A 57,671-nucleotide genomic window follows, 5' to 3' on the forward strand; every position below is an offset into this window, starting at 1 on the left:
ACGCTGGTGGTATCCCGCACCGATATGAACCATGCGGCAGAACTATTTACCGTAGACCTCCAGAAAGGCACAGTAACCCCGCTCACCAACATTAACAAACCCATCTACGATAAGATCGGTATGTGCAAAATAGAAAAGCGCTGGGTGAAAACAACCGACAATAAAGACATGCTCACCTGGGTGATCTATCCGCCGGATTTTGACCCCGCTAAAAAATATCCTACCCTCCTGTATTGCCAGGGCGGCCCTCAATCGGCCGTATCACAGTTTTACTCCTTCCGTTGGAACTTCCAGCTCATGGCTTCTCAGGGCTATATTGTAGTTGCGCCCAACAGGAGAGGGATGCCCGGTCACGGCGTGGAATGGAATGCTTCTATCAGTAAAGACTGGGGCGGACAACCGATCAAGGACTACCTGAGCGCTATAGACGATGTAAGCAAAGAAAGCTATGTAGATAAAAACCGCCGCGGGGCCGTAGGCGCCAGCTATGGTGGCTACTCGGTATACATGCTGGCAGGTGTACACGAAAACCGGTTTAAATCATTTATTGCCCACGATGGCCTGTTTGACCTGAAAAGCTGGTATGGTACCACCGAAGAACTCTGGTTCGCCAACTGGGATATCGGCGCCTACTGGGATCCGGCCAATGCCAATGGATACAAACATTTCAACCCCAGCGAATACGCCAACAAATGGAATACGCCCATCCTTATTATCCAGGGAGGCATCGACTTCCGTGTACCTATCGAGCAGGGATTACAGGCCTTCCAGCTGGCACAATTAAAAGGCATCAAGAGCAAACTGCTCTATTTCCCAGAAGAAAATCACTGGGTGCTGAAACCACAAAATGCCATTGTATGGCAACGTGAATTCTTCAACTGGCTGAAAGAAACCCTGTAAATAACGTTAAACCTGGTATCATGACTACTTTATTGATGGATATTCAGGATGGTATTGCTACCATCACCCTTAACAGACCCGAAGTATACAATGCGTTCAATGACCCGCTCAGCTATGAGCTGCAAGACGCGTTAAAAAAGGCTGAAAAAGATACTTCTGTGAGAGTGGTGGTGCTTACTGGCGCTGGCAAAGCATTTAGCAGTGGCCAGGACCTCAAAGCATCTATGGAGTCAGGTAAACGTAATCTCAGCGAATCACTGCACAAACGCTATAATCCCATTATTCGCGCCATCCGCAACATGCCTAAGCCGGTCATTTGCCGGCTTAATGGTGTGGCAGCTGGCGCCGGATGCTCCATAGCCCTGGCCTGCGATATGATCATCGCCAGCGAAACAGCTACCATGATCGAAATCTTCGTCAACATTGCACTGGTACTGGATACCGGCTCTTCCTACTTCCTGCCCCGCACCGTAGGCTACCACCGCGCATTTGAACTGGCCACCAAAGCCACGAAAATTACCGCCGCGGAAGCCCTGCAAATGGGACTGGTCAACAAAGTAGTGCCTGCCGGCGACCTCGACACCGCCGTACAGGAAGAAGCTGCCTATTACGCTGCCGCCCCTACGAAAGCCATCGCCCTCATGAAAAAAATGCTGACCAAAGGCATGACGGAAAACCTTGATGCCGTGCTCGACTACGAAGCCTATTGCCAGGAAATAGCCGGCAACTCAGCAGATAACGCCGAAGGCATACAGGCCTTCCTGGAAAAGCGAAAACCAGTGTTTAAAGGAGCGTAAAGCTAAAGGCAAAAAGCAAAAAGCAAAAAGCTATTGAGGCGAATGATCTCTGCGAATATAAAAATCGCGTTGATCATTCGCCTCAATAGCTTTTTGCTTTGTGCCTTTATGCTTTCAGCTCAACTAAAGTCCGCTCAGGGCGATACCGATAGAGTACGGCCTGATGTCCAGGTTATTGGCAGCATTGTCTTTTAATAATGGATTCAGCGAGTAAGCACCAAATAACGCGAAGTTACCATAACCTACACGGGCAGTAGCTGCAAAACGCCATGGATTAAAGAATCCTTTGTTGGATACTTTATCAAACTCCTTATTGCCATTAGCCCCGGTATATTTTACCTTCGTATGTGCATCTACCAGTGCGCCTACTTTTACGCCGATAGCTGCTTTAAAGCCTTTATTGGCATTGTCTGGCACGCTACGGTACCGCAATTCAATCGGAATTTCCAGGTAAGTAGTGGCTACTTTATTCTTTTTATAAGAAGAGGAGGGGAACGATGCCACAGAATTGTTATTCTTTCCTATCTCCATATAATGATCTTTCAGATATACGCCACTGGTGCTGAAACCCAAACCAGCCGCCAAACTCATTTTGGACTTCTTAAACGGGAAATCATACATCAGCGCTATATTGAATCCCCTGTTCAGGCCACTCTTTAAGCTGTCCGGCTTACCAGCCCAGCCATCGTAAGATAACTGAATCATCAAAAAGTCGTTGGAATGGGTAAGCTTATTCACCGCTTTATTCATCGGAGAGCCACCTTCCTGCGCAAAAACTCCAATAGATACAGCTATCAGACCCAGGGTAAAAATTATTTTCTTCATATATTAATACATACTTAGGAAAAAGAATATTAGGCAAATATAATGGAATGATTGTAACACAATTGGTTAAAATATTGCAAAAACATACTCCATATTATACATTCCCAGCCCGAAAGTTACAGAAAAAGTGATATTGAACCCATATTCTTTTCCTGATCCCCCTTTCATACTGAACAAGATGAATAGCAATATTGGTCCAAAAATTCCTAATTTGAATAATATAATCCATCACCCGGACCATAACCCCTGCCAATGCTTTTAAAGAGTCGTTGAAACATAAAGCATGAAAAAAATAGTCAATCCTGTTCTGGTACTCATCCTTGCAGTACTCATGGTGCTCATTGGTTTTGTTTATTATGCCTGGGATATGCAAAGAAGATGCAAAAGCACCGCTCAATGGATGGTGCAAACCAACCAGCAAATCGATATGGTCAGAAGCATCACCAACCTGGAAGGCAGCTATACCAATAGTATCCGCGACATGCTGCTGACCGATAAAGTATCCCTTCCACCCACAGCCTACACCATCCCCGACAGCATAAGGCATATCCTTTCCGGCCTCCGGACCATCACCCAAAACGATACCTCCTCCTCCCGGATACTGGCCGACCTCCACAGCCTGCTCGAAGAAAAGTTTAATTATAACCGAGACATCCTCAACACAGCCGCTCAACAACCCTCCCTGGCCAAACAACTGATCACCGCACCTAAAAACACCGACTTTAAAAAAAGTATCCTGGAACATCTCAACACCTATATCCACATCAACCGCAATAAACTGGTTACCCAGGTGGAAAATAACAATGAGTATACCCGGTTGCTGTTCAGGAATACCATCTTCATCTGCCTGTTCATGCTCATCCTGCTGCTGGGAGAATCCCGCTATATCTACCGCCTCTTCCTCCAATTAAAAATACATACCAACCGCCTCCTTAAAAGAGAACAATCCTTTATGCGCCTGGCGGAAGAAACAGAACTCATCATATTCAGGGCAACTATCGACGGGTACTTTACTTCCGTAAGCAAACACGCTGCGCAAATCACAGGCTATAATAATACAGAGCTGATCGGTAAACATTACTCCTTCTTTCTCGATGATGAAACCCACCAGCAACTCGAAGCGCTCTACACTAACCAAATGCAAGCCGGCGATGATTATACCTTCCAGGAATTCGAAATCACCACGAAATCAGGCGACCGTAAATGGGTAGAACAACTCGCAACTCTTATCTACGGCTCTAATGGCCGCGTACAGGAGTTTCAATGTATTGTCAGGGATATCGACAAGCGCAAAAGAGATGCCGGCCAAACAGAATATCTCCAGAAACGGCTCGATGCCATTATCGACTACATGCCCTCCATGATGTTTATAAAAGATGCTCCAGGCAAGTACCTACTGGTTAATAACCGCTTTACCGATATCATGGGCATCAATAAAAAAGATATCATCGGCAAAACAGATGAAGAACTCCCATACGATTGGGTACCCCGCTATGCTAAGCTGGACGAACAGGTGATGGCTACCGGCAACCGGGTAAAGCTGGAAGATGAGATTACTGTAGGAGGTAAGGACTACCATTTCCTGATCACCAAATTTCCATTGAGAAACACCGAAGAAGAAATCATCGGCATATGCGGTATAGGGCAGGATTTCACCGAAAAGGCCAACTATATCAAAGCGATGGAACAAGCCAGCAAGGCCGCGCAGGAAGCTATCAACGCACAGGAAATGTTCCTGGCTAATATGAGTCACGAAATTCGTACGCCCATGAACGGTATCCTGGGGATGACCAACCTCCTGATACAACAAAACCAACTGTCCCCGGCCCAACTCGAATATACCAATGCCATCAAGGCTTCCGCCAATCACCTGTTGGTCATCATCAATGAAATACTGGATTTCTCTAAAATAAAAGCCGGCAAGCTTCACCTGCAACGCGAACCCTTCGATGTATACGAAGTAATAGACAAAGCCTTGTTTCCGCTCAGACTACAGGCCCAACAAAAAGGCTTGTCGTTCGTTGATGAAATAGACGCCGCTGTCCCAGCCACCCTGCTGGGAGATGCCATCCGCCTGAATCAGATATTGACCAACCTCGTGGAAAACGCTATTAAATTTACGCCAGAGGGGAAAATAACGGTCAAAGCCTCACTGGTAAAGGGAAATAAAGATCCGGACGCAGCAAGGATCGGCTTCGAAATAACCGATACCGGCATTGGCATTGCGCCCGAGCAACATGACCTCATCTTTAAAAGCTTCTCCCAAACACATACCGATAATACCCGGAAATATGGCGGTACCGGCCTGGGCCTTGCTATCAGCAAAGAATTGATAGCGCTGCAAGATGGCGCTATCCAGGTAACCAGCAGCCTCAATGAAGGCGCTACTTTCTATTTTGAGTTGCCCTTTACCCGGTACAATGGCGATCTCACCGAAAAAGTAGAAAAAAACCAGCTGGCGCACGTTTCAAAACCATTACAGGGCAAAAACATATTAGTAGTAGAAGATAACGAAATCAACCAACAAGTAGTATTTTATACCCTTCATGATGCCGGCGCCAGAACAGATGTGGTCAACAATGGCCAGTCAGCTCTTGAAATGCTTCAGCATAAAGTATATGATTGTATCATCATGGACATCCAAATGCCGGGAATAGACGGGTATCAAACTACCAGGGCGATCCGTGACAGGGGCATCCAGACCTGTGTCATCGCAATGACCGCCTCTGCATTGAAAGGGGAGCGGGAACGATGTTTGAATGCCGGCATGAATGACTACATCTCCAAACCCTTCGAACGCACCGACCTCTTTCTCAAAATATTGAAGGGGCTGGAAGAACAACTACCGGAATCTATTTCGCTCACACAAACTATCCATCATATGCCCGATAACGATACCTCCCTCAATTTCACCGCTGTTTATAACATGATGTCCGGCGAGACTGAGCACATCAAAGTGTTGCTGGAAGAACTATTGTCCAGCATCCCAAAGAAATTTTCAGAAATGAATCAACTGGTGATAGATAGAAACTGGCAATCTCTGTATATGCTGGCGCACCAAATGAAGTTCAACCTCAACCTGGCTGGCCTTTCCTACGCATCGGATATTGCCTGGGGTATAGAAAGAGATGCCCGGTTGGAAGAAAATGTAGACACTATAGCCTCCCGGCTGGATGAATTAATGAAGATATACTATTCAAAAGTACCCCTGATCAGGGAGCATATCAATCAATGCTGATCAGGCGCCTCCGGCAAGGTAAAATAAAAACGGCTGCCCTTTCCCTCACTGCTCTCTACCCCGATAACACCGCCCTGCGCTTCTATAAATTCTTTGGAAATCGCTAACCCAAGACCGCTACCCTGATGCCCTTTCATGCCGGGCACCTGGAAAAAACGTTCAAAAATCTTGTCCCGGAAGGCAGCGGGAATGCCCTTTCCATAGTCCTGTACCACGAATGATACCATCTCTATGCCCGTAGGACTCACTGCCAGGTCGATAACGGCGCCATGTTCAGAATACCGGATAGCATTGGTCAACAGGTTAACCAACACCCAGGCGGTCTTTTCCACATCTGCCAACACCCTGGGCAGGCTATCCGGCACGGCGGTATGTATCGCAATTTCCCGCTGGGCAGCCTGCTGCCGTACAGTGTCCATGGCATATTGTACAATGCTCAGCGCTGTTACCGGCTGTGGTTGCAGTTGTATATTCCCGCTTTCCACCTGCGATAAATCTAGTAGCTCACTTACAATCTTGATCATACGCTGGTTGTCCTGTTTCAGGCTATCTACCAACTCCCGTTGCTCCGTACTCAGCGCGCCGGTTCTCTCATCTTCCAGTAGCTTAATACTAAAGTCAGATGCTGCCAGAGGGGTTTTCAGCTCATGTGAAATGGTAGCGATAAAATGCGTTTTTGCAATATCCTGCTCTTTAAACGTAGTAATGTTGCGGAGTATCACTACATAGCCTATACGTTTTTCTTCATGTTGTATGTCGATCGTCTCCCGGGTAAAGAAACATTCCTTTCCATCTACTACTATTTTAAGCGGGGCATTTTCGGATGTATTGATCAAATACCGTAACAAGTCATTTCTTTTAGATGCAGCCTCGGCAGCCTGCCCTATTACATCTTTCTCCGGCATACTGAGCAACTGTAGCGCCTGTGCGTTGGCAAACAGGATGATGTTGTTGTTATCAAACCCGATGGTAGCATCTTTCAGGCTGCTGATCACCGCTTCTGCACGCTGCTTTTCAAACATGATGCGGGCCAGGTTGCTGTGTTCATATTCATCCAACCGCTGCGCCATCACGTTAAAAGCCGTGGCCAGCTCTCCAAATTCATCTCCCGATTTGAAATAAAGCCGCTTGCCATATTGCTTATTGGCAATTCCCTTGATACCTTCCGTTAGTTCATGGATAGGGTTGGCAATATATCCTGGGAAATTATATACAAACGTAAAGCCCAATAAAAAACAAACACCGCTGATGATAGCGATGTATAACAGGGCATTGTCGGCCGTTTTCTTCACCAGTTCGTTCTTCCCCACAATCGCGGCCATGTTGAGATCCATGATAGTGTAGATACTCTTTTTAATATCACTGATATCTGCGGTAGAATCCTTTCTCAACAATTCAAAAATCCGGCCCACCTCTGCCGTAGCAGCCATTTCCCCCCGTTCTGTAACGTTGGCCTGCTGTTTCCGGAGGTTGGCAGAAAACATTTCCATAGCAGCTGCCCGGTGCTGCGGCAAATCTTCCAGCGCTACCAACATATTTTTGGCGTACTCCAGGGATTCGTAGTTATCCTTCAGGATAAATTTCGCTTTTTCGTTGAGGCGGTTCAGATAGTAATAACCCAGAATGCTTACCACCAGCAGCATAATGTAGAGGAATAACACCCCCAGCGTAATCTTCGTTTTTAATCTGAACTTACTCATGATAGTATTATAATATCAATGTCGTTGGTAGAAAGCGTTTTTAATAGCTGGTTAAACAGGTTGGTGCGTAGTATAATACGGAAAAGGCTGATATGCGGCTTTCCCATACAAATAGTAGTCACCCGCTTATCCAGGGCAGCTTTGATAATCGCTTCCGATACATTGGCATTATGCTCCTGTATCACTTCCGCACCCAGTTCTGTAGCCAGTTTCAGATTATTAATGAGATGGCGTTGCGCGGCCAGTGCAATCTTATCCACGCTTTCCCGCGGCGTTTGTACATATAGCACAAACCAGTCTGCATGATAATAGGCGGCCAGTCTCGCCGTTTTGCGGATCACCTTTCTCGCTACTTCATCATTGGTAGAAATACATGCCAGGAAGCTTTCATGCCTCATTTGCAAATTACGTGGAATCTCCGATTCTACTTTTCTTTCTACCTGGGTAGTTACCTCCTTCAACGCCAACTCTCTCAGCTGTAATATTTTATCAGCCTGGAAGAAGTTGCTCAACGCGCTCTCTACTTTGGAGTGGTCGTAGATCTTCCCTTCTTTCAAACGGGTAATCAACTCGTCTGCCGTAAGATCTATGTTCACCACTTCATTGGCCATCTGCAACACCAGGTCCGGAATCCGCTCCTGTACTTCAATACCGGTAATGGACTTCACTTCCTGGTTGATACTTTCTATATGCTGTATGTTAACAGCCGATAACACATTAATCCCTGCATTCAGCAAGTCTACCACATCCTGCCAGCGTTTTTCATTTTTTGAGCCGGGGATATTGGTATGCGCCAGTTCATCTACTACTACCCACTCGGGCGACAGGAGCAGGATGGTAGAGAGATCCATCTCCTCCAGCATTTTACCTTTATAAAACACCGTTCTGCGGGGTATCTGGGGCAAGCCCTCCAGCAGGGCGTGCGTTTCCGCACGCCCATGTGTTTCAATATATCCAATCTGGATATTTACACCATTTCTTAACATGGCATGCGCTTCCTGCAGCATGCGGTATGTTTTTCCCACACCGGCACTCATGCCGATGTATATCTTAAACTTGCCTCTGCCGGCACGATTGGCCAGGTCAAGAAAATGCTGTACCGAGTGTTCTTTATCTGTCATAAGATATACTTAGAACCATACTGCCAGCGACGCCGTAATCGCTGTATTGGTATTTTTCATCTGGGTTCCTTTCATAAAGGTCTTGTCTTTACCATCAAATGTTCTTCCTTCCAATCTAAACATAACGTGATCCACTGGGGTAAAATCAAGATTAAGGGAGTAACCCGTTGTCTGAAATCCATTGGCAGTGCCGGTATTGATCACCACGCCATGCTGGTCGTTGTAGTATTCTACGCGGCCCGCCATCGCGAACTTGCTGGTAAAAGCATATTTCGCAATCACAACAGGGCTATACCAGCTGTTGAGATCAGAAGATCTTCTGGCTTTCTGCTGCAATCCAAAATCAAATCCGGCGATAACACTTAACTTTTCTGTTACATTAAAGGTACCATAAACATTATTAAAGTAACGCATTTGCCTTATACTATCCGGGAGATCATTTCCCACATAAGTGCTCCAGTTGAGGAGTACTTTGTCACTGGGTTTAAAGGTAATTTGCGTACCAAAAGCAGGGGTTTGATTACCATCTACTCTTTTAATTCTTTGCCATCCATTCAGGTACATTGCGGCAAACGTCCATTTGTCGTTCGGATTCCAGGTTACCTTTACACCGGTTTCATAATAAGGTGAATTTTCGCCCAGTATGCTCCTGGTAAGGGTCGGACAATCTTTTCCGATAGCGCTTTCAAACCCAATATGCGACGGCATTACACCCGCATCAATCCATACGTTTTTGCCCACACGAACACCTACATTGGCTTCATATACATACTGCATCAGGGTAGGCTCGCTGGCCAGGTTATATTGCGGATAAGTACCGGCCATGAATCCCACGTTTGCTCTTATCCGGTCACTGGTATAATTGGCTTTAACCATCGCCAGGTTCAGGTTCAGCTCATTATGCCGGTTAAAGTTGTATAAAAAACCTGGCCTGAGATGATTAGCCGGGTTGTTAAAATCATAGCTGTAATAAGCTTCCGCATATCCTGAAAAGGTTACCTTTCCTTTCTCTTTTTCGGCCGTAGGCGTTTCCTGGGCATACATAGTAATAGCCGCTGCCAGCAAACCGCCCAGCAATAAAATTTTCTTCATGTAAATTGACTTTTAAATATAGGCTGATGGTAATAAATTCTGGCAATCCGCAGCTACGGACTGCCAGTCAATGGTTTTCACAGGATATCACAGGTTAAAGGAATAATAGGATTACACCCGGCTTACTTCAAATCGTCGAGTGCTATGTTCAATTTTAACACGTTTACAGTGGCAACTCCCAATACACCTAAAACAGGCGCCTTGGTATTAGCATCCACCAGTTGTTTCAGGCGGTCGGCTGGAATCCCCCTCAGTTTGGCCACCCTTGGTATCTGCACATAGGCCGCTTCCGGCGATAAGTGGGGATCTAACCCACTCGCAGAAGCAGTCACCAGTTCAGCAGGAATATCTTCTTTCTTTACATTCGGATTATGCACCATAAAGGTGTCAATTCTATCTTTTACTGTTTTGAGGTAGTCTGGGTTACCGGCCGATTTATTGGAACCACCGGAGCCGGCAGCATTATAATCCACCGTAGAAGGGCGTGGTTGGAAATACTTATCGTCTGTAAATTTCTGTGCAATGTTCTCATAACCTACCACTCTTCCATTATGCGTTACCGTTATACCATCGCCTTTACCAGGGGCCAGTTTGGCTACTGCTGCCAGGAACAGGGGATATAGGCCACCCAGTACAATCACCAGCAACAGTGTCAGTTTTATAGAAGGCCACAAATATTTTTTCATCTCTTTAAATTTTTTCTATTTAGAATTACATGAAAAGGGCAATCACCATATCAATCAGCTTGATGCCAATGAAAGGCGCGATAATACCACCTACGCCATAAATCAGCAGGTTCCTGCGCAGCAAGGCACTGGCGCCGATTGGTTTATAGGCCACCCCTTTTAATGCCAGTGGTATCAGCAATGGGATAATAATGGCATTGAAAATTACCGCGCTCAGGATGGCTGTTTCAGGACTATGTAGTTTCATGATGTTAATACCCTGCAAAGCCGGAATAGATGCCACAAACAGCGCAGGAACAATGGCAAAATACTTGGCCACATCGTTGGCAATGGAGAAAGTAGTGAGCGTGCCACGCGTCATCAACAGCTGCTTTCCAATTTCCACGATCTCAATCAACTTGGTAGGATCATTGTCCAGGTCCACCATGTTGCCGGCTTCCTTGGCAGCTTGTGTACCGCTGTTCATCGCTACTCCCACATCGGCTTGTGCCAATGCCGGCGCATCATTGGTACCATCGCCCATCATGGCTACCAGGCGGCCTTCGTTCTGCTCCTTACGGATATAACTCATTTTATCTTCCGGCTTGGCTTCTGCGATGAAGTCATCCACACCGGCTTTGGTAGCAATGTATCTGGCTGTAAGTGGGTTGTCGCCGGTTACCATCACCGTTTTTACCCCCATTCTGCGCAGGCGGTCGAATCGCTCGCTGATGCCGGGTTTGATAATGTCCTGTAACTCTATCACTCCCTGTACTTTACTGTTGAGTGCCACCACCAGTGGGGTACCTCCATCTTTCGCAATGGCTTCCACCCGGGAGCGGGTCTCTTCCGGGAAAACAAATCCTTCCTTCTCGGTTAACCGGCGGATAGCATCGTAAGCGCCTTTACGAATGCGATTACCATCTGGCAGGTCAATACCACTGCTACGGGTTTCGGCGGTAAATTTCACCAGGCTGGCGCCAGTTACGGTCAATTTGTTTACTACTTCTTTTCCTGCCAACTCTACAATTGACTTCCCTTCGGGTGTTTCGTCCGATAAAGAACTCAATGCACAGAGGCGGATAAATTCTTCAGTAGAAACGCCATTGGTGGCATAGAAGTTAGTCGCCTTACGGTTACCAATGGTAATAGTTCCCGTTTTATCAAGCAACAGCACATCAATATCTCCGGCTGTTTCCACCGCTTTCCCGGATTTGGTAATTACATTGGCGCGCAAAGCACGGTCCATACCAGCAATACCGATGGCAGATAATAAGCCACCAATGGTAGTAGGAATCAGGCAAACAAACAGCGAAATAAAGGCCGCAATAGTAATTGGGGTTTGTGCATAGTCGGCAAAAGGTTTCAGTGTTACGCACACGATAATAAATATCAGGGTAAAGCTGGCCAGCAGGATCGTTAACGCTATTTCATTCGGCGTTTTCTGGCGGCTGGCGCCTTCTACCAGGGCTATCATTTTATCCAGGAAGGATTCACCGGGTTCAGTGGTTACCCTTACTTTAATATGATCAGACAATACTTTGGTACCGCCTACCACACTCGACTTATCGCCGCCGGCTTCCCTGATCACCGGGGCACTTTCACCGGTAATAGCCGATTCATCGATACTGGCAAGTCCTTGTACAATCTCTCCGTCGGCCGGGATGATATCACCAGGATCACAGGCAAAGATGTCACCCTTGCGCAGGGTAGAGGAGGATACTATCTTAATTTCATTGGTAAATATTTCACCGATCAGCTCTATCTTTTTGGCAGGTGTTTCTTCCCGCGTTTTACGCAGGCTCTCTGCTTGTGCTTTACCACGTGCTTCTGCAATAGCTTCTGCAAAGTTGGCAAACAATACGGTAAGGAAAAGTACCGCAAAGATGGCAATGTTATAAGTTACACTGCCCTGTTCGCGATTGCCGGTAAAAATGGTATACAAGGCAACGATAGCCATTACCGCCGTGCCTATCTCCACGGTGAACATCACCGGGTTTTTTATCATCAATTTCGGATGTAGCTTCACGAAAGACTGCTTCAGGCTTTCCATCACCTGCTCTCTCGGAAACAATTTATTATCATGCTTCATGGTAGTCAGTCATTAAAAAAATTACAGGGAAAAATACTCTGCGATAGGTCCCAATGCCAGGGCAGGGAAATAAGCCAAAGCAGTGAGAATAACAATCACGGCAAATGTCATGGCGCCAAAAGTGAGTGAATCTGTTCTCAGCGTACCGGCAGATTCAGGCACATACTTCTTGGATGCCATCAGGCCTGCAATAGCCACCGGGCCAATAATCGGCAGGAACCTGCCCAAAATCAACACAAAGCCGGTAGATACGTTCCAGAATATGTTTCCATCTCCTAAGCCTTCAAAACCAGAACCGTTGTTGGCGTTGGCAGACGTATATTCATACAGCATTTCAGAGAAACCGTGATAACCGGGGTTATTCAACCAGGCCGAAGGTTTTACCGCCCAGTTAATATCCGGGTGGTGCGACAGTACCCAGGAAGATAACGCAGTACCTGCCAGGATCAGGAAGGGAGATAACAACGTAATCACCGCTGCAATTTTCACTTCCCTCGCTTCCAGCTTATGCCCCATAAACTCAGGCGTACGGCCCACCATCAATCCTGATATAAATACCGCTATGATGATATAGATGTAGTAGTTAAGGATACCCACGCCGCAGCCGCCGTAGAAGCAGTTGAGCATCATACCCAGCAACTGCATCAGGCCAGTTAGTGGCATGGTGCTATCGTGCCAGCCGCACACAGAACCGGTAGATATAATGGTGGTTACCGTACTCCAATAGCCAGTGGCGGCAGGGCCAAACCGCACTTCCTTTCCCTCCATGGCCCCCGTGGCCTGGTGTATGCCCATCTTGGCTATTTCGGGATTACCGGCCATTTCCTGCTGCATAGATGGGATCAGCAAACAGATCATCCCTATCGTCATAATCCCGAAAATGACGTACGCAAATTTCTTTCGTTGTATAAACATGCCCAGGGCAAATACCATCGCAATAGGAATCACTACCTGTGCTACCATTTCGGTCATCCAGGTAATATAATTTACATTCTCCAGTGGATGTGCGGAGTTGGCGCCAAAGAAACCACCACCATTTGTCCCGAGGTGCTTGATGGCTACAAAGCCTGCAACAGGGCCGCGGGACACGTTTACGGTATCGCCCTGCATGGTCACTACCGTATCTTTGCCGGCAAAGCTGGCAGGCATGCCATTGAATATGAAGATGAGCGCTATCACAATACTGATAGGCAACAGGATGCGGGTGATCGTTTTAAGAAAAATGTCCCAGAAGTTGCCCAGTTGCGTGGTCGTTTTTTCCTTCATCGCCTTAAACACTACTACCAATGCAGCAATACCGGTGGCTGCGCTCACAAATTGCAGGAAGGCCAGTACAAATAATTGTGTAAAGTAGGTAACGCCGGTTTCACCAGAGTAGTGCTGCAGGTTACAGTTCACCACGAAACTGATAGCGGTGTTAAACGCCAGGTCGGCCGACTGCCCCGGATTTCCATCCGGGTTCAGCGGCAGTTTATCCTGGAACATCAGCGCAAAAAAGGCATATACAAACCATACTAAGTTGATGGTCAGCATGGCTTTTAAATGCTGTTTCCAGTTCATCTCTTCATGGGGATTGATGCCCGATATCTTAAAGAACAAGCGCTCCACCGGCGCCATAAAGTCGGACCAGGTACGATCGCCCCGGAATATCTTTACGATGTACCTCGCCAGTGGCCAGGCTAATAACAGCGTAATACCGTAGGTGGCTATAACGCCTAAAATTTCTGTTGTCATTTCAATAGTGAGTTAAAAAAGCGTTGCGTATAGGCGTAGGAGTAATCTGTTACTCAGAATTTTTCAGGTTTCAACAGTACATAGATCATGTAGCCGAAAACGAAAAGCGATAAAACAAATAATGCGTTCATAGTAGTTGTAATTAGATCTTTTCGAAATAGTCTACCGATTTAAAAAACACGGCAAAGCAGGCAATCCCTGCCAATACCAGGAGAATAGTCATCATCATAAAAGTTGTTTTATATAGCAATTGTTTGTAAATGCTGAATCCTGATGTTCTTCAGTGATAAAGGCAGTAGTTCCTTATGCTTGCCACAGAGCAGGGGAGATAAGGTATACATGAAAGCGCTTTCAATAGCATTGCGCAACGCACTGCTTCCATTATGATATAATACGCCCGCCACAGTGAAGCAACGTTTTACCTCGTGTAATTGTTCACTTCTGATCATCCGGCTGGTATAATCCGCAAAAGTATGGATCACCTTACTAATGGAGCCTCTTACCGGCTCCTGCTGTGCGGCAGGAAATGTTAACCCTGGAATCTGCAAACCTATCAGTTGAGAGATTTTTGAGTCTGGTAGCATATGGATCAATTGTTTTGATACAATTGGGGTAATGCCAGCGGAGTGCCAGCGTTGGGGAACACGCGCTTTCAGGAATATAAAAAATTGAATATCAATTATTTAATAAATAATAACGGTATTGGGGTGAAATGTGCCAGTTGGGTAAACCATGCAGAAACGGAAGGGTGTATGCAGAAAATGAAAAGGGTTGCTGGAATTCGCGTGCATTAAAAAGGAGATGTTTTCTTTAAAAACATCTCCTTATAGTTTCGTTTAAAAAATGGAGGCCTTTTTCACAGGTTTGTCTGCAAAATAATGCTGAATAATTTGGATATCTTGTTACGAAATTTTCCTAAAGCTAATTTAGCACTTAATACCTATAAAACTTCAACACTAACTAAACAAATACAACACATCTTCCTTCGTCAGCTTCTTCACAAAACCGCTATCATCCGAAATGATCTCTTTCACCAGCGATTTCTTTCTTTCCTGCAACTGCAATATTTTCTCTTCTACCGTATCCTTACAAATCATGCGGTAAGCAAAGATATTTTTCGTTTGCCCAATACGGTGAGTACGGTCAATAGCTTGCTGTTCTACAGCCGGGTTCCACCATGGATCCACGATATACACATAATCTGCTGCGGTGAGGTTCAAACCCACACCACCGGCTTTCAGTGAAATCAGGAATACGCGGCATTCTTCGTTATGCTGGAAGTTCTGAATGGCTTTTTCACGATCTACGGTGGAGGTGCTACCATCAAAATACTCGTAAGGTATTTTCAAGTGTTGCATCCGGTCGCGGATCAGCCCAAGCATACCCAGGAATTGGGAAAAGATCAGCACCTTATGGTTGCCGATATTCTCAGAAATTTCACGGGTGAGCTCATGCAGCTTTACTGAGTGATTCGGATATTGTTCGGTATCGTTCAGGATAGCTGGCGAATCGCAGATCTGCCGCAATTTCATCAACCCTTGCAGGATGGTGAGCTGCGAACGTTCCATGCCCTGGTCTTCAATCACCCCGAGAATCTTGGAGCGATAGGTATTACGGTAAGCATCATAGATATGCCTTTGCTCCGCATCCATTTCGCAGAAGATTACGGTTTCTATTTTTTCCGGCAGGTCTTTCGCCACCTGTTCTTTGGTACGACGCAGGATAAACGGATAGATCAGCTTACGCAGATGCTCTTTCCTTTCTTCATCCTGGAACTTATCGATAGGCGTTGCAAACTCATTGCGGAAGAAGTCCACGCTGCCCAGCATGCCGGGGTTGAGGAAGTTCATCTGTGCATAGATATCGAAGGTATTATTCTGCATTGGCGTACCACTCAACGCAAGCCTGTTACGTGTTTGCAGCAGTTGTGCTGCCTTGGTCACCTTCGATTGTGGGTTCTTGATCGCCTGTGATTCATCCAGGATCACATAGTCGAATTCTATCTTCATGAGCAGCTGGATATCGCTGCGCAAGGTTCCATAGGTGGTAATGATGGCATCGAAATTTACCAATTCCTCCGCCGATTTGAATCGCGCCGGGCCATGGTGAATATGATGCCGGATATCCGGTGTAAACTTCTTGATTTCATTTTCCCAGTTGTAAATCAGCGTAGTTGGACAAACTATCAACGCCATGGTTTTACCACCGTTCTTGTTCTTGTAATATTGCAGGAAGGTAAGCGCCTGGATGGTTTTACCAAGACCCATATCATCTGCCAATATACCGCCCCATTTAATGTCGTCGAGGTAGTTGAGCCACTGGAATCCGCTCTCCTGGTAAGGCCGCAATTTGGCCTTTAAATTTTCCGGCAGGGCGATGTTACGGATTTCATCAAACTGCAACAGCTTACGCCGCTTTTGTTCCAGTTCCAGCACTACCGCTTCATCATCTATAAACTCATACAACTCATCAATAACGCTGAAATTGTATTTGCTGAGTTTAAGTCCTTTATCCTTTTCTTCCCCTACTTTAAACAGCAGGGAATATTTACGCAGCCATTCTTCCGGCAACAGCCCCAGGGAGCCATCTGCCAGCTGAACATAATTCTGTTTGTTGGCCAGCGCATTTTTGATATCCTTAATACTTACTTTCTGATCACCATACAGCACTTCAATCTGGGCGTCGAACCAGTCGATGCCAGAGCTGATTTGCAGGTTGGTAACCGGTTTATGGGAGCTGAATTTGAAATTACGCAGGGAGTCAAATCCAAATACCCGGACGTTCATTTCTTTCAGCGCATCGAAAAACAGGAAAAACCAGTTATTCTTCAACGCTTCTTTTGCCCGCAGGTAGAAATAGTTATTGTTATCGTGCTGGGCGAAGTTGGTATGTAACGTGCGGAGTTTTGCTACAAACTCTTCTTCAGCCGGTTTATTCCGGTGGATAATCACCACCTTATTGCCTTCCTGCACGGTAATCTTGCCTTCGTCATTCCATTCTACCTCCTGGCCGCGATAAGCGAATCCGGGCTGTATAATAAATGTTTCTCCCAGCTCTTTCAGGAATACGCGGGGTTCTGGGGCAATATCTTTTACCTCTGCCAGCAATCCTTTATCGAACTGGATATCATACTGCCGGCTCAGTGGCAACAGGTAATCTTTCAGGTAGGTAGGCCATTCGTTGTTGGCGATACGCAGCTGACCATTTTGTTTGAAAAGCTCTACGTGCAGAGCATCCTGTGGGCTTTCAAACAAATAAATCACCTGTTTATGCAGGAACAAAAGCGGGCTATCCCATTGGTTATCAGCTACATTTATCAATTCTCCTTCGATACTCACATAGCAGTTTACGGTAACGTGCGTATCTCCGGTAGTGGTTTTGATCACCAGTTTCAGGCGATCGGCGCCAATTTGCAACTGTTGTAAGTTCTTTGTTTTAAAGGCCTGTCGGTTGGGCAATTCGAATACCAGTCCGTGCTCTGCCAGCTGTGGGAACAGTTTCGCCAGCTTTGGATGCAGATATTCCAGCATCAACTCTTTCGTTTCGGTAGGCAATTCTTCCGCATTTTCATGCGTAATATTTTCCCAGATACCGGCAAACGGGGAGTTTTTGCTGAGGAACTTACTCACTTCGCTGCCCTGTAATTTTCGTATAGGCGCTATGAGCTCCCTGTCTTTTTCCTTGTATTGGTAAAAGTCAACGTATTTAGTTAGATCCAGCTTGCTGGCGAGCGATACAAATGCAGTTTGCTCTTCGTTAATTTCGCCGCTTACCAGGTCTATTTTAAAGTAAGGGTACAGCGTTTCATTGGCATTGAAAACGGTGGCCAGTCGCTGCGAAATAGTAATGGTTTCTTCCGGCGGCGGGGGAGCCGTTACCGGCTGCCGGCCGGCAGTAGCGCCATCTACCCGCTTGATGGTAGGATCCAGTACTCTTAAGAACGGCTTGCCATCCATATAGGAAAAGGCAAATTTCCCTTCCAGGTCATCAGACAGGGAATAACCGTATAGCGATAATAATTTATTCTTTTCCTTATCCCAGTTGCGCAGCGTATCGAAATAAAACGGTCCGTGTTTCTGCAGTAGTTGCAGGAACAGGGCTGTTTTATGCACACAAAGGGCGTGTTCTGTTTCGTCGCAGGTGCAATGGGTATCAAAAAAGCGTTCTTCATTCCGCTGAATAATCAGTGGAAACTCTTGTCCATCCAGTGTCAGTAGGGCTTCCACCTTTTCATCCTTCGCATGTTTGATCTGGGCCGGATGCTTTTTGGCAATTTCCTCGGCCTGGGCGAGGATGGCGCCGGAGGTAAGCAGTTTGATACTTTTGATATCGATAGATTTCATTTTCACCAGCGTATGCTGCTGGTCAAACTGGGTATCGAAGCTTTCAAAATGGTTTTTGTCCAGCATTTCCTGGAGCTGAAAAAGCGCAGCAGCTTCGTGCCGGCAAATATCGCCCAGGTTATACGGACATTGGCAACGGATGGACATACCGCTGGTTTCCCCATACTTATTGATGGAAACACGGTAATAATTGGCGTGTGTGTCGCTCTTTACGCGGAAGGTAGCTGTTTTTAGCACCGGGTCTGCCTCAATGAGTTCAACGCCCCCGGTCGAGAAAATACGCTTCCCCCTGCGGATCACTTCATCAGTGCCGTTGTTGTAAACATATTTTAGCAAATGGGGTAGCGACATACTATTCGTTGTTGCCTGCTTTTATTATCAGCGAAGGGTTGCTAGATATATCAAAAAAACTTAACAGCTGATAAAAAGGCAATCCACAAAAGTAAGCAGAAAATTCCTAATAACCCGCAGTCCACACATTAAGAACTGATTAACCGCTTCCCGTTTACCATGGCCGGGAAGCAGCTATTTTCCAACATCTTTTTTTATAAATATAGATGCTTGTTTATCAAGCGGTTAAAATAGGTCAACGAATATGTCTTAGATATCGTTCCAATGAAAAATCTACTGCCGCAACTGCGCCTGTTTTGATATATCTTCCAAAAGCTCCATACATGGCATCGTATTCCAGCGGCTTTACTGCGGCATGCAGTGTATTGATTTCCCGGGCCGACAAGGGAATATTATTGGGATAACTGTACATCACCGATACCGTTTTCCGGTCGGACGACACCTGGATAATGTCGCCTACCAGCAACAACCCGTTACCCGCCGGCGCATACAACACATTGCCGCCGGCAAAATGTCCGCCACACAACACTAGTTTCATACCCGCCCATAATGCCAGTTCAGGGCCCGACCAGAACTTAATCACCTCATCACGGCGCTGTAGCCATTCAGCATCCAAGGCATGCACATATACCGGCACGTTTCCAAAGGCATGACTCCACTCCACGATCGTGGAAAAATAATGCGGATGGGAAATAGCTATCGCGCGGATACCGCCTAATCGCTGAATAATATCTATCGTAGAGGCGTCGAGGTTAGCAATACAATCCCATAAGATATTGCCTTCCGGCGTAACCAGCAGGTGCGCCCGCTGGCCAATAGCAAAATCAGGTGTGGTATAAATGGCGTACAGATTTGGCGCCACCAGTTCTATAATGTTTTTATGCGTTTTCTGCACTTGCTCAAGGGTTGTCCAGCTTTGCCCTCCCGGATGCACATATTGCCGTTCATCTTCACAAATCGGGCAGTGCGCCGGCGCCTCCTTACTGGCTTCATATTGTACCCCACAGGTACTGCATAGATAATGTGTCATATCATTCACTTTTGCTGGTAGAATATAGCTATTTTTAAATAAAGCAGGCATTCCCATCAAGGCCAGGGCACTCTGTTTTATCCAGATCCTTCTCGTGTTATCTGTTGACATAATGCTTATTTTTACCTGCAAAACTACCGCTAGCCCGTAGCTGGCTCAATAGACATACCCGACAATTACTTGTACTTTTAGACATGCAGCGAAAACATATTCCATCCCACCATATCACTGATGGCGTTACTGTCAATATCCCCACCCAGCTGAAAGAGGTGCTGGTGGCAGCTATCAATGATGAAGGAAAAATAATGGAACGGCAATATCCGCATCGCCACGACTATTACGAAATATCACTCCTGGCGGAGGGAGAAGGTATTCAGTATATCGATTTTACGCCTTTCCCCTTCAAAGGCCCCGTGGTATTTATGTTGTCGCCCGAACAGGTACATCTGTTGGTACGTGATAGAGGCAGTAAGGGCTTTACGCTCAAATTCAACGCCCCCTTCTTTAGCAGTGGCAATGATCCCGATAAACAGCTGTATGCCCATTTCCTGTTCGACAACCTGCAGGGCTATCCGGTTATTGCCCTGCAACCGGAAGAATATGTACGGCTGAATGCTTTGCTCACGCTCACCCTGCAGGAATACGACAACGCCGGCAATGGCACCGGTGATATCCTGTTTTCCTATATCCGGGTGATACTCATGGAAATACTCCGCATTCGCCGGCAACGGTTCCAGGAAGTACATCTGCAACCGGGCCTCCAACAATCGCAGCTGTTGGCATTTAAACACCTATTACACCAACATTTCCACGAGCAGCATGAAGTACAGGATTATGCCAACGCAATGCATATCAGTCCGCGACAGCTCAATGCCCTCACACAAAAACTTACCGGCAAAAATGCCGGCGCCATGATTAAAGAAAGAATACTGCTGGAAGCAAAACGCCTGCTGTTCCTTGACAACCTCAGTATAAAGGAAATTGCCTACCTGCTTGGCTTTGATGATCCGGCCTATTTCAACCGGTTCTTTAAGAAAAATATGGGTATCGCCCCCCAGCAATTCCGGGAGCAGGAGCAAGACCGATAAAAAAAAGCCATTGAAGCAAATTATTCATTCGCTTCAATAGCTTTTGGCTTGAGCCCTCAAGCGTTTTGCTTATCCTGCAATCAGTTCCCCATCCCTAAACAACGGCAGCACATTGGCGCCATCTGGCGTGAGGCAGTAATGTATATCTTTTTCCAGCCCGTACTTCGCTAGTCGCTGGTAGTGGGAGGCCTGTTTCATAAAGGTATAAATATCGTCTTTGGCGGAAATATAGAGGGCTTCGGCGGCAATGGCGGAATCGCAGTTAACGTCAAAATGTGCCTTAATACGGTTCACCACGGCCCCGGCAAAGAGGGTATCTTCCATATTGACACGGTCTTTCCAGGCGGCACACCCCAGGATAACATTTTGTTTTTGCGCCACCAGGTACTCGCATACCGCGCTGATATTGGGGAAAGATCCGGTAATGATCTGCACCGCATCTTTGGCCATATGCAATAGCTTGGTACCGTTGGTAGTAGTGAGTACCAGGGTTTTATTTTCTATAAACCCGCGCGGATACTCGAAAGGAGAGTTGCCGTGTACCAGCCCTTCAGCTATTTTACCATCTCTTTCACCAGCAGTAATGCCATCAATAGCGCGACCAATATTCACACATTCTTCCACGCTGGCTACCGGGATTACCCGGGCGGCGCCATTGTACAAGGCTGTACAGATGGTAGAAGTAGCTCGCAACACATCGATAATAACGACTATGCTGCTTTTCACATCAAATAAGTGTAACAATGCCGGGGATAAACATACTTCCAGGCTGGGTTTATTGCTTTCTGTCATTCAAATGCTTTTAACTTTAATCAAGGATCACCCGCCACTTCTCGCTTTCGGCAAACTCCTTAATAGTATTATTTCGCTCCTGCAGTAGCTTGGTCATATATTTTTGCAGATAAATCTTTTCAAATACTCTTCCAAACCAGCCATAAGGCGTACCAAAATCCATGATATCGATCATCACGGTACCGTTGCCGATTTCCTTAAAATGATGCTCATGGCTCATATGGGTAAAGTCGCCATCGGTCATTTCATCACTGAAAAACTCATGCTGTCGCATTGCAGTGATTTTGGTGGTCAACTCCCTCATCTTCCCAAGGTGCTTGGCCCGCCAGGTCACGGTTTCGTTATAAGCAATCAGACCGTTGGTGCGACCTTTAATCGCTTCCTCCTGCCGGTGCGACATGCTTTTCTTGTGCAGCGTAATACTCCTGCTCAGGTCAAAGACCCGCTCCAGCGGAGCATGGATAACGGTAGTTAAATGGATAGTAGGCATAGATATGGTAGTAAATATAAAAATTTCGGTGCTCCGAAAACTTTCAGGCACCGAAATTAACAACTTTTAGCCGGCTATTCCTACTATTCCTAGCTCAGGAAAGGTACTTTTACCACTTTTGCTTTCAGGGCCTTGTCCCTTACCGCAATAAATATTTCAGTATCCTGTGCTGCAAATGGCGTATTTACATAGCCCAAACCGATGGCTTTCTGCATAGAAGGAGACTGTGTACCAGAGGTTACGCGGCCAATTACATTACCGGCTGCATCCTTGATTTCGTAATCGTGGCGGGGAATACCCTTATCTACCATTTCAAAACCAACCAGTTTTTTGGTAACGCCTTCAGCCTTTTGCTTTGCAAATATTTCGCTGGAAGTGAATGGCTTGGTGAATTTGGTGATCCAGCCCAAACCTGCTTCCATAGGGGAAGTTGTGTCGTCAATATCATTACCATAAAGGCAGAAGCCCATTTCCAGGCGGAGGGTATCGCGAGCGCCTAAACCGATAGGTTTCAGTCCTTTAGGGCCACCTGTGGCAAAAATAGCGTCCCATACCTTATCTGCTGCACCATCGGTATCTTCAAAATAAATTTCGATACCACCGGCGCCAGTATAGCCTGTTGCACTGATCACCACATTAGGTACGCCGGCAAAAGTGCCTTTGGCGAAAGTGTAATATTTCATATTTACCAGGTCCACGTCGGTAAGTGGCTGGAGCATGCTGGTGGCATTAGGTCCCTGGATAGCCAGCAGGCAGGTTTTGTCGGAAATGTTGTGCATTTCCACGTTGTTGGTATTGAACTGGCTGATCCAGTTCCAGTCTTTTTCAATATTGCTGGCGTTTACCACCAACATATATACTTTGTTTTCTTCAATGCAATATACCAGGAGATCGTCTACGATGCCGCCCTCATTGTTGGGCAGGCAGCTATACTGCGCCTTACCGGCAGTGAGTTTGGAGGCATCGTTGCTGGTAACGCGCTGGATCAGGTCCAGTGCATGTTCGCCCTTTAAAATAAATTCGCCCATGTGGCTCACATCGAACACACCGGCGTTTGTACGTACCGCCTGGTGCTCGTCGTTAATACCAGTGTAGGAAATAGGCATGTTGTAACCCGCAAAGGCGGCCATCTTGGCGCCTAGCGCAATGTGTTTCTCAGTAAAAGGCGTGTTTTTCATACTTTGTTTTTAAAACGGGGCAAAAATAGCATTTTGAGAATTACCAACCTTACACCCCATTTGGCGAATGACGGTTTTCAGACGAAAGCAATGTATTATAAATACTTAAAATACAATGATATAGTCAAAAGATCTTCTGGCAGATTTGGCCATTCAACCACGGTAATTCGTAATTTTGCCCCAACACCCAAATCAGATTGCTGTGAAAAAGATCACCTGGCTGTTACCACTGGTAGTTGTTACCATCCATGTTTATGCCCAGAGAAAAGAGGACAGAAAAACCCTTGGTAACCTACAACTACATATTAATTACCTGAGCAGCAATAAGCTGGAAGGCCGCAGTACAGGCGCTCCCGGCGAGCAACTGGCCGCCGCGTATATTTCCGCTCAGATGAAACAAATTGGTCTAAGCCCCAAAGGGGAGGATGGCTTTTTACAGCAATTTACCGTCAAAGAAAGCAAGGAACCCGCTACCACCTGCCACCTGACCATCAACGGAGATAAACTGGCAGCCGGCCAACAATATCTCCCCCTGCCTTTCAGTGCAGAAAAATCGGCCAAAGGAGAAGTAATGCCCAGCGTAAATGAACCAGACAATATCTGGTTTATCAACGTGGCAGAAATGGATACCGATAGCAGGAAAACACCACTGGAACAGTACCTGCAACAAACGCAGGTCGCTGAAAAATCGGGCGCCACCGGCGTAATATTTTTTAACGGGAAAGAATCTATTGCCGAAGTACAGCAATGGCTCGATCAACATCCCGCCACTACCGGCATTCCGGCCGTATGGGTTGGCAGGGAAATCAGCAAAAAGCTGGGCGCCGACGATGCCAACAGCTTCCAGGTAAATATGCAGATTGCATTTAAAGCCATCAAACGTACCGGTACTAACGTAATCGGCTATGTGGACAACAAAGCCCCCCATACCATCATCGTAGGAGCCCACTACGATTTTCCCGGCTGGGAAAGTACCGCCAGATCAGATGATAATGTAAGCGGAACGGCCGCCTTACTGGAATTAGCCCGGTTGCTGGCAGGCTCCCGTCTTCATAATAATAACTATGTGATCATCGCCTTTTCCGGAAAGGAACAAGGCCTATATGGGTCTAAATACTTCGCCTCTCATAGTACCGTAAACCTGGCCCAGGTAAACTATATGATTAACATGGACGGTATCGGGCAGCTCAACCCCGGTAAGGCTTTACAGATAGGCGGGACGGGCACCTCGCCCGGATGGGCCGCCATCCTGCAGGAAGCCGCCACCAACAAAGAGTTGCCACTGGCCTACGATTCCACCCTGGCCGGCAACTCCGATCATGCATCTTTCTACAAAAAAAATATACCAGTACTTTACTTCTATACCGGAACGACGACCAGCGACGACAAGATAAATTATACCGGTACTCTCAACGTCCTTAAACTGGTGTATAACATCATCGATAAAACGAACAATAAAGACAAGCTGGCCTTTACCAGCGCCCAATAATCACCCTATAATTACGAACCACTCAAAATTTGAGAGTTACATATAGGTGCGAAATGTATATTTTCGCATAAATACGCTATTCGTAATATTTCAATTTATCCCTTTAAATGGAAGAGAAACTGGCGCTTATATACCGGTATTTCCAGCTGTTGGAAACTTTTTCAGCAGATCCCGTTGAATTTGCCAGGATTTTTCATCCGAACATCATTCAGACTGAATATCCAAACCAGCTCTCGAATGAGATCAAACAACGCAATTTTGAGATCATGCTGGAAAGCATGGCCACCAATAAAATAATTTTGAAAACCCAGCACTTCAGCGTGCTGAAAGTGGTAGAATCAGGGAATACCCTGGTAGTAGAAGCCAAATGGACCGGTGAAATAGGCGTAGATGCCGGACAGTTCCGCCGAGGCCAGGTGATGAAAGCATTTATTTGCACCATCATAGAATTCCGCGATGGAAAAATTTACCGTCAGCGTAACTATGATTGTTACGAACATTAAACTTATGCACTCATGAAAAAGATATTATCACTCCTCACGATGGCCCTAGTCCTGTTTGCCTGTAACAGCACCCGCAACAAGGAACAAAGTACCGACCGGTCAGCTTACGACGTTATCAACGAAAAATGTTACGTATACCGCGAATTTAAACCCGCTCCCGGCGCTCTGACCGACTCCGTACTGCAACTTCGTAAACAGCTGACCGACTACCTGGACCAACACCAATTCAAGGCTCATATGGCCGGGAAAGACAGCCTGCTCTTCCATCGTCAGAACGGTCAGGAAGTAATCATTGAGCTTCCCACACCACAAGATATCTGGGAACAAAGTACTATTATCGTTTTTGACCCGGTAAAAAATCCTTTGTTCGTAAATTTGCACAAAGGCACTGCCCAGATAGAACAATATATACAAGCAAAATAATCAGAAAGGTTTGCCCATTATACAAAACATCAGACTGACCGTAGATGCGGTTGTATTTGGATATATTCCCAAAGAAGGGATAGTGGTCCTGCTCATTAAGCGCACCATCCAGCCCTATCTGCATAGCTGGGCCCTGCCCGGCGGCTTCGTACTCGATAACGAATCGCTCGAAGAAGCTGTTACCCGCGAGCTGCTTACAGAAGCCGGCGTAAATATCAACTACCTCGAACAGTTGTACAGCTTTGGGCTTCCCGGCCGCGACCCAAGGGGTAGGGTAGTGTCCGTAGCCTACTTCGGCCTGGTAAATCCAACTAACTTTAAGCTGGCAGCCAGCTCCGATGCCGAAGATGCCAGTTGGTTCAATATTAAAGATTTACCATCCCTGGCATTCGATCACGCAACCATTATCGATGTGGCAGTACAACGCCTCCGCAATAAAATCCGCTACGAGCCCATCGGCTTCGAACTGCTGGATAAAAAGTTTCCCATCGCCGACCTGGAAAAGCTCTACGAAACCCTGCTGGACCGGCCTATAGACCGTCGCAACTTCCAGAAAAAAATAAACCACCTGGGGATATTGATTGCCCATAACGAAAAACAAAAACAAGTATCGCAGGGGAGGCCCGCAAATTTGTTCAGTTTCGATGAGGCGAGGTATTTTAAGCTGAAGAAAGAAGGGATGACGTTTGAGATATAGATTTGCTTTAGTTAAAAAAATCTGAGTGAAGAATAGAGCTGACTAAAACATGATTGGCATAGGCCTCAACCGTTATCGGCTCACAGGCGCATTCATCATTATACTTAACAGCCAGGCCAATAATCCAGTCGATGATCTCCTTTATAACACCTCCTTTCTGTACCTGGTTAGATACGCCTAATCGCCCAATTTTCATGGCAGGATAATACTCCAAATGCCTTTTAGGGTGACTCACAATTCCTCTACGAAATTTCTTGAATGCACTCTTTGGATACAAAATCCTGCTCCCGTATCCAAAGGCCATCATTACAAATGCTGAAGAAAGCAACAGTTCTTTTCCTACCTTTTAGTAGATAGGTTACGGCCAATATTACTGGTAATATTTTAACGACATACTCATAATATATTATCATTTTAATATGGCATTTTTATTTTGTGTACTTTTTACAAAAAATATTTTGCCGATTCAAATCTCCTTTCTATATTTGTGTAACAATTACACAAAATAGACTGGACATGCAAAATACAAAACCCACAGGAGTGATCATCGCCCGCTTTCAAACACCTTCCCTCCATGAAGGCCACCTGGAGCTGATCCGGCAGGTTAAACAAAAACATAACCGCGTCCTTATCATCCTTGGCGTTAGTCCGGTGAGAGGCAGCCGTAAAAATCCGCTCGACTACTACACCCGCGAGCGGATGATCAAACAGGCGTTTCCTGAAATCATTGTATTACCCCTGAGCGATCAGAAAAGCGACACCGTATGGTCGCAGAAACTGGATGAACTGCTTCACAACAATTTTCCCCATGAAACCTTTTTATTATACGGCAGCCGCGATAGCTTCATGAGCACATACTCCGGTCGCTATACCACCACGGCACTGCCACCCGTAAAAGATTATAATGCTACCGCCATGCGGGAAGCCATATCAGATAAAGTATTTGATACGGAAGAATTCCGTGCCGGCATTATCTATAATACCTATAACCTGTTTCCATCCGTATATGCTACTGTAGATATCGCATTATATAAAAATAACAAAACACAGTTGCTGCTGGGCCGCAAACCAAATGAAGCCGAATGGCGTCTCCCGGGCGGGTTTTCCGATCCAACCGACGACAGTTTCGAACTGGCCGCTGCCAGGGAATTGCAGGAAGAATGCGGCGCTTTGGAAATAGGCCCGATGGAATATGTAGCCTCCTTACGGGTTAACGACTGGCGCTATCGCACGGAAGTAAACAAAATTATTACGACTCTCTTCAGCACTGACCTGGTATTCGGAGATCCCGCCGCCAACGACGATCTCGAAGAAGTAAAATGGGTAACGGTAAAGGATATACCAGGCATGATCAGCCGGAATGAAATTGTAGATACACATCTTCCGCTGATGGCTAAACTCACTGAAAAATATACTTACTAACTAAGACTAAAATATTGAGATATGACAAAGGAAAACCTCATTCTCCTCGCCGATGCTTATAAATACTCACACCACAAATTATATATCCCTGGTACCGAGTACATCTATTCTTACCTGGAAAGTCGCGGTGGCAAATTTGAAGAAACCGTGTTCTACGGACTCCAATATTTCCTGAAAGAATACCTGGCAGGTGTCGTATTTACCAAAGAAAAGCTGGACGAAGCCGAAACCATGCTCACAGAGGTATTCGGACGTAAAGACATATTTGACCGCAGTCGCTTTGAATATATTATCGAAAAACATGGCGGCAAACTGCCTATCCGTATCAAAGCTGTACCCGAAGGCACCGTGGTACCTGTGCGGAATGTGCTGATGACCATCGAAAACACCGACCCGGAATGCTTCTGGCTTACCAACTTCCTCGAAACACTGCTCATGCAGGTATGGTACCCATGTACCGTAGCCTCTGTATCAAGAGAAATTAAGAAAATAGTAAAAAAATATTACGATGAAACCGCCAGCGCAGAAGCTTACGCAGGCATCGACTTCGTACTGAACGACTTCGGATTCCGGGGCGCCAGCTCCGTAGAGAGTGCCGGTATCGGCGGAAGCGCCCACCTGGTCAGCTTTTCCGGTAGCGACACCATCCCGGGTTCGCTGTTTGCCAAAAGATACTACAATGCACCTACCGCACCCGGACTCTCTATCCCCGCAACAGAGCACTCTGTAGTAACCCTGCTGGGTGAAAAAGGAGAACTGGACATCTTCAAACACATTCTTGATACCTATCCTACCGGCACCATTGCCTGCGTGTCTGATTCTTACAATATTTTCCGCGCCTGCGAAGAGTACTGGGGTACTGAGTTGAGAGAAAAAATTCTTAAAAGAGACGGCACCCTGGTGATTCGTCCCGATAGCGGCGATCCGGTGCAAACGCTGCTCCGCATATTCTCTATCCTCATGGATAAATTTGGCTATACCACCAATGAAAAAGGTTTTAAAGTATTACCCCCACAGGTAAGGGTCATACAAGGCGATGGCATCAGCTATTCTTCCATCCCCGGTATATTCGAAGCCCTGAAAAAAGCCGGTATCAGCGCCGAAAACCTGGTGCTGGGCATGGGCGGCGCCTTACTCCAACGGGTAAACCGCGACACCCAGGAATTTGCACTCAAATGCGCCTATGCCGTGGTAAATGGCCAGCCCATTGATGTACAGAAAATGCCGGTAGAAATGGATGCCAACGGTCAACTCCGTACCTCTTTTAAAAAGTCAAAAGCCGGTAAACTGGCCCTGATAAAAGAAAACAACGAATTTAAAACGGTAGCCGACACCACCCAGGCAACCAATCTGCTGCAAACAGTGTTTGAAAACGGGGAGGTGGTGCATACCTACACCTTCAACGAGGTACGCCAGGCTGCCACTTTATAAAAATATCCTTATTTCCTCCAGAAAATGTTTACCTCAGCGGGTTGTATCATCAAAACGATACAACCTTTTTTCTTTACTAAGATTTCTTAATTTCATGGCATGTATTTACTCATACCCGGCCGTCATCACCTGCTGACTGACTTTCAATTCAAATATTTAAACCGCCTTATAAAATGCGAGCTAGATGGCGAAAAAGACGTATATGGCACGCCGTTAGTGCCCCAAAATATACAGGGAGTAATCTTTGCCGTTACCTCGGCCAATCACCTGGGCACTAAACGGAACCCCGTTCCATTCTACCTCCGGGCCATGATCATACAGGAATTCTCCAATTCATTGGATGTACCGGCCTTCGTATATGGTATTGACGATGTAGGTGTTATCAACGACTTCCCGGAATATACCATCAAAACCATTCGTCACTCCAGCGAAGGCGTACATGCGCTCACTCCAGAAAACACCGTTGTTATTTGCTCCACCGGCGTAAAGGAAATGTACCTCCAGCACGGATTCCGGGTATTACCCGCGGAATGGGACCCTGTCAGCAACCAATTTACACAACCCATGCCCTGGGATGTAGTAAAGCTCATTGCACAAGCAGGCGACTGGCGAAAAAATAAAACCATCCTCGACCAGATGCACCCGGCATCGTTTAAAATATGGTCGCTATATGGCGTAGGAGAGAAGGTGCAACATATCCTTAAAGACCCTATCATCGGCGCGGACGGTGATCTTACTGCCACCCGCGACTACAACGTATACGTAAAGCAAATGGACGACATCGCAGCACAGAAATACCGCGAAACCGCACCATATATACAACCCGGTAATATCGGCGATATAGGCTGCGCGGCAGGCTCGTGGATAAAAATAGCCTGCGAAGACGATCGCCTCCATGAGTGCGACTTCTACGGCATTGAAGTATCCCGCCACCTCTACGATATTTGTCTGCAACGGAAACATAACGGCGAATTTGCCAACCCTTCGGTATTCTTCTCCCAAAAAAATGCCGTCACCAGCCTCGTGTTTGAAGCCGGTAGTATGAATACCATTCACACCTCTTCTCTCACACATGAAATAGAATCTTATGGCAGCAGGGAAGACTTGATTGCGTTTATACGTAATCGTTATAACGAACTAGTACCCGGCGGTGTATGGATTAACCGCGACGTAGTAGGACCGGAAAACAAAGATGAAACTATCTTACTCTGGTTAAATAATGAAGATGGGGAAAACGACCTACCCATACCCGAAAAACCTTCTACACAAGGGCTGGCGGCCTGGCTGGGAAAACTTTCTACCATGGCGCTGTTCAAACAATTTGCAAAGGACTTTCGCCACCACGAAGGATTTCAACTACCACACGAATGGGTAAGCATAGCCGGGAAAACTTACGCCCAGCTGTCGATGCAAAACGCCTGTGAGTTCTTATTTAAAAAAGACTACCACGACAACTGGCTCAGCGAAATGCATGAAACCTTCTGTTTCTGGAATTATAACGACTGGAAATCAGCCCTGGAAGAAGCGGGGCTCCGGTTAGACAACCTTTCCACTACCTGGAGAAATGAGTGGATTGTAAAAAACAGGTTGGAAGGAAAGGTACAACTAATGCGCCCGTGCAATAATGATGTACCTTTACCTATCCCTTTCCCTGTTTCACATATGCTGCTGATGGCCAGGAAATAATGAGCCTGCCGCAGGCCCCTGGCCCAAGCCTGCGGCATTGCTATATATAGGATGTTATAAACCCAATTTTTTCAGCGGCACTAGCACCAACTTATTATCCAGTAATTGAGGAACCAACAGCGTATGATGTTTTGCATCTAACGCAATATCTGCAGGCGACCGCATGGATTCCACTTTCGTATAATTCTTACTGTTGATATCATACACGTAAAAATTTCCTTTTGCCGGATCTTTAATCGTGATCCAGTCAGATACCAACAAACGATGATCATCTAACTGTACAATACCATCAAAAAGCCCGGTTGGCGTACCTTCTACCGGCTCGAAGACGGCATTTCCGTCATGCAGCTTCTTGGCAAAAATTTTACCTGTACCATCCAGGTTAGGCCCCATAGAGCATACATAAATATTGTCGCTATGCGCATCATACAGCACGCCATTAGCCGTTATAATATTTCCTTTTAGAACGGTCCAGTCACTGGTATGTATATTTACCAACAACACCTGGTCTTTAAATGAATCTGTTATGACTAAGGTGCTGTCATCTACGCGGCTCAGATCATTGAGCAGCGCGGCTTTCTCTTCCAGGTTCAGGTCAAATACTTTTTTACGGGTAGATATATCGTAGCCCTTCACATGGTCAATATCCGCTACATACAGCACGTTGTTGATAACCTCTAACCCCTTGGGGGCATTAAGCGCATCATCAAAATATTTCAGGGATAATTTACCCTTGTTATCTATGTAAGATATAAAGCCATCGCCATCTTTGGCCACAGGATCCAGCTTTGAACCTATATCCGATATGAAGTAGCCACCATTAGCCGCCACCACACTTTCGGGATTAGAGAGGCCGGAAATACTTTGCTGGGCATAGGAGATAAAAGGGGAAAATAAAAAGAGAAAAGCGGGAAAATACTTCTTCATAAGATGTTATTTGCCACAAAAATACTCCACGGCATTTTCATCTCATTTGTGGAAACGAAAGAACTTATTGTTAATATCAAAGAAAAAAAAGCCGGGATATGATTATCCCGGCCATTACCTAAACCTACAACTGTTACACTGTTAGTAACATATCTTTAATTAACATGAATTTCATCTAAAGGCACTTCTTCGTAAGAAGCTACCATCCGTTGCCTGATATAGCGTTTGGCAGACAACCGGCCAATACCAAACTTAGCCATCACCTTATCAACCACCATATATACCACCGGTACCACAATCAGAGTCAGGAACATGGAGCTGATCAACCCTCCGATGATAGCCCAGGCCAATCCATTTTTAATAGCGCCTACACCACCTGTTGCCAATGCTATCGGTAACATACCGATTACCATGGCGATCGTCGTCATCAGGATGGGACGTAATCGCGCATTATTGGCATGTATCAGTGCCTGATAGGTACTTTGGCCCTGTTCTTTCATCTGGTTGGTAAAGTCTACCAGGATAATCGCATTCTTCGCCACCAAACCGATCAGCATAATAATACCCAATATGGTAAAGATGTTCAGCGTATTATTGGTCAACGCCAGTGCCAGCAAGGCCCCGATAATCGCCAACGGAATAGAGAACAATACCACAAAAGGATATATATAGTTATCGTACAGCGCCACCATGATCAGGTATACCAGCACAATAGAAATCAGCAATGCCGCTCCTAATGTGCCAAAGGAATCTCCCTGGTTTTCTGCATCTCCACCAAATACATAACTGATGCCCGTTGGTTTACCCATTTTTGCCAGTTTGTCAGTAAACTCCTGCGTTACCGTACCGGAAGGGCGTCCCATTACCTGTGCCTGCACAGATACGGATGTATTTTTATCCCTTCTTTCAAGGTGGCTGGGACCAGAACCTTCTGTTACCGCAGCAAATTGCGATAACTTGATGAGCTGACCTTTATCATTAATAAACTGTATGTTAGAAACATCTTGCAGGTTCTTTCTATTGAACTCATCAAAACGGATGTTGATATCATATTCATAGTCTCCCTGGCGGAATTTCACCTTGGAATCATCGGCAGTCCCGCTGAAGGCAGTCTGCATAGTTCCACCCACTCCGTCGAGCGTAAGCCCCAGTGCAGCCATCTTATCACGGTCTACCTGTACGTTGATTTCAGGGTTACCGTCTTCTACCGACAGTTTTACTTCTGTAGCACCACTAATGGTTTTAAGGGTATCCATGGCCCTTTTCGCGTAATTCATTACACTGTCGAGCTCCGTACCCATCACAATCAACTCCACCGGCGCCCTTTCGGCAGTCCCCATAATACTTACCGCGGTCGTTTTTACTTTAACACCAGGTAGAATGTTTTTCAGTTCTTTCTTGATCTTTGCAGCATAGATATCTGAAGCATCCGCACGTTTTTCAGGATCCACCAGCATCACCGTGATCTCTGATTTATAGGCAGTAGACTGTGAGTTACCAAATCCATCTTCACTGGTTTGACCCACCGTCGTGATCAAACGGGTGATCTCTGGTTTCTTATTCAAATATTTTTCCGCCGTTCTGGTGGCCAGGTTTGTTTGCGCCACAGACGCATCTTTCGGCATTTCCAGCATTACAATAAACTGTCCACGGTCACCTTTTGGGATAAACTCACCCCCAATATAGCCTTTGCCCAACAACATGAAAGAGGCGAATAACAGGCCTATGGCTGCAATCAGCGTAATGGCCTTATGCGCCAGCGCCCACTTCAGCAACCCTGTCATCCAGTTGGTGAACTTTGTGAGCTGTGCTTCAAACCAAAGAATAAATTTCCCAAATACATTTTTACCGGTAATATGCTCCAGTTTACCAAAGCGGGAAGATAGCAACGGTACAATCATGAAGGACGACAGTAAGCTTAACATCGTTGATATCATTACCACTACGCAAAACTCCCGCAAGATCTTTGATACCAGTTCATTCGTTAAAGAGATAGGCAGAAATACCACCACAATTACCAGGGTAATGGAGGTAACGGTAAAACCAATTTCTTTTACACCCTCAAATGCTGCACGCACACGGTTTTTACCCATTTCCATATGACGATAGATGTTCTCCAGTACCACAATGGCGTCATCCACAAGGATACCTACCACCAGCGACAAACCTAATAATGACATTAGATTGAGGGAGAATCCCATCAGTTTCATACCAATGAACGTGGCAATCAGCGAGGCTGGAATAGAGATCATTACGAACAAAGCGCTGCGCACACTATGCAGGAACAATAACATTACCACCGCCACCAGCACTACCGCAAGGATAAGGTCATGTATTACGGAATCGGCAGATTCCAGCGTAAAGTCGGAGGAATCATTGGCCACCAATATTTTGAGATCATTAGCTGCATAATCTTTCTCTATCTGGGCAATAGACTTCTTCATTTCCTCACTCACGGTTACCGCGTTGGCATCCGTTTGCTTCTGCACCTGTAAGGCAATAGCACTTACACCATCCACTCGGGCGATACGATCCGCATCTTTCTGTGCATCCTGTACATCAGCAACGTCTGTAAGACGTACCTGTGTACCATCCGCCGTTGTTTTCAACACCAGGTTGCGGAGCTGATCCACGTTTTTATATTTACCTGCCAAACGGATCAGGATCTGTTCATTGGCCGTTTTTACCTTACCGGTAGGGAAATCCAGGTTGGCATTGGTAATCAGCTGGCGCACCTGCATAATGGATAAATTGAATGCTTCCAGCTTCTTTGGATCTACGTTCACCTGTATTTCACGTTCCTGGCCGCCAATCAGCGACACCTGGGCTACACCCGGCAAACGGGATAATAAAGGTTGCAGCTTCTTATCTACCAGGTCATAAAATTGTTTGTCGTCCATCTTGGCGGTGGCAGACAACGTCATGATTGGCAAGTCATCCAGCGAAAATTTATTCAGCGATGGCGGCTTTGCATCACCGGGCAGGTCGGCCAGGATCGCATTTACCTTCCGCTGTGCATCCTGCAGGGCAATATCCACATCGGCGTCGTTATTCAGCTCAACGGTAATAACAGACAAACTTTCGGACGATTTGGAAGTGATCTTTTTGATCTTCTCCATGGACGCTACGGCGTCTTCAATCTTCTTGGTAACACTGCTCTCTACTTCATTGGGAGAAGCTCCCGGATAAATGGTAGAAATAGTGACGATGGGGGAGCTGAACTTAGGCAACAGCTCGTAGTTCAACGATTTATAACTCATCACGCCCAGCAGGGTGAGGATGGTAAATACTACCACCACTATTGTGGGTCGCTTAATCGATACTTCAGTAATCTTCATGTTGCAAAAATTTGGTCAAACACCAGATACATTTCCTCGGTTACTTAACGGTTTGCTGAACGGTTACAGTAGCACCATCTGTCAGGTTAATCTGACCACTGGTAATTACTGTATCACCCTCATTCAGCCCCTCCCGTACTTCTACCTGGTCGCCCACAATGCGGCCGGCTACAACTTTGCGTTTCTTCGCCACATTGCCTTCCATTACATACACCTCATTACTGTTTACGCCACCAATAAAAGCAGTACGTGCAATGAAAATAGCCTTATCAGCTTTCGGGTCTACGAAGTGGGCAGTACCGTACATCCCTGCTTTCAGGTCTTTCCCGGCAATATTGCCAACTTCCATTTCCACGGGGTAGTTCAGGGAGTTATCGCCTTTGGCAGCAATAAAGGTGATGGTACCTTCGTAGGTGGTTTCGGGAAACACGCTGGAGGTAACAGATACTTTCTGACCTTTGCTCAGGGCAACTACCTGTGCTTCAGGAACAGAAACCGCCAGTTTAAGACGGGATACATCTACGATGTCGAACATTTTTGTTCCAACAGAGAGATAAGCCCCTTGTTCTATATATTTTTTATTGATAATTCCGGAGATAGGCGCTTTTACATAAGTATCGCTTACGCGTCGGCTAGCGGCCTCGTAGCGGGTTTTAGCCACCTCGTACTGTAACCGGGCATCATCCATTTGCTTCTGGGTAACGCCACCTGTCTGGAACGCGCTTTCATATCTTTCCTTATCTACTTTCAGCTGACTAAGGTTAGCTTTTGCAGATGCGAGATCCGTATTCAAGATCTCTCCATCAATGTAGGCAATGGCTTGTCCTTGTTTTACTACGCTGCCTTCATCTACAAGCAGTCGGGTAATGCGACCGGCGGTTTCAGCCAGGTACGACAGTTCGCGTACCGGCGTAAAGTTTCCGTTGGCCAGGAAGCCCTGGGAAAAATCGTTGCGGGTTACTTTCTGCACCAGTACAGGAATATCACCGATATTACTTTGTTTTACAAATTCAGTTTTGGCTTCGTTTGCTTTTTTATTAGCGTTGAGCTTCCACATGATCAGTACTACTGCACCTACCGTTACCACTCCCCAGATTATAAACTTTTTCATCTGCAAATAGTTTGTGTGTTCTATCCTTGTTTTCGTTTATACATTTAGTTTAAGAGGTCTCTCAGTCCCCCTTTGCTTTTTATGATTTCCAGCTCTGCCAGCTTATACTGCAACAGGGCCTCGTTATAGCTGTTTTGTGCGTCTGTCAGCGACGTTTCTGCGTTCAGCAGATCTGTTAAACCCGCCAGCCCCAGCTTATAATTGTTCTGGGTAGAGTAGAACACTTCGTTAGCCAGGTCTACGTTCTCTTTTTGAGTATGGATGGTAGATAGATTACTACGCACCATCAACTTGGCATTTTCATAGTCGGCGTTTAGCGATAGCTCGGTATCTTCCAGCTGTTTGTTGAGCTGGCGCAGTGTTACATTTGACTGGTTCACTTTTGAGCGGCGGCCAAAACCATCAAAGATGGGTATCTTCAGGGAAATGCCAATAGCGGCAGCGCCGTACCAGCTGGTAGAGTTAGACGGATCTTTCTGAAAAGCAAATTGCTGGCTCATACCATTGTAAGAGTATCTTCCAAACAATGACAACGAAGGATAATATTCTGCCAGGTAAGCTTTCTTCTGCAACTGCTGCAGCTCTTCCTGCTTCTTCAATAATTTATATTCAGTTCTGTTACTCAAGTTCATATCATCGTATTGCAATACGCCGGCAGCTTTGTTTTCTATCTCCTTTAGCGAAGCAGGAGGTAACAGGAAGGCCGTCTGCAAAGGCATCCCCATCACCTTCTTCAGGTTGTTGGTTTGCGTAGCGTATTGATTCTGCAGCTGTGTGCGCTGCGTAAGGTTGTTGGTAAGATTTACCCGGATACGGTCCAGGTCTATCTTCTTTGCCAGGCCATTATCAAACTGTGATTTGGTGGCGGTTACCAACGCTGTAAGTTTTTCGATATTGCTATTGATGGAAATAATCTTCTCCTGTGTTACCAAAAGCTGGTAGTACAACTGTGATACGTTGTAGATCACGGTTTCAGTCGATTGCTCTGTTTGCAGCCTGTAATATTCTTCGCCCGACTTCGCCGCTTTCAATCCTGTGAATACTGCCTGGTTAAAGATTTGCTGGTTGAGCTCTGCGCCTACGGTGGCGTTGTATTTCACACCAAATGCCACCAAAATGGAGCTATCCGGTTTACCGAAAATGGCGCCTGGAAGCAGTGATTTCTGCAGCATCAGGTTGTCTGTATAGGAGGCGTTACCATTAAGCTGTGGCAGTGCCTGGGAGCGAACTTCCTGGGTTTTGTACTTACCCATTTCTTCGTCCATTTTTGTCCTGGCCAGTTGTTTATTATTTGCCAGGGCAAACTTCAGTGCTTCCTGTAAGGTAAGCTGCGCTTGGGCATAGCCATTATATACCCCTATCCCTACGAGGAGGATAAGCGTTAACTTTAATCGCTTCATAAAATAAATCTGTTAGCGGTAGTAGTTTATTCGTCTTCTTTAATATGCAGGTACTGGTTTGCCAGTTTATGTCCTTTGAGTGTAGCAATGCCCAGGATGAAATGGGCGGTTACTTGTTCCATTACCGTGTGCATTTCAAATTGATCTGCCGGGTACTGGATCGGGTCAAATGCTGCTTCCAGCTGCAGCTGGCGCATACGTGCTACAATATCTGTATGAAGATGCTGACGGTATAGGCCTTCCGTCATACCTCTTTCTAAATTTTTCCGGATGTTACACAGCACCCCATCAGCTCTAAAATTTTCTACACTTTTCCAGGTATCGGGGTGATACTTCTGGATTTCATACAACATCACAGGATTCTGCGTTTTGGCGATATTGGTGACATACTTCATATTGCACACCATTTCTTCAATCGCATTGTTGGTGGTGGCCATACATTCGTTGAAATACGCCATGTGATTATTAAGCAACTGCTGCATACCTTCGTCTATCAGCGCCTGTTTGTCTACAAAATGCTCGTATACTGTTTTCTTGGAAATACCGCAATCACGCGCAATATCAAACATGGTTACTCCTTTGACACCGTAGGTTTTGAACATTCTCAGTGCTGTTCCGAGTATCCTTTCTCTCATTTCCATGGTTTCCGTTGTTATGCTCGTAATCCTTTTATGAAGATATCCAGCAGTTGCTTTTGTTTTTCTACCACCTTATCCATTTCTTCTTCATCCATTTCAAAATCTTCCCTTGGGTCGTCCATCAGTGAGAAACGTATTCCTATCCCCGACAGCACCAATAATTCGGCTACCTGTGCAGGGTTGTCTGTCTTAAACTCTCCTGAGGCAATACCTGCTTCAATGATACGGGTGTGGAGAAGTATCTCCCTTTCCCGTGCCTTCCGCTTTTCCTGTTGAAAGAGGGTGGTATTGTCCTGTAGGATCTTAAATATTTCCAGCCGGCAAAACCTGATGATGAATTCCTTCCGGAGATCTATAATGTTATATAAAGCCTGGGTGGCGGATGTCAACTGTTCCCCTTCTTTTTCCATTTTGCTGAAATATGCTTCCGCAATCTTTTCGAGTACGGCAACATGCATAGCCTTCTTATCCGGAAAATAATAATACAGCGAAGCCTTGGAGCAGTGAAGATCATCTGCTATCTCGTTCATCGTTGTTTTAGAAGCGCCATAGTGAGTAAAACGCTTCAGAGCCGCCTCGAGGATTTTATCCCTCATTTCATCTTTAGCTTCTGTATGCATTAACCTTTTGACTTTTTTAGTTTCAAAGTCAAAATTAGAAAGTTTTTTTGAATTAGTAGCGCGAGTTGACCTTTTAACAGGTATTTAACTTTTTGATGACAAAAGTCAAAAAGTCAAAAAAGAGGAGAAAGCATAAAGCATAAAGCTATTGAAGCGAATGACCAGGGCGGGTGAATATCCGCTTAGATCATTCGCTTCAATAGCTTTATGCTTTATGCCTTATGCTTTCTGTTCTATTTCAGTTTTTCCAGTGCGCTCTGTAATTTTTCGAACATAGCCGGAATTTCTTCCTTCACACAGGTACCTACGCTGAGGCGATACCAGGGTGAGTTTTTAGCAGATCCGAATGCGTAGAACGGCACCAGTGCCAGTTTGGCTTCATTCAGGATGTAGGAAGTAACCGCAGCCTGATCAGTCAGTACAGTACCTTCAGCCGTTTGTTTACCTACCAGGTCGAATTTAACGGTGAGATAAATGGCCGCCTGTGGGGCAATCGCTTCTACCTTATGACCAGCTTTTTTCAGTTTATCGAAGCCGTTATAGATTTTCACCAGTCTTTCTTCGATTTCTCCTTTAAAGTGCTGGAGGTATTTATCCACATTTTCTTTCTGTACCAGGTAACGGGCGGCAGCTTTTTGTTCTGCCATCGGGCTCCAGGCGCCTACATGAGAGAGAATGGATTTCATTTTACCAATTACGTGTGCGGGACCTAAAGCCCAGCCCACTCTTACACCGGTAGCAGCAAAGGCTTTACTCATACCATCAATGAAAATGGTGTAATCCTTCATTTCCGGGCGGAGGGAAACCGGGTTGTGGTGGTGTGTTTCACCGAAGGTCAACACCCAGTACATCTGGTCAAACATTACATAGAGCGGCTTTTCATCGGCGCCCCTGCTTTTGTTTTCTGCCAGTACCAGGTCACAGATTTCTTCCAGCTGATGCTTGTGGAAGGCAGTACCGGTAGGGTTTTGCGGGGAGCAAAGCGCCAGGAGGGTAGCCCCTTTCAACAGTGGCTTCAACTCAGCCGCGGTAGGCATAAAGTCGTTTTCCGGTGTAGTTTCCAACACTACGTGCTCCGCTTCCAGGAAATGGGTGTAGTGATTGTTATTCCAGGAAGGTGTAGCATATATTACTTTTTCACCGCGATCCACAATGGTACGGAAGGTAGCATAAATGATAGGTCGACCACCGCAGGAAATCACGATTTCCTTAGCCGGATCGTAAGTCAGCCCTTCCCGTTCAGCTATAAAGCCACCCACTGCCTGCCTTAACTCCGCAATACCATCTGCAGGAGGATAGTTAGTCAGGTGCTCCTTATAGGCTGTTATGATTTCCTGTTCAAATTCAACCGGGATGGGAAATACCTTCGGGTCAAAATCGCCAATCGTGAAATTGTAAATCTTCTCACCCTTGGCCTGCTTCTCCTTTATTTCAGCTGCTAACTTAATGATTTCGGATCCAATCAATGTTTCGGCTAAATGAGACAGTTTCATAACCTGCTTTTTTTTGTTGGTTTTGGAATAATTTTTCAGCGCGGCAAAAGTAACCGATTTGAAGATAATTTAAAAGAACAGCCCAATTCTTTTCACATTCATCAATAATGACAGCTAAGTATTAAATGTCGTCTAATAAAGACAGCCCTTTTTAACAATAACGCATAGTATTATCTTAAAAATAAATATATGAACGCCTGCAAATCGTTGTGTAAAACCACATTATCTTAGTGTATAAGATGTGATGAAATTAGGGCGAATGTCGAAACTTTCTATCTTTGTTTACTGTACATTTGACCTTTTATGGGAGGTAACGCTTTGAGTCAGGCGAGTCCCTCTATGGTTACCCATCACCAAAAAATGATAAGCAAACTTATATAGATCATGAAATTTATTGTTTCTTCCTCTACTTTATTAAAACAATTACAACAAATCAGCGGGGTGATCAATTCCAACACAGTATTACCAATACTGGAGGATTTTCTGTTCCTGATTGACAAAAATGAACTGACTGTAGTTGCTACTGACCTGGAAACTGTTATGCGGGTGAAGCTGGAGGTGGAAGCCAAGGAAAGCGGAAAAATCTGTATTCCGGCGAAAATCCTGATGGACTCCCTGAAAAATCTGCCTGATCAGCCGCTAACCTTCCATATTGACCTGAATTCTTACGCAGTAGAAATTACTTCAGACAACGGTAAGTACAAGGTTATGGGTGAAAATCCGGAAAACTTTCCGAAAGAACCTGCTGCCGACGACACTACCTCCTTTACCATGGCTGCTACCGGCCTGGTAACGGCGATTAATAAAACCCTGTTCGCAGTGAGCAATGACGATCTGCGCCCCGCTATGACCGGCGTATTTTTCGAAATTGCCCCGGAAAGCCTCACTTTCGTAGCTACCGACGCCCATCGCCTGGTAAAATATGTAAGAACAGACGTGAAATGCCCGCAGGCCGACAGCTTCATTGTGCCTAAAAAACCGCTGAACCTGCTCAAAACCGCCCTGCCGGACAACGATACCGAAATTAAAATTGCCTATAGCCAGAACCACTTTTTCGTACAGCACGAAGGCGCCCAGATGATCTGCCGCCTCATCGATGCCCGGTTCCCCGACTATAAAGTAGTAATACCTAAAGACAATCCATATCGCCTCACCGTAGTGAAAAGCGACTTCCAGAATGCTTTGAAACGCGTAGGCGTATTTGCAAATAAGAGCACCAACCAGGTAGCCCTCAGCATTACCGGCAGTGAACTCCAGTTATCTGCCCAGGATGTGGACTTCTCCTTTGAAGGTAACGAACGCATGAGCTGCCAGTACACCGGCGATGATATGCAGATTGCCTTTAACGCCAAGTTCCTCATCGAAATGCTCAATGCCGCTGAAGGCGATGAAATATCCATCGACCTGGCCACCGCTACGAAAGCCGGTATTCTCAGACCTTCTGAAAAAGAAGAAAATGAAGACCTGCTCATGCTGGTAATGCCGCTGATGTTGAATAACTAGTATTCTTTCTTAGCGAAACGCTAAAAGGAAAATACTTATAATTAAAAAATTATACATAAAGCAATCTCTCACAAAGAGGTTGCTTTTTTCTTTACCCATGGCCCTTAAAGCCCTTTATTTATTGCCCAAATAGTTGTAATTTTTACCTGGAATCAACCCGGGGAAATACACCCGAAAGGTTCAGGACAGTAACGCAGGGATAATAACAGTCACTTATAATGTACTGTGTATTATAATTAGTCAGATCGCTCCCCATATCCACCCGTATTGATTTTGTTCGCCTGGTCATGAAAACCAACATAAGCGTAGCATAATATTTCAACAACATATACTTTACCAGTTATGGTAAGCTTTTTTGAACATATTCCTTCCGCCTGGCGTACCGCTATACTCGTAAGTGGACTGGTATTGCTGTGGATAATAGAAGGGATCGCTCCAAGATTCCGCTTTGGCGCCAACCGCTACCGCCATGCCGGCACCAACCTGTTTTTTACACTAACTACGGTAATTGTAAATACAGGGTTGGCATTCCTCATCGTAAAAGCTTCCCGGTGGACCGGCGAAACTCATTTTGGGGCACTTTACCAGGTACCACTTCCACTTTGGCTACATACCATCCTTGCCTTGCTGATGCTCGACTTTATCGGCGCCTGGGTCATTCACTGGGTACAACATAAAACTGCCTGGCTATGGCAATTCCATAAAATTCATCATATAGATACCCAGATAGATGCTACCACCGCTCTACGGCATCACCCGGTAGAAAGCCTCTGGCGGGTCATTGCCCTCTTTGTGGCCATTATTACCATGGGAGTACCTTTCTGGATGGTGATGCTCTATCAAAGCCTGTCAGCCTTCCTCTCCCAGTTTAACCACGCCAATATCCACCTGCCACAATGGTTGGATAACGCGCTGAGCTGGGTCATTGTATCACCAGACATGCACAAGGTACATCACAGCCGTTACCAACCGGAAACAGACGCTAATTACGCCAATATATTCTCTATCTGGGACCGGCTCTTTGGCACCTTCGTAAAAGTACCAGACACACTCGCAATCAAATATGGATTGGATGAATACCAGGACGCCCGTTACCAGGAAGTAGGCACACTTTTAAAAGTTCCCTGGGAACATGCGGCGACCGTTAAAGAAAAGGTAAGTAGTTAACACGACAAGCTATAGACGAATATTTATTCCTTCACCTGTTTTTCAAAACTTGAATATATATGCAACACTCAACAACCGCAACAAAGACAGCCTGTATCTCAGCTCTCATCATCGGGGTATTATCCGCCGCATTTGCATTCTCTACCAAAACACCAGCATATGCGGTAAGCGCCGGTTGTGTAGCCATTATTATAGGCCTGATTTCCTTATTTATAGGAAGAAAAAATATCGATGATATGCAGCTCGCCGCAGCCGGTATATTTATGTCGGTAGTAGCCTGCCTGGTAGGACTCTGGCAGATCTACAACTAGATCTACCCGTTCCGTTTCAGGTACTTTTCTCTGTAGCCCTCGGCGGCCTTTACCGGGAATAATATCAGGGAAGTATCTGTTAGCTCTTTAATAATGGTTGTATCAACAATCGTAGAAGTATCTTTTACACCTTCGGAATGATTCCATAACAACAAGGTGTCGTGCGCCAGTTCCCATTTTTCGTATACCAAAGTGTACATGTTAATAGACCTGGCCGTTCCGTTCTTTCTTAATTGAAAACCCTGCATCTCCTTGTCCAGGCCTGCTACAGGCTGTATCCACTTTCCTATGAGCTTAGCTGCATTCACCCGCAGCGTTGTATCTGCCACAGCGGTAATGCTGTCAGTAATGCCGGCATTACTGCTGTCTACGATACTTATCAAACTACTATCTCCCTGCAATTCCTCCGCTTCCGCATGTTGCTTGGCACCGTTACAGGCAATAACCAGTATCAATAAACACCCTAAATAGATTCTTCCCATAAATTAAAAATACGAATTACTGGCTTCTATCAAATTCTAATTCGCATTTCCTGTTTTTTTATTTACTTTTACGCCCACACTTTAGGGGTGTTTATCCGGCCAATACCCGGATAAACTGAGATGATACCCTCAGTACCTGAAGCAGCTCATACTGCCGTAGGGAAAAGTAACTGAACCTTTCTCATCTTTCCACATCCTTAAAGTTTATTGTTTCACCTAAATTCCAAATCAACATGGAAGTGCATGTAAACAATAAACTTTATGCGGTGCAGCCAGGAACAACCATCGCTGCACTCTTACAGTTTATTCAAATTTCCGCTCAAAAAGGCATCGCAGTAGCCATCAACAACCAGGTAATTCCTAAAAGTCATTGGGAAAACCAATCCTTGTCTGCTGCCGATAACATCACCATTATCAGGGCCACACAAGGCGGATAAACACTACATATTCATTTTCGTATATCCTTTTCCGTAGTAGCAACTTCGGAATGGGCATTGCTATCTCTAAAAATATACCGATCATGCAAAATAAGCCTGCGGCTTTGAGCCGCACTCCTTTCCCTGCGTCAGAAAAAATTTATGTCGATGGTCAGCTACACCCTATAAAAGTAGCTATGCGTAAAATAACGTTAACGGATACACGTATTCACGGAAAGACTGCTACAGCGGTTCCCAACGCGCCCGTTATTGTATATGATACCAGTGGCGCCTTTTCAGACCCGGCCATTGACATTGATGTGAGTACCGGTATTCCCCGTATCCGCGAACAGTGGATCACCCAACGGAACGACGTGGAACAACTACCAGAATACAACAGCCCCTTTGTACGGAGCCTGATGAAGGAAGGTGGTAAAATGCCGCTCATGAGCCATACCCACCGCCCGCTGCGCGCCAAAGCCGGCCACAATGTAAGCCAGTTATACTATGCGCAACAGGGCATTATTACCCCGGAAATGGAATATATCGCCATCCGGGAAAATCAATGCGCTGATAAATTATACGAAGAAAATAACGCACTCTGGCAACAACATCCCGGCCACAGCTTTGGCGCCAACACCCCTGTTAAATACATTACACCGGAATTCGTACGCCAGGAAATAGCTGCCGGCAGAGCCATTATTCCTTCCAATATCAATCACCCCGAAAGTGAGCCCATGATTATTGGACGCAACTTCCTGGTAAAAATAAATGCCAATATCGGCAACTCTGCCGTGAGCTCCAGCATTGAAGAAGAAGTCGAAAAATCCGTATGGGCCTGCAGATGGGGTGCCGACACCATCATGGACCTCAGCACCGGAAAAAATATTCACGAAACCCGTGAGTGGATTATCCGCAATTCTCCTGTGCCTATCGGCACCGTGCCCATTTACCAGGCGCTGGAAAAGGTAAATGGGAAAGCGGAAGCCCTTACCTGGGAAATTTTCCGCGATACGTTAATAGAACAGGCTGAGCAAGGCGTTGACTATTTCACCATCCACGCAGGCGTATTATTAAGATATATACCGTTAACGGCCAAACGAACCACGGGAATTGTATCCCGTGGAGGCTCCATCATGGCCAAATGGTGCCTGGCGCACCACCAGGAAAACTTCCTGTATACCCACTTTGAAGAAATATGCGAGATCATGAAAGCCTATGATGTAGCATTTTCCCTGGGAGATGGACTACGCCCCGGCAGCATCGCCGATGCAAATGATGCGGCGCAGTTTGCCGAACTTGAAACCCTGGGCGAACTCACCAAAATAGCCTGGAAACACCAAGTACAGGTGATGATTGAAGGACCCGGTCATGTGCCCATGCACCTCATCAAAGCCAATATGGACAAGCAACTGCAACATTGCCATGAAGCGCCTTTTTATACGCTGGGCCCCCTCACCACCGATATTGCTCCTGGATATGATCATATTACTTCGGGCATAGGCGCCGCTATGATTGGCTGGTTTGGTACAGCCATGCTCTGTTACGTCACACCTAAAGAACACCTGGGATTACCCAATAAAGAAGATGTGCGGCAGGGAGTTATTACCTATAAAATCGCCGCGCATGCGGCCGACCTGGCCAAAGGCCATCCCGGCGCGCAACACAGGGATAATGCCCTCAGCAAAGCCCGTTTCGAATTCCGCTGGGAAGACCAATTTAATTTATCGCTCGATCCTGAAACAGCCAGGGCTTATCATGATGAAACGCTTCCTGCCGAAGGCGCTAAAATAGCGCACTTCTGCTCTATGTGCGGACCCAACTTCTGCTCCATGAAGATTACCCAGGAAGTAAGAGATTTCGCCGCCAGGGAGGGGGTTGAAGAAACAGCAGCGATAACAGCCGGTATGCAGGAAAAAGCCGCCGCGTTTGCTGCACAGGGAGGAGAAATTTACTTATGATTTGGGTGATCACCTCTCCTGATGCTGTACCGGGCGAAGGTATCATAATCGGCGAACTACTACAGGCCGGTGTTTCGCGGGTATTGATCCGAAAGCCGGGATGGACCATGGAGCAATACATTGGCTTGTTGGCACATATCGACCCGGTATTCTATCCCCGCATTCTGATCCGTGATCATGCTTTACTGGCAGGTATCTACGGCCTCGCTGGCGTTCACTGGAGCGGAATGCGGGCCACCATCAATAAAAATACGATGGTAACCACCAGGGAGAATAGCATCGGTATCCACACGGTAAATGAAATAACGTCGACGGACATACGTTACAATACACTGTTACTTAGCCCGGTATTCGACAGCATTTCCAAACCGGGCTATACCGGCCGGCACCAGGCGATTCCTGTCAATAACAGCAGAACAGTATTAGCGTTGGGAGGTGTGGATCATACCAATATACATTTATTAAAACAATGGCATTTTTCCGGTGCAGCCCTGCTGGGAAGCATCTGGAGAACGCCGGAAAAGGCAGTGGAGCATTACTCCCGCATTCAGCAATTATGGAACAAGAGCGACCTTATGTGATGAGTATTGCCGGCCTGGATCCCAGCGGGGGCGCAGGTTTACTGGCAGACATCAAAACATTTGAACAACACAGGGTATACGGATTGGGGGCCTGTACTGCCATTACCGTACAAACCGCCGAACAATTTGTATCGGTAGAATGGCTGCCTGTTTCGCAGGTGCTGGCGCAGGCCAGGCCATTGCTGGCATTGCATCAGCCCAGCTACTGCAAAATTGGTATCGTGGCAGATATCCAGTCGATGCAGGAACTGGTCCGGCAGGTAAAACTATTGGTTCCCGGCATCCGCATCATACTGGACCCGGTACTGAAAGCCTCTGCCGGCCATTCTTTCCATAGTAGTATACAACAACAAGCCTGGTTGGAGCTGTTATCAGACATCTTTCTGCTGACTCCCAACTACGATGAAGCATTGTTATTATCCGGGCTTAACGATGGGGAAGCAGCCGCCAGAACCCTGGCAGAACGCTGTACCATATTGCTGAAAGGAGGCCATCATAAAGACAAGCCCGGGTATGATATGCTATACACAGGCGATGTGATACATACCTTTCCTCCGGTGCTGACATCGGTATATCCCAAACATGGCTCCGGGTGCGTACTATCGGCCGCTATCACCGCCGGGCTAGCCAATGGATTACCGCTATCAGAAGCATGCTATAACGGAAAAGTATATACGGAAAAATTATTAGCCAGTCATTCATCACTAACAGGATATCATTACATATGATCAGCTACTTACATTACATATCACAAACACCACATATCGACCATATCAAGGCGGCATGTGATGCCGGCTGCAAATGGATACAGCTGCGTATTAAAAATGAATCGCCCGCAACTGTTTTGCCGGTAGCCGAAGCAGCGAAAGTCATCTGCGATCGCTACCAGGCCCGGCTGATTATTAACGACTATCCCCAGATTGCCATTGCAGTAGACGCCGCCGGCGTACATGTAGGCAAGCTGGATATGTCTGTGGCTGCGGCACGGGATATTGCAGGGCCTGAGCTCATTATCGGCGGCACAGCTAATACGTTGGAAGACATCCTGCAACACGTACAGGATGGCGCCAGCTACGTAGGAGTGGGGCCATTCCGGTTTACCACCACCAAACAAAATCTCAGTCCCATACTGGGGCTGCAAGGCTATCAGTCCATTATGCAGCAGCTGAGAGAAAGAAATATATCCATTCCCGTTATTGCCATCGGAGGTATTCTGTCAGAAGATATCCCCGCCCTGCTGGAAACGGGTATACATGGAATAGCGGTAAGCGGACTGATTTCCGCTGCCATGGATAAACGCGCGGTAGTACATCATATTCAGGCACAACTAAATCAAACAGCCACATGGAACCATTCCTCTTAGCCGACAAATCGTTCAGTTCCCGGCTATTTACCGGCACCGGGAAGTTTTCTTCACCCAAAGTTATGGAAAGTGCCTTGCTGGCGTCCGGCAGCGAACTGATAACCGTAGCTATGAAGCGGGTAGACATGGATAATAAATCTGATGACATGCTGCAGCATCTCGCCCATGCCAGGCTCAATTTGCTTCCCAACACCTCGGGCGTACGTACTGCCAGGGAGGCGGTATATGCCGCCCAACTGGCCCGGGAAGCCATGGAAACCAACTGGATAAAACTAGAAATACATCCAGATCCCCGTTACCTGATGCCCGATCCGGTGGAAACACTGCAAGCGGCTGCGGAGCTGGTAAAGCTGGGGTTTGTAGTATTGCCTTACGTGCATGCCGACCCGGTGCTCTGCAAGCGCCTAGAAGCAGTGGGAACAGCCGCCGTCATGCCCTTGGGCGCGCCTATTGGCAGCAACAAGGGACTGAAAACATTCGACTTCCTGGAAATTATTATTGCACAAAGCAATGTACCCGTTATTGTAGATGCCGGCATCGGTAGCCCTTCACATGCAGCCCAGGCGATGGAGATGGGTGCCAGCGCCGTATTGGTCAATACGGCCATTGCAGTGGCCCGTAACCCGGTGCAAATGGCGATGGCTTTCAAGGCCGCAGTAGAAGCGGGGCGCATGGCCTATGAAGCCGGACTGGCAGGCAGTAGTCAGCATGCAGTGGCTTCCAGCCCGTTGATTGCCTTCCTGGATGAGGCCTGACCTATTTCATCATCTCTTTAACGCTATATCATGTTTAAAAGCATATTTGATCAGTATGATTGGGAGGAAGTGAAAGCCAGTATCTATGCTAAAACATCCCGGGATGTGGAGCAGGCGCTTCATCACCAACGCCGTACCCTCGATGATTTTGCGGCGCTTATTTCTCCGGCAGCAGCACCTTACCTTGGCCAGATGGCGGCCATCAGCCATGCCCTTACCCGGCAGCGATTTGGCAATACGATGCAGCTATATATTCCCATGTACCTGTCTAACGAATGCCAGAACATTTGCACCTATTGCGGGTTTAGCCTGGATAACAAAATCAGGCGGAAAACCCTTTCTTCCGCGGAAATATTAATGGAAACAGCAGCTATCAAAGAAATGGGCTTTGAACATGTGTTGCTGGTAACCGGTGAAGCCAGCCAGTTGGTAGGAGTCGATTATTTCAAAAAGGTGCTGCACTTACTCCGTCCGCATTTCGCCAACATTTCCATGGAGGTACAACCCCTCGATGAAGCCGATTACCGGGAATTATCGGCGCAGGGCTTACATACTGTGCTGGTATACCAGGAAACTTATCACCAGGAAGATTATAAAAAACATCATCCGAAAGGGCGTAAGTCTAATTTTGACTACCGCCTCGAAACACCTGACCGGCTCGGGAAAGCGGGCATACACAAAATGGGCCTGGGCGTGTTAATAGGACTGGAAGACTGGCGGACCGATAGTTTCTATACCGCATTACACTTGAGCTACCTGGAAAAGCAGTACTGGCAAACCAAATACAGCATTTCTTTTCCCCGGCTGCGGCCATTTTCCGGTGGTTTAACGCCCAAGGTTGAGATGAGCAACCGGGAGCTGGTACAACTGATTTGCGCCTACCGGCTATTTAACCAGGAGGTAGAGTTGAGCTTATCAACCCGGGAAGATGAAGTGTTTCGGGATCATATTGTTCCCCTGGGGATTACGTCCATGAGCGCCGCGTCTAAAACTAATCCCGGTGGCTATACAGTTGATCCGCAGTCACTGGAACAGTTTGAAATTTCGGATGATCGCAGTGCAGCGGCTATAGCGGCTATGCTGAAGCAGCAAGGGTATGAGGCAGTATGGAAAGATTGGGATCCTGCATTTTCAGGGGAAATAAAAAAGGTGGCTGGTTAGACCACCTGACTAGTTATTGTTGTTTTTCATGGGGGAGGTTAAAATGTATTACAAGGAGTACTTCTCTCAATCACGCTAAAGTTAGTGTAGCCTGGAGAAACTAAAAAGGGCGAAAGCAAACTGAATAAAATGAACAGCCGGGAACCAAGTGAACAAACCGGGCCTTTATTCTTCATATTTACCCGTTTTTTACTGTTTTTGAAGGCGGTGGCGAGCATTAAAAAGGGCTGCTTCTGATAAGGAGAAGCAGCCCTGTACCGAAAATCCCGTAGTTGCCATATTACTTATTAATATAAGTATGATTGGAATCTCATGAATTCAAATGTAATATGGCTAAGGTGAACAACCACTTTCTGCCATGAGATGAACAAAAAGAACAAGGGTATACCGAATGCACAAAATGCTACTGACTCACTACATCCCGGTAGCTTTTAATTGTATCATGTGCTTCTTTTAATCGTGCCCGCTGATTGCCAAGTACTTCCCTGATATGGTAAGACATAGGCACGTCGATGCTCAATGCATCAGCATAGGCACGCTGCACAGCGTCTTCTCCATATTCACAGGCAGAAAAAAGCGAGTACCGGTCGGTGCCAGTTAAGGTGGTTTTAATAGCCATCCAGGTGCGGTAAATCTTACCACCGAGCGTTGTATCTTGGTTGCCAGTATCGGCTCCCAGCTCCAATAACTGATGGTTTAGCTCTCCCACATACTTAATACTATCATTTATCATATGCTGAAACAACGCTTTCACATCAGCATTATCAGTAGCTGCCTTTGCCTTCTTATATCCTTCTATCCTGTCATTATTGATTTTCACAAGATCGTTTAATAGGGTCACCAATTTATCTTCCTGTAACATGATCAAAAATTTGTGGTTAAAAAATAAGTCCCTGCATTACCGTTACAGGTTTTCAAAAATCCATCCATAATAGTAAAGCCTTTTGCAGGAACTATTTTCAGCCGGAGAAGGGCTAAATTCCGGTCCTTTTTTTTCTCGTATGGTGGAGAAGCTTCCACAAAAATCATCACTGCCGGCCTATACAAGGCTGTGAACAGGCAAGTTAAGGTGTTGGCATAAATTTTTTAGTATAATTCCTGAATCAAATCCTTACGACATGAACAGCCTTCTTTATGTAATAGCAATCATACTCATTATAGGATGGATACTGGGATTCTTTGTATACTCAGCCGGATCACTCATTCACGCGTTGCTTGTGCTGGCTATTATTGCCATACTCGTCAATATCATCAGGGGTAGAGCCGTGTAAATACCAACCCATCTCTTTCAACGCCCGGGTTAACGATGGTTAACCCGGGCGTTTTGTGACTGACTCCCTGACTACTCCCACTTAACCCGCCTTTTTTATTCCTCTCTTACCGGTAAACCGGCAAAGCTTGTTACCAAATCGTTGTTATCCAGATTTTTCCGTCCGGGGAAATATATTGATAACATGGAAGGCGTAACTTCCCGCCTGTGTTTGAAATAGTGCCCTGAAAAACAATAATCATCCATAGTTGTTAACAACAAAAAACCTGCTTATATGAAATACCTCCCGCTATTGTTCGTATTTGCCGTATTGGCTGGTTGTCAGCATACCGGCACCAAAGCCAGCCAGGGGGAACATTCGGCGACGGAATCCAGCGACGCCGATACCGCCACCTGGGTAACCTATACCGGTACCATCCCCTGTGCAGACTGCAATGGTATTATGATGGAACTGTCGCTTCACCGACAGCCCGAGCTACGGTTTACTTTAAAGGAGACCTACCAGGGTAAGAGCCAAACCTTTCCCAGTGAAGGAAATTACAGTATTCAACATGGCACAACTGCCGATCCCGGCGCTACAGTTATTCTGCTCAATCCTGATAAGGACAAAAACCTGCAACGTTATTTTCAGCAGGTAGACAAAAATGAACTAAAAATGCTGGACGGGGATATGAGGGAAATTGCAGGTAATAATAATTATACCCTGAAAAAGGTTTTATAATAATTCCTGATATAATACAAAGAGCCGGTTTAAAATAAACCGGCTCTTTGTATTATATCAAAAAAGTCGCTTAAATTTAGCGGTGACCTGTGATTTTTTATCATTTTATCATGCTATGAATCGAATTCTGGGCTACCTGGTTTTATGCTTGCTATGTACGATTTATGCCTATGGCGTTGCTCCCACAGATAGCTTGCTCCGGGAGCTGAACAAAGCTATGGAGCAATCAGCCTCCTATGATGCGGTAAAGCTTAGGAATATTGACAGCATTAAACGTAGATTGCCGGCAGCCAGCGATCCGGCCAGTCAATACCAAATCTGCCTGCAATTATATAATGCCTATAAGGTCTTTAACTTTGATTCGGCCTTTGCTTACGCCCAAAGGCTACAACAGCTGGCCACCCAGCTGCATGACCCGGTACGTACTACAGAGGCGAAAATCAAATTAGGGTATGTATTGCTGTCGTCTGGCATGTTTACTGAAACCGCTGCCTTTGTAAACGGTATTGATGCCACAGGTGCGCCTGATAGTATTAAAATAGAGTTTTACCTGATGAAGAGTCGCCTGTACTTCGACCTGGCAGACTACAACCAGGATAAATACTATACCCCTACTTATATTAAACAGGCCAGTACATATATAGATTCCGCCCTCCAGCTGATTCCGCCCGGCTCTTTTGAGTACCGGTACAACAAAGGCCTGCAGTTGTTCAAGATGGGAAACATTCCAGGAGCGCTGGCCATTTATCCTAACCTGGACCAGCCAGGAGTGAGTGACCGGCAGCTGGCCATTTCGGCCTGTACGTTGGGCGCCATTTATGAAGCCTCACACCATACAGATACGGCTATCATCCTCATGATGCGATCCGCTATAGCGGACATCCGGTCGTCGACCAAAGAAACAATGGCCAGTTACAGCCTGGCCACCTTATTGTTTGAAAAGGGCGATGTAAAAAACGCCTCCCATTGTATCGAACGGGCTATTGGCGAAGCTGTATTTTATGGCGCCCGCCAGCGAAAGGTAATGGTAAGTAGTATTTTACCCATTATCGAGCATGAAAGGATCATAACCGCTGAAGAAAGAACCAAATCATTACTGATTTATGCCACCATTGTTACTTTACTACTGGTGGCAGTAGTGATCCTGGCGGTCACTGTTTTTCGGCAGGTACAGAAACTCAAATCAGCCCAGCGTATTATTACTGCTGCCCACCTGAAACAAACTGAAATCAATAATCAATTATTGGAAGCCAATAAAATAAAAGAAGAATATGTGGGTTATTGCTTTAATATCAATGCAACCTATATTGGAAAGATAGAAAAGCTAAAACAAACCCTGGAGCTAAAAATTGCCGACAACAAGCCCGGTGAGTTAAAGTTTCTCGTTAATAACATTAATATCCGCCAGGAGCGGGAAGAGCTTTTTACCAATTTTGACCGGGTATTCCTGAAAATATTCCCTCATTTCGTAGCGGCGTTTAACCAGCTGTTTGATAAAGAAAACCAGGTAGTCCTTAAAGAAAATGAATTACTGAATACCGATCTCCGGATCTTTGCACTGATCCGTATCGGGATTACAGATAATGAGAAAATAGCCCGGATACTCGAATATTCTGTCAATACGATTTACGCCTATAAAACCAAAATTAAGAAGCGGTCTTTAGTGCCCAGTGAAGACTTTGAAAACCAAATTATGAACATTAAAGCATTGTAAAAAGTCCTTTTTTTGCTCTCAATTCATTTATATTAATATAATTTATATATAATATTAACTATCTGATTATCAATACACATAAATAGCTAATATTGGATTATTCGCCTTTATTTTCTATATTTTGATTGTAAAAGTTGTTGCCCTGCTGATTGAGTTTTTACTTTGATTCATCAGTAGAAAAGAAGAAAGCCAAAAATCTAACTTGACGTTTAAAACCATTTAAAGAAAACTAAGTTTCCAGAAAAACAAAAACATCCACGTTGACAAAACTGCCGGGAGCATCCCTGCGAGCAACGCGTTATTCCGTTCACTTAACGAAACATATTTAATCCACGTAGCAGCACAACCAAAACTGCTTAAAAAATCCACTTTATGCTTAAAACAAGATTCATCAAACATCTTTTTCTGGGTATGCTATTGTTTGCCATACATGGCATCGTAGCTGCACAGAACAAGACCGTTACCGGGAAAATTACGGATAAGAACGGCACCGCCATCCCTGGTGCCTCCGTTCAGATCAAAGGAACTAAAAGTGGTACCACTGCAGATGCGGAAGGTACTTTTAAGGTATCTGTTGCCCCCGGAGCCACCGCATTGATAATCAGCTTCATCGGGTATACTCCGCAGGAAGTGAGCATTGCTGGTAAAACAAATGTAAGCGTACAATTATCCCAGGAAAACACTACCCTGACCGATGTGGTAGTAGTGGGATATGGTACCTCCCGCAAAAAGGATTTAACAGGCGCCATTGCCCAGGTAAAGGCAGCCGACTTCAATAAAGGTATTACCAGCGCCCCCGACCAACTGATCCAGGGTAAGGTATCGGGTTTAATGATTCTCAATAACAACGGAGCACCCGGTGCCTCCGCCACCGTAAGAATCAGAGGTGTATCTTCTGTACGTACCGGCAACCAGCCGCTGTACGTGGTAGATGGCGTTCCCCTGGACGGCCGTGTAGCCCGTCCTTCTCTCAACCTTACAGGTCTGGGACAAACACCGGATGCCAACCCGCTGAACTTTATTAACAACAACGATATCGCTACCATGGAGGTACTGAAAGATGCCTCCGCTACCGCCATCTATGGCTCCCGCGGTTCTAACGGGGTGATTATCATCAACACTAAAAAAGGTTCGGCAGGCCCTGCAACGGTAGATGTCAACTACTCCGTAGGCATGAGCAACATCATGAAAAAGTTGAATGTATTAAATGCAGATGAATACCGTGCCGCCTTAAAAGAATACAAGCTTACCGGCGATGGAGGCTCCAGCTCTGATGGACTCGGCTCCATTCTCAGAACTGGCGTTACTCACAACATCGGCGTATCGATGAGCGGCGGCAACGAAACCAGCCGGTACCGCGCTTCCTTCGGTATGATGGACCAACAGGGTATTGTGAAGAAAACCGGCCTGAAAAAATACACTGCCTCCCTTAGCGGCCAGAGTAAATTCCTGGAAAGCAAACAGCTGGGTATCGACTACAATATCATGGCAGCACAAACCTCCGAACAACTGGCGCCTATTTCCAACAACGCCGGCTTTACCGGTAGCCTCATTGGCCAGGCTTTACAATGGAATCCCACTGTATCCCTGACCAATCCCGACGGTTCTCTCAACATCCTTGCTAAAAACCAGGCCATCAACCCTATGAATATGTCCCAGGGATATAATGATAAAGCGAATATCAGCTATGTCCTCGCCAGCATTTCTCCTTACTTTAAATTCAACGATAACTGGGAATATCGCATGATGTATAGCGTGAATCACCAGGTAGGACAACGCAGGGCGTCTCTCGACTCCTCTATCAACATCGACCAGGTGATGGGCGTAGGTATCGCGGCATATAATACCGCTGAACTCAATACCCAGTTATTCAATAATACCCTGAGCTATAACAAGCAACTGTCTGGCAACTGGAACCTTAGCGCCATGGTAGGGTATGAATACCAGAAATTCGCTTATTCCGGCGTAGGCATCGGCGCCAAGGGCTTTCCTACCAATGCCGTTGACTATACCGACATCTTCCAGACACCCACCCAGGTAAATACTAACATCAGCTCTTTCCGGAATCCGAGCTCAGAACTACAGTCCTTCTTCGGCAGGGTAACCGTAAATGCCAAAGACAAATACATCCTTACGGCTACCATGAGGGCAGACGGTTCCAGTAAATTCGGCGCCAACAATCGCTATGGTTATTTTCCTTCTTTTGCCGCCAAATGGAATATTTCCAATGAAGATTTCATGAGAGGCAATACCTTCTTTAATAACCTGGGACTAAGAGCAGGCTACGGTGTTACCGGTAACCAGGAATTCCCTGCGGGAGCAGCACAAGCCCAATATGGCCTTGCTTCCGGCGGTAAAGCCAGCCTGATCAATGTACCTAACCCCGACCTGAAATGGGAAAGCTCCAAACAACTCAACGTAGGAGTGGACTTCGCTATCCTGAAAAACAGGTTAAGTGGTACCCTCGACTACTTCCTGAAAAATACCACCAACCTGTTATTCAGCTTCCCTGCCATTCAACCAGCCCCAGCTTCCAACTACTGGATCAACTTACCTGGTAAGGTAATGAACACCGGGGTGGAACTGTCGCTCAGAGGCGAAATCATACAAACCAAAAACTGGAGATGGAGCATGGGCGTAAATGGTACCTGGCTGAAAAACGAAATGTCGGGCTATTCCGGACCGACGGTGAATACTGGCTCTATCGACGGACAAGGGGTATCCGGTGCCACGTCCCAACGTCTGGCCAATGGCTACCCGTTGAACACCTTCTACCTGCTTAAATTTGAAGGCTTCGATGACAAGGGTATGAGTATATATGCCGACAATGGCCTTACCCGCTACTATATGACCAACCCAAATCCTAAAGTGCTGCTGGGTATCAATACAGAAGTCAACTACAAAAAATGGACCCTGTCTGCCAGCTCCCATGGCGCTTTCGGATTCCAGGTGTATAACAACACCGCCAACACCGTATTACCTATCGGTAACCTCGGCTCCAGGAATATCGCGAAATCGCTGGTGGGTAACGGAGAAGCACAAACGAACTCTCCGGCCGTTTCTTCCCGCTACCTGGAAAACGGTAACTTCCTGAAACTGGACAACCTCACCCTCATCTACAACCTGGGCGCTGTAGGTAAAGTATTTAAAGGCGCTGCTGTATCGCTTACCGGTCAAAACCTGTTCGTGATCACCAAGTATACCGGCTTTGATCCGGAGGTAAATACCGACAAAAATGTAAATGGCGTAAGCTCCTTTGGTATCGAGTACGCTCCATACCCAACTGCCCGGACCTTTATGCTGGGTGTACAGTTTACTTTATAATCTACCGCTAAAAATTGACCACAATGACGACTCAACATATACTTAAAACCGCTATGGTAATAGCCTGCAGCCTGGGATTCACCGCCTGCAGCCTGAAAGAAGACCTGGGCAGTAACCTGAATAAATCTCAGGCCGACTCCCTCATTAAAGCACCTCAACTGCTGGGAACGGCTTATGACAATCTTCAGAATGCCTACCAGGACTTTTCACAGACATGGGGGATGAGTGAAATCAGTACCGATGAAGCGCTTGGCCCCACCCGCGGCGGCGACTGGGACGATAACGGCGTATGGCGTGCCCTGCATCAACATCAGTGGACCCCCGATCA

Annotated in this window: 49 protein-coding genes and 1 riboswitch (1 of these 50 only partly in view); of the genes, 26 read left to right on the forward strand and 23 right to left on the reverse strand. The window is 46.1% G+C overall.

Features of this window, described 5'->3' with window-relative positions; all coding sequences use genetic code 11:
* Positions 1 to 168: 168 nt before the first annotated feature.
* Both HGH90_RS32285 and HGH90_RS19015 read left to right on the forward strand, forming a co-directional pair.
* Positions 169 to 900 (forward strand): alpha/beta hydrolase family protein, encoded by a 732-nt coding sequence (locus tag HGH90_RS32285; protein WP_410493697.1) that lies wholly within the window; start codon positions 169 to 171, stop codon positions 898 to 900.
* A 20-nt stretch (positions 901 to 920) separates the two neighbouring features.
* On the forward strand, positions 921 to 1,697 hold the full coding sequence (locus HGH90_RS19015; RefSeq protein WP_168764836.1) for an enoyl-CoA hydratase/isomerase family protein: 777 nt from the start codon (positions 921 to 923) through the stop codon (positions 1,695 to 1,697).
* A gap of 123 nt (positions 1,698 to 1,820) precedes the next feature.
* Here HGH90_RS19015 and HGH90_RS19020 read toward each other — a convergent pair whose 3' ends face one another.
* A complete protein-coding gene (locus tag HGH90_RS19020) occupies positions 1,821 to 2,522 on the reverse strand; it encodes a porin family protein (RefSeq protein WP_168764837.1) in 702 nt (233 codons plus the stop codon).
* Between the two features lie 283 nt (positions 2,523 to 2,805).
* Here HGH90_RS19020 and HGH90_RS19025 point away from each other — a divergent pair, with 283 nt between their 5' ends.
* On the forward strand, positions 2,806 to 5,760 hold the full coding sequence (locus HGH90_RS19025) for a PAS domain S-box protein (protein ID WP_169191713.1): 2,955 nt from the start codon (positions 2,806 to 2,808) through the stop codon (positions 5,758 to 5,760).
* Here HGH90_RS19025 and HGH90_RS19030 read toward each other — a convergent pair.
* The 9 genes from HGH90_RS19030 to HGH90_RS19075 form a co-directional block, all read right to left on the reverse strand.
* Complete coding sequence (locus HGH90_RS19030; RefSeq protein WP_168764839.1) at positions 5,751 to 7,460, reverse strand: ATP-binding protein; 1,710 nt, start codon at positions 7,458 to 7,460, stop codon at positions 5,751 to 5,753. The two genes, HGH90_RS19025 and HGH90_RS19030, sit on opposite strands and share 10 nt — an antisense overlap.
* Complete coding sequence (locus HGH90_RS19035) at positions 7,457 to 8,581, reverse strand: sensor protein KdpD (protein WP_168764840.1); 1,125 nt, start codon at positions 8,579 to 8,581, stop codon at positions 7,457 to 7,459. Before HGH90_RS19035 ends, HGH90_RS19030 begins: the two co-directional genes overlap by 4 nt.
* Positions 8,582 to 8,590: 9 nt before the next feature.
* Positions 8,591 to 9,673, reverse strand: coding sequence for a porin (locus tag HGH90_RS19040; RefSeq protein WP_168764841.1), 1,083 nt, complete (start codon positions 9,671 to 9,673; stop codon positions 8,591 to 8,593).
* 122 nt (positions 9,674 to 9,795) lie between these two features.
* Positions 9,796 to 10,359 carry a potassium-transporting ATPase subunit KdpC gene (gene kdpC, locus HGH90_RS19045; protein WP_169191714.1) on the reverse strand — a complete coding sequence of 188 codons (564 nt, stop codon included), beginning with the start codon at positions 10,357 to 10,359 and terminating at the stop codon, positions 9,796 to 9,798.
* Positions 10,360 to 10,384: 25 nt separating this feature from the next.
* Complete coding sequence (gene kdpB, locus HGH90_RS19050; RefSeq protein ID WP_169191715.1) at positions 10,385 to 12,430, reverse strand: potassium-transporting ATPase subunit KdpB; 2,046 nt, start codon at positions 12,428 to 12,430, stop codon at positions 10,385 to 10,387.
* Positions 12,431 to 12,451: 21 nt separating this feature from the next.
* The gene (kdpA, locus tag HGH90_RS19055) at positions 12,452 to 14,164 is read right to left on the reverse strand and encodes a potassium-transporting ATPase subunit KdpA (RefSeq protein WP_168764844.1); all 1,713 of its coding nucleotides are present in this window, start codon (positions 14,162 to 14,164) and stop codon (positions 12,452 to 12,454) included.
* 239 nt (positions 14,165 to 14,403) lie between these two features.
* A complete protein-coding gene (locus tag HGH90_RS19065; protein WP_145662448.1) occupies positions 14,404 to 14,748 on the reverse strand; it encodes a hypothetical protein in 345 nt (114 codons plus the stop codon).
* 372 nt (positions 14,749 to 15,120) lie between these two features.
* Positions 15,121 to 18,858: an SNF2-related protein gene (locus HGH90_RS19070; protein WP_168764845.1), complete on the reverse strand. Its 3,738-nt coding sequence runs from the start codon at positions 18,856 to 18,858 to the stop codon at positions 15,121 to 15,123.
* Between the two features lie 235 nt (positions 18,859 to 19,093).
* On the reverse strand, positions 19,094 to 19,999 hold the full coding sequence (locus tag HGH90_RS19075; protein ID WP_248277036.1) for an MBL fold metallo-hydrolase: 906 nt from the start codon (positions 19,997 to 19,999) through the stop codon (positions 19,094 to 19,096).
* Between the two features lie 83 nt (positions 20,000 to 20,082).
* Here HGH90_RS19075 and HGH90_RS19080 point away from each other — a divergent pair, with 83 nt between their 5' ends.
* Positions 20,083 to 20,976, forward strand: coding sequence for a helix-turn-helix domain-containing protein (locus HGH90_RS19080; protein WP_168764847.1), 894 nt, complete (start codon positions 20,083 to 20,085; stop codon positions 20,974 to 20,976).
* Positions 20,977 to 21,045: 69 nt separating this feature from the next.
* Here the strand turns inward: HGH90_RS19080 and HGH90_RS19085 are convergent, their stop codons facing one another.
* The 3 genes from HGH90_RS19085 to gcvT form a co-directional block, all read right to left on the reverse strand.
* Positions 21,046 to 21,768, reverse strand: coding sequence for a 2-phosphosulfolactate phosphatase (locus tag HGH90_RS19085; protein ID WP_168764848.1), 723 nt, complete (start codon positions 21,766 to 21,768; stop codon positions 21,046 to 21,048).
* 16 nt (positions 21,769 to 21,784) lie between these two features.
* Positions 21,785 to 22,258 (reverse strand): SRPBCC family protein, encoded by a 474-nt coding sequence (locus HGH90_RS19090; protein ID WP_145662430.1) that lies wholly within the window; start codon positions 22,256 to 22,258, stop codon positions 21,785 to 21,787.
* An 89-nt stretch (positions 22,259 to 22,347) separates the two neighbouring features.
* Positions 22,348 to 23,436 carry a glycine cleavage system aminomethyltransferase GcvT gene (gene gcvT / locus HGH90_RS19095; protein WP_169191716.1) on the reverse strand — a complete coding sequence of 363 codons (1,089 nt, stop codon included), beginning with the start codon at positions 23,434 to 23,436 and terminating at the stop codon, positions 22,348 to 22,350.
* 202 nt (positions 23,437 to 23,638) lie between these two features.
* Here gcvT and HGH90_RS32140 point away from each other — a divergent pair, with 202 nt between their 5' ends.
* The 4 genes from HGH90_RS32140 to HGH90_RS19115 all read left to right on the forward strand — a co-directional run bounded on the left by HGH90_RS32140 (position 23,639) and on the right by HGH90_RS19115 (position 26,548).
* Positions 23,639 to 24,925 carry a M28 family peptidase gene (locus HGH90_RS32140; RefSeq protein WP_168764850.1) on the forward strand — a complete coding sequence of 429 codons (1,287 nt, stop codon included), beginning with the start codon at positions 23,639 to 23,641 and terminating at the stop codon, positions 24,923 to 24,925.
* A 107-nt stretch (positions 24,926 to 25,032) separates the two neighbouring features.
* The gene (locus tag HGH90_RS19105) at positions 25,033 to 25,428 is read left to right on the forward strand and encodes a nuclear transport factor 2 family protein (protein ID WP_168764851.1); all 396 of its coding nucleotides are present in this window, start codon (positions 25,033 to 25,035) and stop codon (positions 25,426 to 25,428) included.
* Positions 25,429 to 25,440: 12 nt separating this feature from the next.
* Complete coding sequence (locus tag HGH90_RS19110; RefSeq protein ID WP_168764852.1) at positions 25,441 to 25,851, forward strand: hypothetical protein; 411 nt, start codon at positions 25,441 to 25,443, stop codon at positions 25,849 to 25,851.
* A gap of 10 nt (positions 25,852 to 25,861) precedes the next feature.
* Complete coding sequence (locus tag HGH90_RS19115; RefSeq protein WP_145662415.1) at positions 25,862 to 26,548, forward strand: NUDIX hydrolase; 687 nt, start codon at positions 25,862 to 25,864, stop codon at positions 26,546 to 26,548.
* Positions 26,549 to 26,555: 7 nt separating this feature from the next.
* On the opposite strand, the gene HGH90_RS19120 is transcribed toward HGH90_RS19115, so the two are convergent.
* Positions 26,556 to 26,744 carry a hypothetical protein gene (locus HGH90_RS19120; protein ID WP_168764853.1) on the reverse strand — a complete coding sequence of 63 codons (189 nt, stop codon included), beginning with the start codon at positions 26,742 to 26,744 and terminating at the stop codon, positions 26,556 to 26,558.
* 320 nt (positions 26,745 to 27,064) lie between these two features.
* Here HGH90_RS19120 and HGH90_RS19125 point away from each other — a divergent pair, with 320 nt between their 5' ends.
* The 3 genes from HGH90_RS19125 (at position 27,065) to HGH90_RS19135 (ending at position 31,087) form a co-directional block, all read left to right on the forward strand.
* Positions 27,065 to 27,970 carry an NUDIX domain-containing protein gene (locus tag HGH90_RS19125; RefSeq protein ID WP_169191717.1) on the forward strand — a complete coding sequence of 302 codons (906 nt, stop codon included), beginning with the start codon at positions 27,065 to 27,067 and terminating at the stop codon, positions 27,968 to 27,970.
* A 21-nt stretch (positions 27,971 to 27,991) separates the two neighbouring features.
* Positions 27,992 to 29,401 carry a nicotinate phosphoribosyltransferase gene (locus tag HGH90_RS19130; protein ID WP_168764855.1) on the forward strand — a complete coding sequence of 470 codons (1,410 nt, stop codon included), beginning with the start codon at positions 27,992 to 27,994 and terminating at the stop codon, positions 29,399 to 29,401.
* A 99-nt stretch (positions 29,402 to 29,500) separates the two neighbouring features.
* Positions 29,501 to 31,087, forward strand: a complete 1,587-nt coding sequence (locus HGH90_RS19135) for a transferase (protein WP_168764856.1) — start codon at positions 29,501 to 29,503, stop codon at positions 31,085 to 31,087.
* 54 nt (positions 31,088 to 31,141) lie between these two features.
* Here the strand turns inward: HGH90_RS19135 and HGH90_RS19140 are convergent, their stop codons facing one another.
* From HGH90_RS19140 to HGH90_RS19170, 7 genes are all read right to left on the reverse strand, one after another.
* A complete protein-coding gene (locus HGH90_RS19140) occupies positions 31,142 to 32,014 on the reverse strand; it encodes a hypothetical protein (RefSeq protein ID WP_168764857.1) in 873 nt (290 codons plus the stop codon).
* Positions 32,015 to 32,169: 155 nt separating this feature from the next.
* Entirely contained in the window at positions 32,170 to 35,352 is a 3,183-nt protein-coding gene (locus HGH90_RS19145; protein ID WP_169191718.1) for an efflux RND transporter permease subunit, read from the reverse strand.
* Positions 35,353 to 35,392: 40 nt separating this feature from the next.
* A complete protein-coding gene (locus HGH90_RS19150) occupies positions 35,393 to 36,463 on the reverse strand; it encodes an efflux RND transporter periplasmic adaptor subunit (RefSeq protein WP_169191719.1) in 1,071 nt (356 codons plus the stop codon).
* A 44-nt stretch (positions 36,464 to 36,507) separates the two neighbouring features.
* Complete coding sequence (locus tag HGH90_RS19155) at positions 36,508 to 37,863, reverse strand: TolC family protein (RefSeq protein WP_168764860.1); 1,356 nt, start codon at positions 37,861 to 37,863, stop codon at positions 36,508 to 36,510.
* 26 nt (positions 37,864 to 37,889) lie between these two features.
* Entirely contained in the window at positions 37,890 to 38,504 is a 615-nt protein-coding gene (locus HGH90_RS19160; protein ID WP_169191720.1) for a TetR/AcrR family transcriptional regulator, read from the reverse strand.
* An 11-nt stretch (positions 38,505 to 38,515) separates the two neighbouring features.
* Positions 38,516 to 39,121: a TetR/AcrR family transcriptional regulator gene (locus HGH90_RS19165; protein ID WP_169191721.1), complete on the reverse strand. Its 606-nt coding sequence runs from the start codon at positions 39,119 to 39,121 to the stop codon at positions 38,516 to 38,518.
* A gap of 233 nt (positions 39,122 to 39,354) precedes the next feature.
* Complete coding sequence (locus HGH90_RS19170) at positions 39,355 to 40,614, reverse strand: pyridoxal phosphate-dependent aminotransferase (protein ID WP_168764863.1); 1,260 nt, start codon at positions 40,612 to 40,614, stop codon at positions 39,355 to 39,357.
* 384 nt (positions 40,615 to 40,998) lie between these two features.
* On the opposite strand from HGH90_RS19170, the gene dnaN reads away from it, so the two are divergent.
* The 3 genes from dnaN (at position 40,999) to HGH90_RS19185 (ending at position 43,595) form a co-directional block, all read left to right on the forward strand.
* Positions 40,999 to 42,117 (forward strand): DNA polymerase III subunit beta, encoded by a 1,119-nt coding sequence (gene dnaN / locus HGH90_RS19175; protein ID WP_168764864.1) that lies wholly within the window; start codon positions 40,999 to 41,001, stop codon positions 42,115 to 42,117.
* Positions 42,118 to 42,459: 342 nt separating this feature from the next.
* Entirely contained in the window at positions 42,460 to 43,284 is an 825-nt protein-coding gene (locus HGH90_RS19180; protein WP_169191722.1) for a sterol desaturase family protein, read from the forward strand.
* A gap of 59 nt (positions 43,285 to 43,343) precedes the next feature.
* Entirely contained in the window at positions 43,344 to 43,595 is a 252-nt protein-coding gene (locus HGH90_RS19185) for a hypothetical protein (RefSeq protein WP_168764866.1), read from the forward strand.
* 2 nt (positions 43,596 to 43,597) lie between these two features.
* Here HGH90_RS19185 and HGH90_RS19190 read toward each other — a convergent pair whose 3' ends face one another.
* Complete coding sequence (locus HGH90_RS19190; RefSeq protein WP_168764867.1) at positions 43,598 to 44,077, reverse strand: lipocalin family protein; 480 nt, start codon at positions 44,075 to 44,077, stop codon at positions 43,598 to 43,600.
* 73 nt (positions 44,078 to 44,150) lie between these two features.
* A riboswitch (TPP riboswitch) is annotated at positions 44,151 to 44,257 on the forward strand.
* Between the two features lie 53 nt (positions 44,258 to 44,310).
* Here HGH90_RS19190 and thiS point away from each other — a divergent pair.
* From thiS to thiH, 7 genes are all read left to right on the forward strand, one after another.
* The gene (gene thiS / locus HGH90_RS19195; protein WP_168738401.1) at positions 44,311 to 44,514 is read left to right on the forward strand and encodes a sulfur carrier protein ThiS; all 204 of its coding nucleotides are present in this window, start codon (positions 44,311 to 44,313) and stop codon (positions 44,512 to 44,514) included.
* A gap of 83 nt (positions 44,515 to 44,597) precedes the next feature.
* Positions 44,598 to 46,454: a phosphomethylpyrimidine synthase ThiC gene (gene thiC, locus HGH90_RS19200; RefSeq protein WP_169191723.1), complete on the forward strand. Its 1,857-nt coding sequence runs from the start codon at positions 44,598 to 44,600 to the stop codon at positions 46,452 to 46,454.
* Positions 46,451 to 47,035 carry a thiamine phosphate synthase gene (locus HGH90_RS19205; RefSeq protein ID WP_168764870.1) on the forward strand — a complete coding sequence of 195 codons (585 nt, stop codon included), beginning with the start codon at positions 46,451 to 46,453 and terminating at the stop codon, positions 47,033 to 47,035. The genes thiC and HGH90_RS19205 overlap by 4 nt, the downstream gene beginning before the upstream one ends.
* Entirely contained in the window at positions 47,011 to 47,763 is a 753-nt protein-coding gene (locus HGH90_RS19210) for a hydroxymethylpyrimidine/phosphomethylpyrimidine kinase (protein WP_169191724.1), read from the forward strand. Before HGH90_RS19205 ends, HGH90_RS19210 begins: the two co-directional genes overlap by 25 nt.
* Entirely contained in the window at positions 47,760 to 48,398 is a 639-nt protein-coding gene (locus HGH90_RS19215) for a thiamine phosphate synthase (RefSeq protein ID WP_169191725.1), read from the forward strand. Before HGH90_RS19210 ends, HGH90_RS19215 begins: the two co-directional genes overlap by 4 nt.
* Positions 48,380 to 49,153 carry a thiazole synthase gene (locus HGH90_RS19220; protein ID WP_169191726.1) on the forward strand — a complete coding sequence of 258 codons (774 nt, stop codon included), beginning with the start codon at positions 48,380 to 48,382 and terminating at the stop codon, positions 49,151 to 49,153. The genes HGH90_RS19215 and HGH90_RS19220 overlap by 19 nt, the downstream gene beginning before the upstream one ends.
* 30 nt (positions 49,154 to 49,183) lie before the next feature.
* Complete coding sequence (gene thiH / locus HGH90_RS19225) at positions 49,184 to 50,314, forward strand: 2-iminoacetate synthase ThiH (RefSeq protein WP_168764874.1); 1,131 nt, start codon at positions 49,184 to 49,186, stop codon at positions 50,312 to 50,314.
* Positions 50,315 to 50,717: 403 nt separating this feature from the next.
* Here the strand turns inward: thiH and HGH90_RS19230 are convergent, their stop codons facing one another.
* Complete coding sequence (locus tag HGH90_RS19230) at positions 50,718 to 51,176, reverse strand: PA2169 family four-helix-bundle protein (protein WP_168764875.1); 459 nt, start codon at positions 51,174 to 51,176, stop codon at positions 50,718 to 50,720.
* A gap of 256 nt (positions 51,177 to 51,432) precedes the next feature.
* On the opposite strand from HGH90_RS19230, the gene HGH90_RS19235 reads away from it, so the two are divergent.
* The 5 genes from HGH90_RS19235 to HGH90_RS19255 form a co-directional block, all read left to right on the forward strand.
* The gene (locus tag HGH90_RS19235; protein ID WP_168764876.1) at positions 51,433 to 51,585 is read left to right on the forward strand and encodes a lmo0937 family membrane protein; all 153 of its coding nucleotides are present in this window, start codon (positions 51,433 to 51,435) and stop codon (positions 51,583 to 51,585) included.
* Positions 51,586 to 51,858: 273 nt separating this feature from the next.
* The gene (locus tag HGH90_RS19240; RefSeq protein WP_168764877.1) at positions 51,859 to 52,305 is read left to right on the forward strand and encodes a copper resistance protein NlpE; all 447 of its coding nucleotides are present in this window, start codon (positions 51,859 to 51,861) and stop codon (positions 52,303 to 52,305) included.
* Positions 52,306 to 52,420: 115 nt separating this feature from the next.
* Entirely contained in the window at positions 52,421 to 54,019 is a 1,599-nt protein-coding gene (locus tag HGH90_RS19245) for a DUF6377 domain-containing protein (protein ID WP_169191727.1), read from the forward strand.
* Between the two features lie 372 nt (positions 54,020 to 54,391).
* Complete coding sequence (locus HGH90_RS19250) at positions 54,392 to 57,343, forward strand: SusC/RagA family TonB-linked outer membrane protein (protein ID WP_169191728.1); 2,952 nt, start codon at positions 54,392 to 54,394, stop codon at positions 57,341 to 57,343.
* Between the two features lie 23 nt (positions 57,344 to 57,366).
* A protein-coding gene (locus HGH90_RS19255; RefSeq protein WP_168764880.1) for a RagB/SusD family nutrient uptake outer membrane protein crosses the window boundary here: on the forward strand, positions 57,367 to 57,671 show its start. 1,234 nt of this gene lie beyond the right edge of the window; 305 of the gene's 1,539 nt are visible here — the first part of the coding sequence; it begins with the start codon at positions 57,367 to 57,369; the stop codon falls past the right edge of the window.

This window comes from Chitinophaga sp. Ak27, from assembly GCF_012726295.1.
Taxonomy (GTDB): domain Bacteria; phylum Bacteroidota; class Bacteroidia; order Chitinophagales; family Chitinophagaceae; genus Chitinophaga.

Coding starts and splice junctions, on each gene's coding strand:
- HGH90_RS32285 (WP_410493697.1), top strand. CDS start 169: ATGCTCACCTGGGTGATCTATCCGCCGGATTTTGACCCCGCTAAAAAA.
- HGH90_RS19015 (WP_168764836.1), top strand. CDS start 921: ATGACTACTTTATTGATGGATATTCAGGATGGTATTGCTACCATCACC.
- HGH90_RS19020 (WP_168764837.1), bottom strand. CDS start 2,522: ATGAAGAAAATAATTTTTACCCTGGGTCTGATAGCTGTATCTATTGGA.
- HGH90_RS19025 (WP_169191713.1), top strand. CDS start 2,806: ATGAAAAAAATAGTCAATCCTGTTCTGGTACTCATCCTTGCAGTACTC.
- HGH90_RS19030 (WP_168764839.1), bottom strand. CDS start 7,460: ATGAGTAAGTTCAGATTAAAAACGAAGATTACGCTGGGGGTGTTATTC.
- HGH90_RS19035 (WP_168764840.1), bottom strand. CDS start 8,581: ATGACAGATAAAGAACACTCGGTACAGCATTTTCTTGACCTGGCCAAT.
- HGH90_RS19040 (WP_168764841.1), bottom strand. CDS start 9,673: ATGAAGAAAATTTTATTGCTGGGCGGTTTGCTGGCAGCGGCTATTACT.
- kdpC (WP_169191714.1), bottom strand. CDS start 10,359: ATGAAAAAATATTTGTGGCCTTCTATAAAACTGACACTGTTGCTGGTG.
- kdpB (WP_169191715.1), bottom strand. CDS start 12,430: ATGAAGCATGATAATAAATTGTTTCCGAGAGAGCAGGTGATGGAAAGC.
- kdpA (WP_168764844.1), bottom strand. CDS start 14,164: ATGACAACAGAAATTTTAGGCGTTATAGCCACCTACGGTATTACGCTG.
- HGH90_RS19065 (WP_145662448.1), bottom strand. CDS start 14,748: ATGCTACCAGACTCAAAAATCTCTCAACTGATAGGTTTGCAGATTCCA.
- HGH90_RS19070 (WP_168764845.1), bottom strand. CDS start 18,858: ATGTCGCTACCCCATTTGCTAAAATATGTTTACAACAACGGCACTGAT.
- HGH90_RS19075 (WP_248277036.1), bottom strand. CDS start 19,999: ATGTCAACAGATAACACGAGAAGGATCTGGATAAAACAGAGTGCCCTG.
- HGH90_RS19080 (WP_168764847.1), top strand. CDS start 20,083: ATGCAGCGAAAACATATTCCATCCCACCATATCACTGATGGCGTTACT.
- HGH90_RS19085 (WP_168764848.1), bottom strand. CDS start 21,768: ATGACAGAAAGCAATAAACCCAGCCTGGAAGTATGTTTATCCCCGGCA.
- HGH90_RS19090 (WP_145662430.1), bottom strand. CDS start 22,258: ATGCCTACTATCCATTTAACTACCGTTATCCATGCTCCGCTGGAGCGG.
- gcvT (WP_169191716.1), bottom strand. CDS start 23,436: ATGAAAAACACGCCTTTTACTGAGAAACACATTGCGCTAGGCGCCAAG.
- HGH90_RS19105 (WP_168764851.1), top strand. CDS start 25,033: ATGGAAGAGAAACTGGCGCTTATATACCGGTATTTCCAGCTGTTGGAA.
- HGH90_RS19110 (WP_168764852.1), top strand. CDS start 25,441: ATGAAAAAGATATTATCACTCCTCACGATGGCCCTAGTCCTGTTTGCC.
- HGH90_RS19120 (WP_168764853.1), bottom strand. CDS start 26,744: ATGAAAATTGGGCGATTAGGCGTATCTAACCAGGTACAGAAAGGAGGT.
- HGH90_RS19125 (WP_169191717.1), top strand. CDS start 27,065: ATGCAAAATACAAAACCCACAGGAGTGATCATCGCCCGCTTTCAAACA.
- HGH90_RS19130 (WP_168764855.1), top strand. CDS start 27,992: ATGACAAAGGAAAACCTCATTCTCCTCGCCGATGCTTATAAATACTCA.
- HGH90_RS19135 (WP_168764856.1), top strand. CDS start 29,501: ATGTATTTACTCATACCCGGCCGTCATCACCTGCTGACTGACTTTCAA.
- HGH90_RS19140 (WP_168764857.1), bottom strand. CDS start 32,014: ATGAAGAAGTATTTTCCCGCTTTTCTCTTTTTATTTTCCCCTTTTATC.
- HGH90_RS19145 (WP_169191718.1), bottom strand. CDS start 35,352: ATGAAGATTACTGAAGTATCGATTAAGCGACCCACAATAGTGGTGGTA.
- HGH90_RS19150 (WP_169191719.1), bottom strand. CDS start 36,463: ATGAAAAAGTTTATAATCTGGGGAGTGGTAACGGTAGGTGCAGTAGTA.
- HGH90_RS19155 (WP_168764860.1), bottom strand. CDS start 37,863: ATGAAGCGATTAAAGTTAACGCTTATCCTCCTCGTAGGGATAGGGGTA.
- HGH90_RS19160 (WP_169191720.1), bottom strand. CDS start 38,504: ATGGAAATGAGAGAAAGGATACTCGGAACAGCACTGAGAATGTTCAAA.
- HGH90_RS19165 (WP_169191721.1), bottom strand. CDS start 39,121: ATGCATACAGAAGCTAAAGATGAAATGAGGGATAAAATCCTCGAGGCG.
- HGH90_RS19170 (WP_168764863.1), bottom strand. CDS start 40,614: ATGAAACTGTCTCATTTAGCCGAAACATTGATTGGATCCGAAATCATT.
- dnaN (WP_168764864.1), top strand. CDS start 40,999: ATGAAATTTATTGTTTCTTCCTCTACTTTATTAAAACAATTACAACAA.
- HGH90_RS19180 (WP_169191722.1), top strand. CDS start 42,460: ATGGTAAGCTTTTTTGAACATATTCCTTCCGCCTGGCGTACCGCTATA.
- HGH90_RS19185 (WP_168764866.1), top strand. CDS start 43,344: ATGCAACACTCAACAACCGCAACAAAGACAGCCTGTATCTCAGCTCTC.
- HGH90_RS19190 (WP_168764867.1), bottom strand. CDS start 44,077: ATGGGAAGAATCTATTTAGGGTGTTTATTGATACTGGTTATTGCCTGT.
- thiS (WP_168738401.1), top strand. CDS start 44,311: ATGGAAGTGCATGTAAACAATAAACTTTATGCGGTGCAGCCAGGAACA.
- thiC (WP_169191723.1), top strand. CDS start 44,598: ATGCAAAATAAGCCTGCGGCTTTGAGCCGCACTCCTTTCCCTGCGTCA.
- HGH90_RS19205 (WP_168764870.1), top strand. CDS start 46,451: ATGATTTGGGTGATCACCTCTCCTGATGCTGTACCGGGCGAAGGTATC.
- HGH90_RS19210 (WP_169191724.1), top strand. CDS start 47,011: ATGGAACAAGAGCGACCTTATGTGATGAGTATTGCCGGCCTGGATCCC.
- HGH90_RS19215 (WP_169191725.1), top strand. CDS start 47,760: ATGATCAGCTACTTACATTACATATCACAAACACCACATATCGACCAT.
- HGH90_RS19220 (WP_169191726.1), top strand. CDS start 48,380: ATGGAACCATTCCTCTTAGCCGACAAATCGTTCAGTTCCCGGCTATTT.
- thiH (WP_168764874.1), top strand. CDS start 49,184: ATGTTTAAAAGCATATTTGATCAGTATGATTGGGAGGAAGTGAAAGCC.
- HGH90_RS19230 (WP_168764875.1), bottom strand. CDS start 51,176: ATGTTACAGGAAGATAAATTGGTGACCCTATTAAACGATCTTGTGAAA.
- HGH90_RS19235 (WP_168764876.1), top strand. CDS start 51,433: ATGAACAGCCTTCTTTATGTAATAGCAATCATACTCATTATAGGATGG.
- HGH90_RS19240 (WP_168764877.1), top strand. CDS start 51,859: ATGAAATACCTCCCGCTATTGTTCGTATTTGCCGTATTGGCTGGTTGT.
- HGH90_RS19245 (WP_169191727.1), top strand. CDS start 52,421: ATGAATCGAATTCTGGGCTACCTGGTTTTATGCTTGCTATGTACGATT.
- HGH90_RS19250 (WP_169191728.1), top strand. CDS start 54,392: ATGCTTAAAACAAGATTCATCAAACATCTTTTTCTGGGTATGCTATTG.